The 57,671-nt window shown below is 34.1% G+C and carries 43 protein-coding genes (1 of these 43 running past the window's edge); 1 reads left to right on the top strand and 42 read right to left on the bottom strand.

Translation table 11 applies throughout. The features are described from left to right. From AVL50_RS18810 to AVL50_RS18665, 30 genes are all read right to left on the bottom strand, one after another. Positions 1-3,034: the 5' portion of a glycoside hydrolase family 2 TIM barrel-domain containing protein gene (locus AVL50_RS18810; protein WP_062618031.1), read on the bottom strand. It extends 158 nt beyond the left edge of the window; the window shows 3,034 of its 3,192 coding nt (coding positions 1-3,034); it begins with the start codon at positions 3,032-3,034; its stop codon lies off the left edge, out of view. 488 nt (positions 3,035-3,522) lie between these two features. Further along, entirely contained in the window at positions 3,523-4,560 is a 1,038-nt protein-coding gene (locus AVL50_RS18805) for a hypothetical protein (protein WP_062618030.1), read from the bottom strand. A 1,069-nt stretch (positions 4,561-5,629) separates the two neighbouring features. Continuing rightward, positions 5,630-6,271: a hypothetical protein gene (locus AVL50_RS18800; protein WP_157491441.1), complete on the bottom strand. Its 642-nt coding sequence runs from the start codon at positions 6,269-6,271 to the stop codon at positions 5,630-5,632. A gap of 358 nt (positions 6,272-6,629) precedes the next feature. Continuing rightward, a complete protein-coding gene (locus AVL50_RS18795; RefSeq protein ID WP_062618028.1) occupies positions 6,630-6,959 on the bottom strand; it encodes a hypothetical protein in 330 nt (109 codons plus the stop codon). A 209-nt stretch (positions 6,960-7,168) separates the two neighbouring features. Continuing rightward, the gene (locus AVL50_RS18790) at positions 7,169-7,390 is read right to left on the bottom strand and encodes a hypothetical protein (RefSeq protein WP_062618027.1); all 222 of its coding nucleotides are present in this window, start codon (positions 7,388-7,390) and stop codon (positions 7,169-7,171) included. 281 nt (positions 7,391-7,671) lie between these two features. Beyond that, entirely contained in the window at positions 7,672-8,124 is a 453-nt protein-coding gene (locus AVL50_RS18785) for a DUF4259 domain-containing protein (RefSeq protein ID WP_062618026.1), read from the bottom strand. Further along, a complete protein-coding gene (locus AVL50_RS18780; RefSeq protein WP_062618025.1) occupies positions 8,090-8,761 on the bottom strand; it encodes a hypothetical protein in 672 nt (223 codons plus the stop codon). The genes AVL50_RS18785 and AVL50_RS18780 overlap by 35 nt, the downstream gene beginning before the upstream one ends. Before the next feature lie 70 nt (positions 8,762-8,831). Beyond that, complete coding sequence (locus AVL50_RS18775) at positions 8,832-9,521, bottom strand: hypothetical protein (RefSeq protein WP_062618024.1); 690 nt, start codon at positions 9,519-9,521, stop codon at positions 8,832-8,834. 127 nt (positions 9,522-9,648) lie between these two features. Further along, the gene (locus tag AVL50_RS18770; protein WP_062618023.1) at positions 9,649-10,134 is read right to left on the bottom strand and encodes an FHA domain-containing protein; all 486 of its coding nucleotides are present in this window, start codon (positions 10,132-10,134) and stop codon (positions 9,649-9,651) included. Between the two features lie 251 nt (positions 10,135-10,385). After that, entirely contained in the window at positions 10,386-10,679 is a 294-nt protein-coding gene (locus tag AVL50_RS18765; protein ID WP_062618022.1) for a hypothetical protein, read from the bottom strand. 24 nt (positions 10,680-10,703) lie between these two features. Continuing rightward, the gene (locus tag AVL50_RS18760) at positions 10,704-11,483 is read right to left on the bottom strand and encodes a hypothetical protein (RefSeq protein WP_062618021.1); all 780 of its coding nucleotides are present in this window, start codon (positions 11,481-11,483) and stop codon (positions 10,704-10,706) included. 205 nt (positions 11,484-11,688) lie between these two features. Continuing rightward, the gene (locus AVL50_RS18755) at positions 11,689-12,474 is read right to left on the bottom strand and encodes a hypothetical protein (RefSeq protein ID WP_062618020.1); all 786 of its coding nucleotides are present in this window, start codon (positions 12,472-12,474) and stop codon (positions 11,689-11,691) included. Positions 12,475-12,574: 100 nt separating this feature from the next. Then, positions 12,575-13,168 (bottom strand): RDD family protein, encoded by a 594-nt coding sequence (locus AVL50_RS18750; protein WP_172826881.1) that lies wholly within the window; start codon positions 13,166-13,168, stop codon positions 12,575-12,577. 142 nt (positions 13,169-13,310) lie between these two features. After that, positions 13,311-13,967, bottom strand: coding sequence for a hypothetical protein (locus tag AVL50_RS18745; protein WP_062618018.1), 657 nt, complete (start codon positions 13,965-13,967; stop codon positions 13,311-13,313). Between the two features lie 190 nt (positions 13,968-14,157). Next, positions 14,158-14,817, bottom strand: a complete 660-nt coding sequence (locus AVL50_RS18740; protein WP_157491440.1) for a hypothetical protein — start codon at positions 14,815-14,817, stop codon at positions 14,158-14,160. A gap of 1,010 nt (positions 14,818-15,827) precedes the next feature. Continuing rightward, positions 15,828-16,424 carry a hypothetical protein gene (locus tag AVL50_RS18735; protein WP_062618016.1) on the bottom strand — a complete coding sequence of 199 codons (597 nt, stop codon included), beginning with the start codon at positions 16,422-16,424 and terminating at the stop codon, positions 15,828-15,830. 92 nt (positions 16,425-16,516) lie between these two features. Then, on the bottom strand, positions 16,517-17,104 hold the full coding sequence (locus tag AVL50_RS18730) for a hypothetical protein (protein WP_157491439.1): 588 nt from the start codon (positions 17,102-17,104) through the stop codon (positions 16,517-16,519). Positions 17,105-17,124: 20 nt separating this feature from the next. Then, positions 17,125-18,087 carry a C45 family autoproteolytic acyltransferase/hydolase gene (locus tag AVL50_RS18725; protein ID WP_062618014.1) on the bottom strand — a complete coding sequence of 321 codons (963 nt, stop codon included), beginning with the start codon at positions 18,085-18,087 and terminating at the stop codon, positions 17,125-17,127. Positions 18,088-18,223: 136 nt separating this feature from the next. Further along, positions 18,224-20,017, bottom strand: coding sequence for a DUF262 domain-containing protein (locus AVL50_RS18720; RefSeq protein WP_062618013.1), 1,794 nt, complete (start codon positions 20,015-20,017; stop codon positions 18,224-18,226). Between the two features lie 423 nt (positions 20,018-20,440). Further along, the gene (locus AVL50_RS18715) at positions 20,441-21,010 is read right to left on the bottom strand and encodes a helix-turn-helix domain-containing protein (protein ID WP_062618012.1); all 570 of its coding nucleotides are present in this window, start codon (positions 21,008-21,010) and stop codon (positions 20,441-20,443) included. Positions 21,011-21,211: 201 nt separating this feature from the next. After that, positions 21,212-21,646 carry a hypothetical protein gene (locus AVL50_RS18710; RefSeq protein WP_062618011.1) on the bottom strand — a complete coding sequence of 145 codons (435 nt, stop codon included), beginning with the start codon at positions 21,644-21,646 and terminating at the stop codon, positions 21,212-21,214. Between the two features lie 280 nt (positions 21,647-21,926). Further along, a complete protein-coding gene (locus tag AVL50_RS18705) occupies positions 21,927-22,400 on the bottom strand; it encodes a hypothetical protein (RefSeq protein WP_062618010.1) in 474 nt (157 codons plus the stop codon). Between the two features lie 495 nt (positions 22,401-22,895). Further along, positions 22,896-23,798, bottom strand: a complete 903-nt coding sequence (locus tag AVL50_RS18700) for a DUF1735 domain-containing protein (RefSeq protein WP_172826880.1) — start codon at positions 23,796-23,798, stop codon at positions 22,896-22,898. Positions 23,799-23,809: 11 nt separating this feature from the next. After that, positions 23,810-25,507: a RagB/SusD family nutrient uptake outer membrane protein gene (locus AVL50_RS18695; RefSeq protein WP_062618008.1), complete on the bottom strand. Its 1,698-nt coding sequence runs from the start codon at positions 25,505-25,507 to the stop codon at positions 23,810-23,812. Positions 25,508-25,520: 13 nt separating this feature from the next. Next, positions 25,521-28,370: a SusC/RagA family TonB-linked outer membrane protein gene (locus tag AVL50_RS18690; protein WP_082795917.1), complete on the bottom strand. Its 2,850-nt coding sequence runs from the start codon at positions 28,368-28,370 to the stop codon at positions 25,521-25,523. Positions 28,371-28,377: 7 nt separating this feature from the next. Further along, positions 28,378-30,108: a RagB/SusD family nutrient uptake outer membrane protein gene (locus tag AVL50_RS18685; RefSeq protein WP_062618006.1), complete on the bottom strand. Its 1,731-nt coding sequence runs from the start codon at positions 30,106-30,108 to the stop codon at positions 28,378-28,380. 9 nt (positions 30,109-30,117) lie between these two features. Continuing rightward, positions 30,118-33,216: a TonB-dependent receptor gene (locus AVL50_RS18680; RefSeq protein ID WP_062618005.1), complete on the bottom strand. Its 3,099-nt coding sequence runs from the start codon at positions 33,214-33,216 to the stop codon at positions 30,118-30,120. 374 nt (positions 33,217-33,590) lie between these two features. Then, on the bottom strand, positions 33,591-35,021 hold the full coding sequence (locus AVL50_RS18675; protein WP_063850798.1) for a sulfatase: 1,431 nt from the start codon (positions 35,019-35,021) through the stop codon (positions 33,591-33,593). A gap of 3 nt (positions 35,022-35,024) precedes the next feature. Further along, the gene (locus tag AVL50_RS18670; RefSeq protein ID WP_062618052.1) at positions 35,025-36,512 is read right to left on the bottom strand and encodes an arylsulfatase; all 1,488 of its coding nucleotides are present in this window, start codon (positions 36,510-36,512) and stop codon (positions 35,025-35,027) included. 253 nt (positions 36,513-36,765) lie between these two features. Further along, on the bottom strand, positions 36,766-40,833 hold the full coding sequence (locus tag AVL50_RS18665) for an ATP-binding protein (RefSeq protein WP_062618003.1): 4,068 nt from the start codon (positions 40,831-40,833) through the stop codon (positions 36,766-36,768). Positions 40,834-41,110: 277 nt separating this feature from the next. Here AVL50_RS18665 and AVL50_RS18660 point away from each other — a divergent pair, with 277 nt between their 5' ends. Further along, on the top strand, positions 41,111-43,018 hold the full coding sequence (locus AVL50_RS18660; protein ID WP_157491438.1) for a sulfatase: 1,908 nt from the start codon (positions 41,111-41,113) through the stop codon (positions 43,016-43,018). Positions 43,019-43,183: 165 nt separating this feature from the next. Here AVL50_RS18660 and AVL50_RS18655 read toward each other — a convergent pair whose 3' ends face one another. The 12 genes from AVL50_RS18655 to AVL50_RS18600 form a co-directional block, all read right to left on the bottom strand. Beyond that, positions 43,184-43,579: a hypothetical protein gene (locus tag AVL50_RS18655; RefSeq protein ID WP_062618001.1), complete on the bottom strand. Its 396-nt coding sequence runs from the start codon at positions 43,577-43,579 to the stop codon at positions 43,184-43,186. A gap of 322 nt (positions 43,580-43,901) precedes the next feature. Further along, on the bottom strand, positions 43,902-45,320 hold the full coding sequence (locus AVL50_RS18650) for a glutamate synthase subunit beta (RefSeq protein WP_062618000.1): 1,419 nt from the start codon (positions 45,318-45,320) through the stop codon (positions 43,902-43,904). A gap of 180 nt (positions 45,321-45,500) precedes the next feature. Next, the gene (gene gltB, locus AVL50_RS18645; protein ID WP_062617999.1) at positions 45,501-49,934 is read right to left on the bottom strand and encodes a glutamate synthase large subunit; all 4,434 of its coding nucleotides are present in this window, start codon (positions 49,932-49,934) and stop codon (positions 45,501-45,503) included. 329 nt (positions 49,935-50,263) lie between these two features. Continuing rightward, the gene (locus tag AVL50_RS18640; protein WP_216639070.1) at positions 50,264-50,857 is read right to left on the bottom strand and encodes a Crp/Fnr family transcriptional regulator; all 594 of its coding nucleotides are present in this window, start codon (positions 50,855-50,857) and stop codon (positions 50,264-50,266) included. Between the two features lie 295 nt (positions 50,858-51,152). Continuing rightward, entirely contained in the window at positions 51,153-51,959 is an 807-nt protein-coding gene (gene ttcA, locus AVL50_RS18635; RefSeq protein ID WP_062617997.1) for a tRNA 2-thiocytidine(32) synthetase TtcA, read from the bottom strand. A 380-nt stretch (positions 51,960-52,339) separates the two neighbouring features. Beyond that, entirely contained in the window at positions 52,340-52,795 is a 456-nt protein-coding gene (locus tag AVL50_RS18630) for a hypothetical protein (protein WP_062617996.1), read from the bottom strand. Positions 52,796-53,087: 292 nt separating this feature from the next. Then, positions 53,088-53,507, bottom strand: coding sequence for a hypothetical protein (locus AVL50_RS18625; RefSeq protein ID WP_062617995.1), 420 nt, complete (start codon positions 53,505-53,507; stop codon positions 53,088-53,090). Between the two features lie 353 nt (positions 53,508-53,860). Further along, on the bottom strand, positions 53,861-54,325 hold the full coding sequence (locus tag AVL50_RS18620) for a hypothetical protein (protein ID WP_157491437.1): 465 nt from the start codon (positions 54,323-54,325) through the stop codon (positions 53,861-53,863). 28 nt (positions 54,326-54,353) lie between these two features. Further along, positions 54,354-54,767, bottom strand: a complete 414-nt coding sequence (locus AVL50_RS18615; RefSeq protein ID WP_062617993.1) for a hypothetical protein — start codon at positions 54,765-54,767, stop codon at positions 54,354-54,356. Between the two features lie 247 nt (positions 54,768-55,014). Beyond that, the gene (locus AVL50_RS18610) at positions 55,015-55,608 is read right to left on the bottom strand and encodes a hypothetical protein (RefSeq protein ID WP_062617992.1); all 594 of its coding nucleotides are present in this window, start codon (positions 55,606-55,608) and stop codon (positions 55,015-55,017) included. Between the two features lie 267 nt (positions 55,609-55,875). Continuing rightward, entirely contained in the window at positions 55,876-56,385 is a 510-nt protein-coding gene (locus AVL50_RS18605; protein WP_157491436.1) for a hypothetical protein, read from the bottom strand. Positions 56,386-56,669: 284 nt separating this feature from the next. After that, the gene (locus AVL50_RS18600; RefSeq protein ID WP_062617990.1) at positions 56,670-57,323 is read right to left on the bottom strand and encodes a hypothetical protein; all 654 of its coding nucleotides are present in this window, start codon (positions 57,321-57,323) and stop codon (positions 56,670-56,672) included. Positions 57,324-57,671: the final 348 nt, after the last annotated feature.

The following is a 57,671-nucleotide window of genomic DNA, read 5'->3' as shown; positions in this document are numbered from 1 at the left end:
GATGATCTGTCTTTTTCAATTCATAAGTATGTTTCGCCTTTTCAATGTTTTGGTCTGAATAAGGATATACACTGAATTCAAAAGGCTGATCACTAGAGAATTTCACACCTTGATTTTCTTTATCTGTCAACACAAAATTTCTTGTTGCTGTTCTGTTCGCATACGCTTGAGGCATAGCATAAGGCAATGCAAATGCATCAACATTCATGGCATATGTCCCCATCATAGCGCCCACATTTCTATCGATATAATTCTCTTCTGGCCCTTTTCCGTACCATTCAATATTCGATAACTCATTAGGCACCTGCATTTGCATTCCCACTTTGATCAAATTAGTAAGTGGAGCATGAGGAACAAATGAAGCCTCTACATGTACTGCACCTTCTTTGTTTAGTGTATAGGTTGTCGACCAAGAAGCTTTATCTTCTGGTAATTGATATTCAACATTAATACATAATCCTTCTCCTACTTCTTCCACGTGCATTGCAGAAATTTTCAATGTTTCCGTCGCCTTTTTCCAGTACTGCTTTTTCTTAAACACATTTGTTGTTCTCACATCGTTATCCGTAGCTGGTCTCCAGAAATTTGGAACAGGCATTTTTGAAATCAGTTCATTATTTTGATAAACAATTTTCTCAATCGCTTGTCCTTTAGCATCTAAAACAACCTCAAAATCATTGTAAACTACTTTGTTACCTTCCTTTTTCCATTCTCCTGAATTAGAAGCAAAAGCAGGTGCATACAAACCGCCTTGAGGCATTAAGTATTGATCCTGAGCAACAATATGTCCTTTTGATGCATATTTACGATCCTCTTTTAAAGAAGCTTTTATTGAAATGAAGTATTCATTTGAAAGCTCAAACTTAGTCATTTCTACTGGAAGTTTTACTTTCTGAGAAGTACCCGCTTCGATTTCAGGACAATCAAATACTCCCTTTTCCACTACCTGACCATTCGCTAAAATTTCATATTCGAAATCATAAATAGATGTATTTTCGAAGAAATGACGGTTGGTAATTTTTGTTTTGAAAGAATTGAAATCTACTACTTCAAAATGAATTGGTTGGAAAGCATGCTTGATTTCATACATGGCCGCTTTCGGTTTTCCATCAGAAGTAATCACACCATTCAAGCAGAAGTTCTTCGTATGAATTTCCTCTCCGAAATCACCACCATAAGCAAAATACTTTTCACCGTTCTCTGCCGTCACTTCAATTCCTTGATCTCTCCAATCCCAAATATATCCACCTACTAATCGATCTACTCTGCGAATCAACGTCCAGTAATCTTCAAAGTTACCCGTACTGTTCCCCATAGAGTGAGCGTATTCTGTCAAAATAATTGGGCGGTTAGAAGGGTCTTTCTGACCTAATTCTTCCAAACTTTCCAACAATGGATAAAAACGGCCTAACATATCTAAGTAACCAGGGTCAGTACCATTGGAAGCAATTTTATTGTTTGCTAATTTTTCCTTGAATGCATTTGAAGTATAATCCAAATACTCCGGATGCGTAGGATCTCCCTGCCCACCTTCATAATGAATCAAACGTGTAGGATCAAAATCTTTCGTCCAGCTCGCCATTGCCGCATGATTAAAACCTGTTCCAGATTCGTTACCCAATGACCAGAAAATAATAGACGGATGGTTTTTATCTCTTTCCACCATTCTCACCATTCTATCTAAAAAGGCACCTGACCACAAACTATTATTCGTCAAATCACCTGTGATACCATGTGTTTCTAAATTCGCCTCATCCATCACATATATACCATACTCATCACACAAGTCATAAAACTTAGGATCGTTCGGGTAATGTGAAGTTCTCACCGAGTTAAAGTTAAATTGCTTCAATAATTCAATCTCATGACGCATATCCGCTTCAGAAACCACCTTACCTGTAAGGTGATGATGATCGTGACGGTTCACACCATAAATCAACACTTCCTGACCATTTACCAAGAATCTTCCTTTCTCATCGGACTCAATTGTTCTGAAACCTACTTTTGAAGTACGCACTTCCACCACTTCATTTTTAGGGTTCACCAATTCGATATATAAATCATAAAGATGCGGTCTCTCTGCCGACCAAGTTTTTACATTTTCAATGCTATTTCTGATATGAGCAAAAGGCAAATCATCTCTCTGTGGTCTTTTTTTGATCACTCTCTTCACATTCACCTCCGCTGAAACCACTTCCGTATTATGATCCTTTAATGTCGTTCTGATCTTATAATCTTTCCACTCTTGCTGTGCATAATGATTGCTCACCTCAAAGTGTACCTGCAAATCACCCTTCGTATAATTGTCCGTTAAACCCGCTCTCACATGAAAATCATTGATTCTCATTTTATTCTCCTTGATCAACTTCACTTCTCTATGAATACCCGACAATCTCCAATGATCTTGATCCTCTAAATACGCTCCATCAGAATATCTATACACTTTAAGTGCTACCGTGTTTTTCCCTTTTTGGATATAAGGCGTAATATCAAATTCCGACGGCAAGCGGTCATCTTGACTATAGCCCACCATTGTTCCATTGACATTGACCTCAAAAGCTGAAGTTACCCCACCAAAATAAAGGATCACTTTCTCTTTCGTCCAGTCATTTTTCAAAGTAAACTCTTTCTGATATACACCCACTTCCTGTTTGTTGTGAGGAATAAAAGGAGGATTCACTTCACCCCAAGGATATTTTGTATTGGTATAAATACGTCTGCCGTACTCCAGCATTTCCCAGTTCGACGGCACCTCTATTTTGTCCCAACCTTTTACATTAAGATTGGAAATATCCACTTCCTCCGTAAACGAACCGATGTATTTAAAATTCCATTTTCCATTTAAAGAAAGAACGTTGGATTGCTGATCGTTTGTTGCTTCTTGAATGCTGTTGTAAGGAATAGAAGTCGCTCTCCCTTGTAATTTATTGAATTGATAAAAGGTAGGGTCTTCCCATTTAAGATGTTGTGCTGATAGGTTTGTAGTCAGTATCACACATAATGCTATCAGTATATTTTTCAAAGTCTTCTTCATTGCTAAAAGTTAAATTCTCTCTTCATACTTTTGACATTACAATTTTAGCTGTAATCGGAAGAAATAAGAGTTGAAAAAATATGATAAAGGGGGGTATTATTTCGTAAATGCTTGTTTTTGGGGGATTAGAGGAGGTTTGGGGTGATTTTTTGGTTGGGGTGAGGAAAAAATAATTCTGGTTAATCTTTTCTCTGTTCGTGGTGTCAAGCCGACAGGCGTCATCTAACGTTCTTGTTCAAAGATGACACTTTGGCTTAACAATGTAACAGTTAGTTGGTATTCTTATTTACTTCAAACGCTTTGATAATATCCTAAAAGAAAGAAACGAAACAGGAAAAATTAATAAAAAAACACCCATCAAAATCGACCTGAAATCTAAATTTTGATGGGTGTGGAGATTTATTTTCCATGAGTCCCTACATAACTATCTCTAATCTTTAAAGCAAATAGTTATATAAGGCAATTTTAAAAAAATAATGAACACAACACTAATTCTCACAAATTATCCTTTTAATATATTTTTTATCACCCTTACCTAATTTTTTTTTGTCTTGGGTAGTAACACCGTATTTCCCTCCTCCTAAGTGCATTTGAAATATAGCATAATCGAATCGATAAAATTTTCCTTTAGAATCTTTTAATTTAAGCGTTGTTAATAACCACCTTGATAAAATCTGACCTGTATCAGAATTTCTATTTACATTCCAAGTATCTGATGCTATTGAAGCATCTACTACTTCGTAGTCCCAATAATTAGAATCTATAAATTCTTGACCTAAAGGTATGATTTCTTGAATAAGCTTTTCATCATCCATTTTTGATTTTGGAAACGATAAAAATGGTCCTTTAATCGCTTCATCTATAGCTTCTTTTGTGATTATTACAGGTATTGTTCCTTCAGAAAAGACTTTCTCTTGATCTTGTTTAGGTATATGAGTTAAAACTACTTCTACTTTTAAATCAAATTTTCCTGGTACTAAGTTACCATCCTCGTAAGCTTGTATAAATAATTCTCGACTTGCTTCTACAAATGACTTAATATCTTTTCCTTTAATTGGTCTTTTAGAGGATAGCATTCCTGATAATACACTATATGTAATATAAACATCATTATACCATTTAATTTCTGTACCATTAAGTGATAATCTATAATAAGGCCATTTATGAAATCTATACCTTCCATCTCTTACCTCAAGACCATATTTTTCGTATTCTCGTTCAATAGTGTTTTCCCCAGATTCATATAAAAAGAATAAATTATCCCCAAAAATATATTCTTCAATATATGTATTATCATTTGATAGATATTCGAGTGGCTTGTTAGAAAATTTAAATTCATAAGGCTCAATTACCGGTTCTGAAGATTTATCTTTTTTCTGATCAGAAGAAGTTGATGTTGTAGAGCCTTCAATTGCACTATTTAATTTATTCACCAGTTTACGTCCAAATTGGGCTTGAGTAGTTGTATTAAATATTACAATTAAAGAAAAAGTTAAAAATAATAGGTTTGCAGTTTTTAATTTCATGATATTTATAAATAAAAAATTAACTTTTAGTATCAAAAAAAAATCTTACTCATTACCTCTAAAATAGAATATTGAAAATATATTTATTCAATCTCTTTAAAAAGTAATATTTTATATTTCATTTGATAAAAGTACTGAGTAATAGGTTTTTTGAAACTAATAGTATATATTACTATTGTAAATATATATATACGATTTCGGTTAATTGATCATACTTATTGTAATGTTTGTTAACACCTCTTAGTATTATACAATTTTTGATTCTGAAAAAATGGCATCTATCCACCACTAATTCGTTGAAGAGATTGCAAAAGAAAGATCGAAAATAAAAGTATTTAATGATAGGCAATTTACTATAAGTACCTGTTCAAAATTATCTTTAACTTAAATGCATTTTTACGAAACCTGAGATCAATTCATTCTACATTTAGAAACTATATTTAATTATGATCAGCTACTTAAATTCAATTAGTTCGCTTTAGCTACTCGAGAGTATAAAATAAACGCCGTCCGTAATTTTTAAATTTTATATATTGAAAATTATGGCACAGCAACCCAAACAAGAGTGTGCTGAGTTTCAGCAAATGCGTAACTTGGCACTCAAATAACTTCTATCTAGACAATCTACCCCCACCCTCTTCTGTTGGTAATATTAAGCCGAAAGGCATCACTGAGAACAGTGGATTGGTTGAGATGAAGAAGCTTTCAAATGAAGCTCTCAAAACTAGAAGAAAGTGGGTGTTTATGCTCCCCTTATAAGGGGACACTCTTCACCCTTAACAGGTACACCTCTCTTCCCTATACATGTCGAAATACCTTACCTTATAAGGGTGGACACTAATCACAGTTATCCCGTCAAAACGGACTTGCAATATCTCCTCTGTTCGTGGTGTCAAGCCGAAAGGCGTCACTACGAACTTGACCTTTGTTTAAGTTTGTAACTTATAACAACACACATTTTTTCAAGTATTTCACCGATAGCTTTTTATTAAAGTTATAAGTCACAGACTTAGACTATGCTATAACTCTCAGTGACGCCTTTCGGCTTGACACCAAGAACAGTGGGCAACTATTCTTCGTAAGAAATAATTTTTAAGCAATCAGTTTTATCATAAAGCAAACCATAGATTAATTTGAAATTAAAAAATTCATCAAACATCAATTCATTTCCCCCAGTAATAGAAGACCTAAAAGCGGTTGAGTTAGTACCTTTTATTTTTAACTTATTTATTCTGAATTCACTCTCTGTAAAAAAAGAATAAATTTTCCCACCTCCAAACAATGAAATATCACAGGATAAAAATGGAGCTGTATCACGCCTATCAGAATTCACCCATGAAACTGATATTCTACTATTATCTAATTCAACCTGTTTAACAGGCTTAAACACCAAAGTATCATTACCATTAATAGCATACAGGTTCAAAGATTTAATTTTCGACTTCAGTCTATATTCTAAACTAGTACTAATCGTAATGGTTGGTTCTATATATGGATCAAAAATATATTTATCCAAGAAAAAATCTTTAACAACTATTGAATCAATTCTGTTTATTGAATTTATTTTGTCTGGAAAATTAGCTAATCTAATAGTTGTGAATTCCTTTTTCTCATACTCATTTTGATTTTTATGTACCATGTAGGCTAAAAAGATAAGTAATACTATTGAGCATAAGATAATAAGAACTTTAATTACTAAACGTTTTGTCATACATATTTACCTTTCTTCAATTCCTTAGCTGTCCCCTTTTATGAAGACTAATTCTGCCCTCTGTTCAATATATTAAACTGAAAGTAATAATTACAAGGACTTTAACTGTAAGGAGCACATTACTTACTTTACACCATCAATTTCAATATTACTGATATACTCCTCTGTTCGTAGTGTCAAGTCGTAAGGCGTCACTGCGAACTTGATTTTGTTTAAGTTTGTAACTTATAACAACACACATTTTTTCAAGTATTTCCCCGATAGTTTTATAAAGTTATAAGTCACAGACTTAGACTATGCTATAGTTCTCAGTGACGCCTTTCGGCTTAACACGAAGAACAGTAAGTGAGGTCTGTAGTTACTTCTCAATTTCAATATTACTGATATAACCAATAATCGCTTTCTCATCAAAATCTGAAAAGATTAAAATTTGTATGTCGACTGCTACAAAAGATATTACTTTAATTTTCTCTCCATCATATTCTTCCATATTCAATACTAATTTTTCAATACCATAGAGTCCTTTCTTACCCTTGAAGGCCTTTAAATCAGCTCTAATCTTATATATATTTAATGCGTTTTCTGTCTCTAAATGAACTGTACTTTTTCTATCAAATGTTAGAGTACTTAGCTTCTTCTTAATTGATTCTGCTTTACATTTCTCATTAATTAGTTTATTTATTAGCATTTGACTACATCATTTTAATTAAAAACTCCCCTCTATTCGCAGGTACTGTCTTAAAAATTCAAGTAAACCCATAAGATTTTTCTGAGGTTTTGAAGACAGTACCTTTGAACAGTAGGGAATGCATAACACTTTAAAAAGTTTTCTACAGGAGTAACATATTACTCGCTAAAAGAACATAGGATTGAAGAAATCTAACATTGTTCTTTTTTCTAGTCATCACCTTCTTGTATTTTATTAAAATCAATAGGTTCCAAGTCTTTTTCTTCTGTTGAATTTGATTTTACAACCATCTCTATAGAAGGTTTTTTAAAAGTGCTTGGGTGCTCGTAAACTGAAAGTTTAGATTCAGGTTCTCTTTTAGCTTTTATTGCTTTAACTACTAAAAAACAGAGTAATAATAAGCAGGCTAGGATTATAAAAAATGCTTTCATATTCGCCAAGGCTGTCAAATGGTATTCCAACAGAAAAATGACGCCATTTTGACACGAAATATGTGTTACGATATAATAAACAACTTAATTATCAGACATATTGACGTATATCCTCCTCTGTTTGTACTGTTTAGAGCTAGCGTAACTACGAATTTTATAATTGAATAAGTTTATGTAATCATTACTAACATTTTATCAAATATATTTATTAAGATAAAGTTATCAATTGTGCCTCTAAACCGATTACTAGAAACAATGATTAAATTGTTTTATTAGGTAAATCATCTTTTCCAAAATTTCCATCTTGGAACCCTGTTCAAATCTTCTTTTTTTAAAAGACTTGATTTTGGTTCTACCATTACCCTTGGTTTTGGTTTGTCTCTGGGAATTTGAATTTTCTTCAGAAACTGTTCCAGTTCTTTTTTTCTATCTTCAATAGTTTGAGCATCTGCATCCAACTCCTGCCAAATAGTAATATCTTTTTCATCTTCGATATATTGAGATACTTTTGCCAGAGTTTCCTCATCAAGACTACAAGTTTCCCACTTTGCAAGAGCTATTGCAAACCAGAAATCATAGATGTTACCGCTTTCCTCATTTAAATCTGAAAATTCATTTTTCAGTTTTTCATTTATCTCTTCTGGTTTTAACCCTTCATTATAATACTCAAAAAAACGATCGTAATAATCTAAAGCATTATCATTTTCTAGAATTCCTGTTCCCCAAGTTCCCATATTGTTTTAAATTTTGATCTTTTAATAACATTTCCATTTCATTATATACTGAGTCTTCATATTGAATTTTATCAAAATCAAAGTTTTCATTAATATCTAAGCTAAGAGCTAACTTCAATTTATCATTACCTAGATGAGTACTTTCAAAAGCTTTAAGAGTGTTAATCAACCTTCCTTTTAAGGCCTCATTATTGAGTAAATTAGGCTGAATAAATAAAAGAGAAAATTTATGAGGAGCACCACTTAACCTTGGATTTAAACCATTATTCGGATAGTCTCGGATAATCAAATTACATAAACTATCGAAGTTATAAGCTCCAATGTTAGATTTATAAATAGAATCATTTTTGATCACCAAAAAGTTTCTAGACTTGGAACATCCTACAATATCAGAACAAATATTGATCAGGTTAACTTTATAATTGACCTCATCATCATGAATAAGTAATTGAATTTGACTTTCATCATTACTACACAAAATGCTATCAACAGAATTGTACAATTTTATATAACTGTCTAATGTATCAATATTAATTTGCAGTAACTTTTCTTTATATTTTTTCCCAAATTCAATATGTGCTCCATTTTGACATGAAAATAAAAAAAAGATAAAGATGATTGCTGGATTTAATTTCATAAATAGTTTGTACTTACGTAGACGTTTGCAAAAAGTATAAAAGGGCCAATTGGCCAGATATGTTTTTAAATTAACTCAGTTTTCTTTTTAATTTGATTTCTCCAGAATAAAATAATTTTAATGCTCTATCCCAAAGTACATATTGAATCGTATCCTCATATTTTAGAGGTTCAATACGTGATTTAAAGTCCCAACTTTTGTGATATGTACTTAGCAAAGTATTAAACTCATGGATATTAAGATTTTGCTTTTCTGAATAACACTCTGTTTGTAAAACACAATTATCTTCTGGGTGAAATTTATGAGTTGTATTTAATTTACCTCCTGATTTAAATAGGAAACTGTCAATTCTTTGAATAAAACTGGATAGATTATCAACTGCTTTAAAGCCTTTAAATTTAAGTTTAGAAACTTCATCATTTAAACTCCAATATTTGAATATCTTTTTCTCAACTTCAATGATTTCCCCAAATCCGACAGGATCATCTTCTACCCCTAAAATAAATTCTTTCCCCACGTAAAGCCTTCCATTTTGAGGAGAGCTGTTAAAGAGTTTGTGTCCTATTAAATAGGACTCTCCAACATTAAAAGTAATACTTCCATCGTATTGGAAATTTGGTCCCCAATCGATATAACAACACGATGTGTGATACCCTCGATCACCATAAAATATAAGAGGGATTTCCATTCTATTTTCAAAGAGCAACTCTGCTCCTTTCCTCTTTGGGAAAAAAACTTCACTTATAAAATCAATATCCATTTTACTTATAAATTTTCCTACTTCGAATCTCTTAATTTTTGGGCCAAAGTTTTGTGTAATGGTAATTAGAGCAACACCACAAGCCTATTTTCGTGAAAGTATATTTCATATTCAAACTGAACTACTTTTATTTCATTAATACTTTCCTCAATAAGTTTAGATAAAGTAATACTACAATAAAATACCCAAAGAAAGACAATTCAAAAAAGACATCTAACCCATAAAAATGATAACCAACAAATAAAGGAATTCCACCAAAAATAGGTATTAGTAAAAGTAAAGACCATTTAAAATCATGAAAGCTAATTTTACCTGACAGAGTATAAAAGTCTTTAAACGTTATTGTACTCAAATCATTAGCATCAGCCTCTTCTGATAAAATATGTTGAATGTTTATCAAACTGGGACCAATTTTTACTTTATCCTTATTAAAATATTTGGTTTTAGATGATATTTTTTTCCCATTAATATAAGTACCAAATCTTGAACCTAAATCTTGTATAAAGATTTCATTTGTTTCATCAATAGTAACTTTCAAATGTTTTGATTCTACATAATGACCTTCAAAAATAACATCACACTCATTTGAACTACCAATAATTATGCTTCTCATTACTTTATTTTTCTTGTCTGATGATTGAAAGGATTTGTCAGCCGATGGCTAAAGTTTTAGTTGTTGTTGACGTTTGTTTATTGAGATAAGTACAAATTCAAAATTATCTAATTCTATTTATTGTTTTACGATTACTTCCTTCAAAAAACTTTTAATAGAACCACTATTCATACGTTTTTTAGCGTTATACTCACAAAAAATAAATTAGAATTAGCTATGATTTATTTTTTGACTTTGAACTTAAAATCAAATTAATTTCCGCCAATCTGCCAGTTTAAATTTAAAGCTCCACATTTAGGACAGTTTAAATATTCTTGATCAAGTTCATTATAATTACAACGGTTGCATTTCCCATAATCTTCATTCATGTGTAATGCAATATATTTAGATTCTAAATGGCTTAATTTATAATCATCTATCAGACATTTAATCGTTTTAATTGTCGACTCCCGTTTCATTTTCAATAGTCGAGTTTTTTCCGACTGTGTAAAATCAGGAACTTCAATTCCTTCTTTCGGCAAACAATTTTTACACTGTACTTTCATCTCTGTTTTAATTGGGAATAGAGTTTAGTTGATACTGTGAAGTTTTTTTTCTTTAATTATTCTATTTATTAGACCCTTAAATGTTATTACTTCTGGAATGTAAAGATCTGGTCCTAGTGAATATCTATTATTATCCATCAGAAATTTAAATGAAACGAATAAATATAAAGCTATAGAAGAGAAACATATCACTAACCATAATGGATTATTTAATCCCATCGCAATCATTATAAAAATTAAACTCCAAAATATTTTACTTAAAGTTTTCCACTTATTTGAGGAAAATTTATGGTTGCTAGATTTTATGACAATTTCAGGGATTGTACCTGTGAAATTTATATTAAAGAATTCTATAAAATGTTCAAAATGATTGTTCAGGTATGGGCTTACTAAACTTGATGGTCTCAAATTTTTAGTATCTATACCTCTTTCCTCAAACTCTAACTTTATATATTGGAAGACTGAATATGACAAACAAGAAGTCCCAAATATTTTTTGGGGTTTAATTATGTTTATTTCAGCTTTACTTGATATTAGTTCACATACATCAAGTAATTTTTTATCCCCAACTAATACACTTTTCCAAGTTTTAGTATCTATATCAATTTTAAAGGCTCGGTTCAAATGTCGACTTAAAGGTTTCCACGGTAATAGATCTAATGAGTCTCTCCAATCATCAATCGAACTGTTAAAAGTTAATTTTATTGATTCATCTGCTTCACAATCAAACTTACTACATAAGCGATGTTCTTCTTGAAAGATGAATAACACTTCCTCTTTGCTTAATCTTTTGGTTTTGCTCATAAGTACTAGGACAGAAGAAAAGGGATAATTTTAGGTTAATATTTTTTATTCTAATCGAGGCTGATTTGCAGAGCATAGCCTTAGTTACGCGATAAAATCTAACGAAGAGTAGGATAAAAAAGGTAAGATAAAAAGTCCGTTTTCTTTTGTCCTAGTACTTAGTTATTAATTTCAACTTTATGCCTCAATGTTAGCTTTGTAACTTTTACTCATAGAATTGATATTCGAATTGTTCAAGTATATTCCCTTTTGTCTTTAGGAGTAACCCGTTGTCATCGTAGAAATACTCAACTGTTTCCATTTCTTTACCATTATCAAAGCGTGCATAGCTTTTTACTAGTCCATTTTCAAGCTCATATTCAAAGCTGTAATTCCACTCGCTTTTCTTACCACTACTCATTTCCCATCCATAAAACTTTGCTTTGTGATTCGGGATTAAATATTCTGTAAAACTTATTCGATACAATTCACCATTTCTATACAATGCTCTTTCTTGAATTTTACCGTTATTTTTAAAGTTATCTATAAAATCTAGCGTCCCATCTGGATTATATTTCGTTATCTTAATCAATTCGTCACTTTCGTAAACCAAATCATATTTTGAAACTTCCAATTGTGGCTTATTATTAATATCTCCAAGAAGCATATTAGGATTTATACCCATTTTCTTAAGACTTTTGATTTCCTTTTTATCTGGCTCTCCGTATTTTATGCTGTCAACGATACTTTCAAGTTGACCATTGCTACCATATTGATAATGAGTAGTTTTATCCGTTGCTCCTAGATTCATTTTGACTTGATATTTGGTCAATCTTCCTTCTTTGTCATAATAAGTTATTACTCCAAGTTTTTTATTTGTTCCCATATACCATTTTCTAAGCTTTACATTATTAGTTTTATAAATACTATCGGCTTGGTAGGTTCCTTTCTCCTGTGCAATTACTGACGACAATGTCAATACGCATATAACTAAGATTAAAAAATTCTTCATGATTATTGTGATAATTTATATTGCATAACATAAATGTTAAACGTTGGCCATAAGGTATGTCAACCAATTTCTAGAAGTAGTAAATGTTACCAACCTCCATCTATATTTCCTTTTCATTTTCCAACATAATCTTTTTAAGACGCTCAATTTCTTCTTTCTCAACCAAATATGTGTTAGAATATTTTTCATACCAATGATAACCAGATTTATCACGATCAGGGAAAAATTGTTCTAATGAAAATATTTTTATCACATTTCTTAAAATAATTGATTTATTAGTGGGTCTCTCTAAATTTTCATTGATAAGCTGAGTAGAAAATAAATATTGAGATAATGTTTTACCAAAAAATATTTCTGAAATTATATAAAGGATTGGAAAACTAAAGAGGTAAAAAAAGAAGTAATGTCTAATTACTAAAAGGCAGTTTTCTATCAAAGATGTTTTAATCCCATATTCTTCGATTAAACTGTGTTCTCCCCACATAAAAAAATAGGGTAATGTAAATAATGATATTACAATAGTAAAAAATGCATAATCAATGCTATTATGAAGATGTCGTTTTACTTTCGGAATTGTTTCTATTTTCACAGGATATTCCCACAATTCCTGATAAGCCTCTCTATTTCCATAAGGGTCTCTACGATATCTTGTTAAATATTTTTCTTCAGTATAATCGAAAATGGATTTTTTCATTAGTATTTGCTTTTTAGTATTTATCATTGGTAAAATAATGGCTAAGCTATGTGAAAAGGTATGTCACCTGATCCTTTGAATCTTAGCTGTTCTTCTATTGTTTCTTATTACCCGATTCTTCTTTGAAAATTAATAATACACTTTAATAGTAAGTATAATTTCGTTGTAATTGATCTGATTTACCTCTTAATGTGTTACCGTCATAATATCCTTCTTTCCAAGAAATAGGATTTTTAAAGTGATCAAGCTCATATTCAGAAAGTATCTTATCAATACCTGTATTACATTCTATCTTTACAAGAAGGCCATTATCATATTCATAGTTACAATTTCTAATTGTGGAATCTTCAAAAGAAAAATCTTCTTTGTGGCTGATTTTATTATGCTTATAATAGAACTTAGTTTGTGAGTATAATTTCCCAGAATAATATGAATTATAAATTGCTGGCAAACTATTTTTAGTTTTTTCCATAATTACATAACCATTGAATAAACTATCGTAATCATATGTGCCAAAATAGGATAAATTATTCTCAGGATTAAGTTTGTGTTTATCATAAGTCATTTCAACTTTTCCATCTTTAAAAACTAATATTTTCTCCAGCTCATGATTTTTACTGTAATAATAATTTGTGCTGTCAGTTTCATAACTTTTTGATGAAATAGAAATAATTTTGATGTTCCCATTTAAAAATTCTATTTCATTTACATGATATGGTATTTTATCTGAATCTGAACAGCTTGATAAAATAACAAGATGAAAAATAAAATAGATAAAACTTCTTATACTTTTATGCATATGATTGAAAATGTACTTATTGTGGCTAACGATTAGCTATATTCAGTGGGAATTAGAAAGTACTAACTTCTCGTTTCGAACATAGCATTGCCTTGATTTTAAATTAAATCCTGGGGTGGACTTTCCAAGTTAAGACTCCTTCAAAACTTGAAAAACCCCATTCATTTATAGTGTACTTATTATAAATCGTTTACATTTGATTAAAAACTCCCTCGTATTCAACTGGAAATACTACTTCATATGTCCAATCGTCAGGAGCAGTATTCAATCTTTTTGTGATTAGCACATGATCCAAAAGATCTTCGTTAGCGAGTTCATTCTTTACCGTCTTGATTGCTTGTTCCCAATTATCAATAAAGAAAAGCATGTTTCCTCCTGCACCCATGTCTCCAGCAAACCATTCACCTTGGTGCTTTTGTTTTAATGCCAAGTCAATTTTGTCTTCCATTTCTTGACGAAAGTTCAAAAAACCAAAAGCTTCAATTTCACTCATTCCAGAATCAGGTACGATCTGAATAAACATTACATCCCTCTCGTTCATAAGTTGGTGAGTATACCCATCGCGTTTATAAGCTTTTTGAATTGAGTCTTTGTTTTTGATTTCAGTTGTTGATATGAATTCTTGATGGGTAATGGCGTAATCGCCCATCCAAATTTTTCCTAATTTCAAAAGTTGTTTTCCGTCGTTGCTAATAATTCTTGCAATCTGTAAGGTATCGGTATCAATCCTGTAGAGAGAAGTTAAAATCTCAGCATTATGGTTTTGAAAGTTCAGAAGCCTTTTTTCGTTCGGCTTATAGCTACATCCGATAATAACGGTAATTAAAAAGATACTTAGAAGGTTTTTCATTTTGCGAGTATGATCCACAACATTTAATAAACACCACGTTCTCATTACCCCAGTAATGTGAGAATGAAGTATATTCATTAATAAAATAGTTTACTAAGATTAAGGTAATAAACAACTATTAAAGATTCAAAGATTTTCCTACTTTGAATCGCTTAATTGTTCGGACAATATTTTGAATAATGGTAATTAGAGCATCATACATCACTTCAAATAATCCATTTTCAAAAGAATAACTTTTATTATAAACTGTGTACTATATTTCATAGTTATTTATTGTATAAATACTACCTACTCTTGTGGATCTATTTGGTTCTTCATATAATTCAAGTCCATTTGAAGGAGTATAAACACAACAATTTTCTAATGTTTCAGAAACAATTATTCCCTTTCGAAAACCATTCGCGGATGTATTTTGGATAAAAAACAGAGAGAAAATAATAGAAATTATAAGTCTAATCATTTTGCTTTAAGATCTTTAAAAGATAATACAAACTATAATACAGAGTAACTAAACTACGAGGAAGGTTGCTTCACATTTTAACAATCTTAGTTTGTTTAACCTAACGTTTAATGTGAAATGCATTTTTACATATTATTGGCACCTGTTTTTATTAATTCAATCTTTCCTGTTTTGTTGTTAAAAACCATTTGCTGAACAGTGATTCCCATCATTACTTTTTCATCCTTAAGAACATCGAGACATTCATTGGCATTGGTAGGTTTTCTCCTCTGTTCGTGGTGTCAAGCCATAAGGCGTCACTACGAACTTGACTTTTGTTTAAGTTTGTAACTTATAACAACACACATTTTTTCAAGTATTTCACCGATAGCTTTATTAAAGTTATAAGTCACAGACTTAAACTATGCTATAGTTCTCAGTGACGCCTTTCGGCTTGACACGCAGAACAGTGGGAAGAATAATACGTTAATGTATCTTTTCATTATCAACTTAATTGTATACAACATTCCGTATAATTGCCAGTAACGAAGCAGTCGCAAGTTATGGTCAATTACACCTTGTTTTGTGCTTTTTTTAATTTTATTTCTATTTGCTCAATATCTTCTCTGGCTTCTTTAATTGTTGAGATGTTATTTAAGTCTTTATAAACTTTCAAAGCTTTTGTTTTATGGCCATCTAAAATAAGTTGAATTACTTTATTGGTTATTGCAACATTGCCTAAATCCACATCATCTCTTCCAAATTTCCTTAACCCAACATTCGGAAATTTTGGTTGCCAATCTCCCCAATCTAATTCACGAAATCCATCTCCCCATATTTCTTGATCTTTACTACAAACATATCGCAATGTGCTATTGTAAATAAGGAATTCACAATCAATACATTTATTAGGCACGAAAATTTCTATACCCGTTTTTGACACTTTAATCACTTTAGGTTCAGTATTGCCTTCGATACCACAGCTACCATAGTCCAATCTTAAGTAATCTTCAGCTAATTCTTCTGCTCTTAAACATTCTCCTTCAAATAGGAATTCACAACTCAAACATTTATTCGGCAAAGCTGAAATTGATCCCATAATTTGCTTTTTCTTTGAAGGGCTTTTATCGCCTCGAATTTCACATTTTGGAAATGATTTTCGATACATTTTATTTTATTAATTCTCTTAATAGCTAAACTACGACCAGCGAGTGTGTCACATGATGGATGGAGGTTAGCTATTGTTATGCATAAGTTCGTTTAATAAGGAAAAATTTGTACTAGTAATTGGCTATTATTTTTCCATTTTATCCAGCCATAAGTTACGTCCATTTCTTCTGTAACCATGGGATCACAATCCTTCGAAAAATAGATATTCATCCAATTTTCATTACCAATAGATTTAATCTCTTTTACGTTAAGGTATTCTCTCGAACATGAATATCTAATTTTAGAATTGCCATCTGGTTCATTTAAAATTGGGTTATTATTTGGTGATATTCTTTTGACTGAACAATTCTTTAACATTTCAGATAATTCAATAAATTCGAATTGATCATTTATTGGAATATACCCTTTCTTATTTTCTCCAATATAAATCTCATAATAACTATCTGTAATTCTAATACATGAAAAATGTAATAAACCATAGTCAGGTTTATAAAAATATGCTTCAACATTTTTGGATTCAACCGTCATTTCCCTATTATCATAGACTTTTGGCATCATGCGTCCATGATATTCATAACTTTTTGTATCATAAACAAAGCCTATTCCAAGAGGTGGTTTTTGGCCAAATAATAGAGTACACTGTATTAATATAAAAAATAAGAGTAATAATTTTTTCATGAGATTTATAATATTGTTTATTAAACGTTAGCACCTGTTTTTATTAATTCAATCTTTCCAGTTTTGTTGTTAAAGACCATTTGCTGAACGGTGATTCCCATCATTACTTTTTCGTCCTTAAGAACATCGAGACATTCATTGGCATTGGTAGGTTTTTTGGCACCTACAAGTTCACGTGCCCTATCATATCTTCCGCAAGATGTGGCTTGGAGTTCAGATTCGCCACCATTTCCATTTTCAATTAATTTGTAATCGTTAGTGACACAGACAATTCCATTATCCGGACCTCTTGTCGCAGACCTTTTTGGTGTTCTTTCAATGACAACCATTTCGGACGATGTTTTTCCCGATAATAGTAGGAGACAGTCGCTAGCAATAGTTGTTTTTTCTAATGTCTTTTTTGCCTCGCTGTAGGAGTTAGCTTTGTCTAAGACATCTCGAAGAAGGAAAGATACAGGCATTGCAATTTCTGCAGCATCTTTGCTAAGGACAGCGTTCAGTGTTACAGAAAATTTACCAGGCTTTGTGCCCGATAAAGCACCAATGAATCCAACCCATCCAACTGTTTTAAATATGGTTCTACCATTTCGCTGATAGTCGAATATTTTAGATTGACTACTTAAGAGGTTATTGTCAGTCCACCAATCTAAATTCCTTGAGTGAAGGACAGCTCCATCTGTTTCAAAGGCAAAGGCCGTGCAACCAAGGTAGAATTTCAATATATCGTAGTATAGATTTGCAATCAAAATCTCGTTACTGGAAAACTTCGAAATGGAGGATATAAATTCGATTTCTTCCATGTAGTCTGCGGAGATGACTGCTCTTTTGTAGTCTTCAATGTTCTCAAAGATGAAATCAGCTCCTTCAAAATCATTTAAATAGCACTGAAGTAATTCATCGACTTCACTTTTATAGTCGATAAGGAAGCTCCATCGTTGTTTTGGTGGCAAGTCAAGATTGATTATATGTTCAGTTTGTTTCATTTGTCAATTGTTATTAACGGTTAGTATATTAAAAGTAGGCGATTTTGAAGCACTTCACTTTCAGTTAAGCACAAACTTTGACACGAGCCACAAACCTTTATTTTACTACTGGTTCGCCTATTTTTTATATACATTGTTAGCCCACGCTTTCTTTTTCTTCTTCAAGTTCTTTTTCCTTTGTATCAATTACGTCTATGTTAATTCCACTAAGCTGTTTTTTCAATTCTTCTATAACAAGTTCTACCCGTTCTTCCATAAATTGGTCAAGAGCATTTGATGGCATTTTGTCCATTCTTGCCCAAGTCAGGATTTGTTTTGGAAGCAGATGAGAGTCGATAACGCTTTCAAAATTTGGATTTTGGTCGTACTCCTTGATGTATTCTAAAGGATTTTTGTCACTAATCTCCAAGTTTGTCAACTGTGTGAGATATGCAATATTCATCAAGCTGTTATTGTCAAGCTGATTGTCTGCTCTGTTGTTTGAGATATAGTTTGTCGGGAAAATATGATGAAGATTAGGCTTGTCAGTTGAAAAGAAAAAATTGTCAACGTTTACGTTTCTATCTGTGTACTTCCAGTCTTTTGGGCATTTATGAGAGTAGAGAGATAGAATTGCTCTTGAAATTCGTCCTTTTGAACTGTATGATGATTTTCTCAAAGTATCTTTGTCGATAAGGAATCTACCAAATCGTTGCTCGTTATCGTACTTTTCTCCATTCAAAAGACTTATGTGTTGATTTATGTCTCCTGTGTTGCTTAGTAAATCGTCTCTATGTAATGAGTTGAACCAAAAATATTTTTTCAAAAAGTCATAGTTCGGTGTATTGTTCTTGTAGAAGTAGTTTGCAATCGTCAGATAGAAATAGCGATATGGAATAAGTTGTGGTCCTTTTAAGTTTAAGGTGTTTTCAAAGAAATCAAACGTTTTAAGAATTGCCTTTTTTGCTGAATCCCAAATGTTTTCTATTTGTTCCGTCTTGATGTCGTTCAAATATCTTTTTGTTATGTTATGGATACCTGAATTCTCAACGTTCTCACGAATTAGAATGGCAATTATTTGTAGGTAGTCAAAATCGTCAACTTGTAAGTAACTGCTGTTATTAACTTTTTTGAAATTATCAATTAGGTCTCTTAAATAAAAGCCTTTATCAGTTTCAGATTTTGGCCTGAATGTTTTTGCAACGACAATATCAAAGATATCAAGAGGTTTGCCTGCTTGGTTTATTCGCTCAAATATTTGGCATACTTCTGCTACTTTAATACCCTTTAACTCTATAAATGAAATACGGTAGTTACTTAGGACTTGCTGAACCCTTCTAAGTTCTACCCAATAAGGATGGTTGTATTGTTGAGCAACATCTGGATGATTGACAATTTTTTGTTGTACTGTCTCAAAATTTTGCTTGACTTCAAGGAGTTTGATAATAAGTCCTTCATCATATTTTTTCTTTCTTCCAATATTCCTTTTGAAACTGCCGTTTCGGTCGTCAATTTCGTTCCAATAAAGGAATCTCTTTTTGTAACTTTCGTCATCAGTCTCGTCTTCGCTTTCAATCGTCAGGTCAATGTATAGTGAAGGGTTGAAACTATCACGACCTTCTATTTCACCACCGTAAAGAGAAGTTAAAAGTGAAGTGGTTCTTTGCTGTCCGTCAAGTAGATATTGATATTCACTTCTCGTAAAATGTTCGTCAGCTATTTTATGTCCTCCAATTTGTCGATGGTTTTGGAGTTTTAAATCTGTTTTCCAAACTAAGATGCTTCCAAGAGGATAGAACTTGTAAATACTGTCCCATAGCTTTTTCACATTTTCTTCTTCCCAAACTACGTCTCTTTGGAAAGTTGGAATTTGATAATTCTGATTTTTCAGTTCATCAAGGTAGGTTGTGATTCCCTTGTCAGTTGGTTTTATTCTGTCGGTAAAGTTCATTCTTTATCGTTTCTTTTAATGTGGCCTAATATTAGACAAACACAATGGCGTTTATCCCCAAAAATTTCACGGACATACGCCATATGGTATATATCCATTAATAAAAACACTCCCAACTTCCCATTGAAAATCAGTTTGCTAGTAGATTGTTGAAAGATGATTTGAATTTACATGTTTATGTATTACAAAACAAGAATTGATTTTTTTGAATCAACCAATCGACGTTCAAAAAATATTTTTTCCAAAACAATTCGTGAGCAAATGCAAATTATCTCTTCAAGCTCGATTAGTTGTTGATTTTTGATGTGATTTCGGAAAATTTGGGCATAAAAAAGTCCCTGAAGAGGGATCTTGTGAAAAATTGTGGAGTGAAGTGAGGAGAAATTGATGAGTTGAGTTGAATTTTAATGAAAAATGAATGGATTAGACGCACTTCTTCTGTTCCAATACAGGGATTGGGTTCTTCCAGATTTTGAATTGTGGTTGATCTTTGATCAGTTCACGCATCCAATAATATTTGGGACCGGGTTGTTCTTTCTGTGTTCTGAGGTGTTGGAGATGTTCCATCCAAAGGTCGTAGTATTCCCAATCGTCTTGATGATGATGATACTTTTTACCGATGCGATAGGCATACCATTTTTTGAGGTAGACAGCATCGTAGTTCTTGCCTTTAAATTTTAGATCGTAGTACTGATCAGAGTACCAATAGATGTATTTTCTTTCGGCATAAAGCTCGTAATCTTTTTTCCTCCTTGGATGATGTATGAATGGGTTTTTCTTTTTGGAGCCGGCGTATTTTTTTCGTGCTAAAAATAATTTGTGTGCATACTCGGCATCGTACTTTTTGGTTTTTGGATTGGTATTTCTTTTTAACTCACGATAGATCGTAGACGGGGACACCTCTAAACCTTCCGCAATTTCTGCTACTGTAAATCTTTTGTTTTCAATAAGACGTTGGATGACTTTTCTATGATAAAGTTGAAGGTTTTTCATGAGATTCGTTAAACAGTCAGTTTTATTAATTCGTTAAGCTCTTTCAATGTAATACGAATCGATTAAGAATCAAATCATTTGTGAAGGTTTTTGCCTTCATTCATAGAACCATAATTGAAATTATGGATTTTTGTTTTGTTGATCTATTGATTTTAAGATAGAATGAAGTTCTTAACGTAGGTTACAAACATATTCTTATGATTACAATTGATCATAATAGTCTTCTAATAATAATTGTTCATTTACTTCAATGAGACTGTCTTTAATATAATTTACACTATCGTCAATTGAATCTTCTAAGTACACAAAGAATATACTTTCGTTCTTGATCAAATAATAATACCAATCTGGATAACCTAAATCAAAAAGAACCTTCGATTGAAATTTTTTACTTATACTCTTCAAAAAAGGAATCATCTTTTCTCTTCCTTTCAGTTCATTGGTGACCACTAACTGCAATTGTGTTCTGAATCCTTCTTCTTCGTAACACAATTGATAAAAAATTGTCTCCTTATTATACTCCCCTACAGCTTCTAAATGCATTAATGAATTATTTTTAAAGGATTGAGTTAGGAATATGATAATTTGCTCTTCAGGAATGAAGTGCTCTATATAGATTTGAAAGTTGTTATCCATTTTGAAATTTACTCTGATTCATACAATTATATTCCATGCAGATCTACCATTATGAAATGATCCTACTCTGTTCGTGGTGTCAAGCCGAAAGGCGTAACTGCGAACTTGATTTTGTTTAAGTTTGTAACTTATAACAACACACATTTTTTCAAGTATTTCCCGATAGTTTTATAAAGTTATAAGTCACAGACTTAAACTATGCTATAGTTCTCAGTGACGCCTTTCGGCTTGACACGAAGAACAGTGGGAATAATTCTGTTGAGGGACTAGTGATTTATTCTTAAAATAACACACCAAACTCTCTAAAATCAAACCATTCATCTATCATAAAAGATATTGAAGAGATTTCTCCTTCATATACTGAAAAATCGGTTGGATATTCAGCTCCATCTGTTAAGTCAAATGTAATTCCCATTTTTTTTGAAATCATAAGGTTATCTTCTCTGAAACGATCAACATCCTTATCTTCTTTCTTTATATATCCATATAACTGTTTTGAGTCAAACCCACTTATGTTATCATCAAAAATATGAATAATTTGTAAGGAGAAATCATAAAATACAATATGAATTAATTCATCATCTTTATTGTAAACAAGATTAAAATTTAAGTTATCGTAAACTTCAAATTCTTTTATTAGGAAATCCGGTCTTCCAATTTTTTCATAGATTTCATTTTTCTTTGATTTAAACTTTAATTCTATATCAAGCTCTTCAAAATAAATTTTATCCTTTAAGTAAATTTTATAATTCATAGTCTGGTAAATTGAACTTAGGACTGTTGATGATGCAATTATTAAATAGATATTTGATCATTGTTTTCCTCTGCACATAATTTGCTTTGCTACTTGTAGTAATACTTTAAAAATTTGAATTTAAATAATATCTTTTGAAATACAAATTGTAGCTTTTAGTCATTAACTACCACAATTTCAAACACAAAAAAAGTGACACCATTTTAAAAAACAGTATCACTTTTGACATAATCACTAGGGAGGAAGTAAACGAGAGATTCTTGCACCATAGTTAAAACTATGGACAGGTGATAGGGCAACCTAATCAAGACTAAAGTCTTGAAGGTTGGCAACGGAAACAACACTTTAGTGTTGTTGGAGTCAATATCGCTAGCCCATGACTTCAGTCATGGTGCACGTAATTATTGTTCCATTTCTTTTGAATAAAAAGAAAAACTACTTTACGAACCATAATTCTTCCCTCTTAATTCTTAACTCTCACCTCTTACCTCACTTTTAGTCCCAAAGTTCTAATGATAGTTCTTTGTTTCTGAAGGTTAACGTATCTGAGACAAAGTGCGTTCTATCATTTAATTGATATTTATATTTTAAGTACACTTTTTGATCCTCTTTGACATAACGGGAAGAGATATTTTCCACGTCTTGAATTTCTGAATCGGAGGTACTTTGAAGGTCAATGACTCCGCTTTCAAAGTTCATGTTCAAGCTTAAACGTGAAGTAAAACGAATTCCTGAAAGTCCATTGGTAATTACTTCAGTTGCTCCAACTGTCGCTAAGTTCCAGGTTGTATTTTTTACCATGTCTTGTTGGCTATTCACAATTACTTCGTCTAATTCTCCGCTTGCTGTAAAGGCTGAATCTACTCCGTGATGATACCAAACGGCATCTAACGTATGAATATATTTGATCACTGGAATCATGTAATCCATTGGCTCAATGCCTTTCAAATCATCACCGGTTAAAACGGAATCAGTAGTTGACGACATGATTCTGATAGGCAATGCGTAGTTTCTGATCAAACTTTTGGGGTCTTCAAGAAATCTTGCAGAGTCTAAAACGACATCAATTAAGCCGTTGAATTCTCCTTCCTGAATCCACATTTCGTTGTCATTGCTTAAGGTGTAGTATTCTGATGGAAGCAGTTCAAATGCTGTACCGTCTAAAAGCGCGGTATCAATAGCATACTTGATCACTTCTGTTTTGTTGTTTTCTCTTTTTCCTCCTAAAACAACGCCCATTTTAAATTGTAACCCCTCTCCTGCGATCACAGTTCTCACTGGTTTCTGGTAAGGAAAGTAAGCCGTAGAGTAATCGTAATCTGTCAGGTAGTTGTTATAACTTTCGCAACTTGTCAGCAAGAATAGCGCTGCCATTAAAGTATAAAATAATCTCTTCATAATTCTTTCATTTACCATCCTTTGTTCTGAATAATAGCCTCTCCTTTAAGCACTTCACGATACGGAATTGGACCGTAAATCATGTGGCTTTGGTAAGTTCTATCTTCAACATGAATCTTTTGATAGGAAGTTGTCAGTGTGTTTTGATCTTTATTTATTTCAATTCCATTTACGGGTGCATTGATTCTATCCAAGTCATAATTCCAACGACGGACATCATAAAAACGATGGTTTTCAAACGCCAGTTCAATTCTTCTTTCATTATGAATAAATGTTCTGAAAGCCTCTCTGCCAGCTATTGTGTTGAGGTATTCATCTGAATCAATCTGCGCTCTCTGACGTACCACCTGAATTGCTTCTTTTGCTGTCATTCTACCAAATGGAGGTACTGTGTTAGGACCTGCTATTTCATTTGCCGCTTCTGCGTAATTTAAATACGCTTCTACTTTTCTGAATAATGCAATGTAATGACGACCGATTGTGATGGTACCAGGGGTAAGGCTTACATTAGGATTAACAAATTTCTTGAGGTAATAACCCGTTCTGGTCGCGTAATCGTTGACTTGAATGTGATCTTCACCACCTACATGTGTAGCAATAGTTGTGCCTTTATAAGCAGTTCCATCGTGAATAATTGTCGCATAAAAACGAACGTCTCTTCCTGCATAAGGCTGGTCTGGATCATATCCGGAATTGGGGTGATCAATAGGATAACCATTGGCCATTGGAAAAGCATCCACCAGCTCTTGGGAAGGGTTTGTAAATCCTTGGCCGTTGAGTGATGGAGGAAAGTTTTTTCTTTCCAAATCATTGTTGTTGGCGTATCTACGCATGATAGGCTCCCCCACACGGTCATCAAAATAAATATCATTGTTCCAAGCTGGTAAACCGCCCATCAGATCTATCAGTTTCTGACTTTCATATACAGCTCTACCCCAAGCTTCTTGCTCAGTCAGGGCATCATTTTTATCATTGAAAGCAGGACTCGCCGCATAAAGTGACACTACTGAACGAAGTGCCTGTGCCGCCATTTGCGAAGCTCTACCCACATTGGATTCTCCAAAATCAACATCATCACCTGTGTATTCCAAAGGTAAATTCTCTATCGCAATCTCTGTATCTTTCAAGATTTGTGCTACAACCTCTTCATAAGTATTTCTTGGCAACACTGTAGTGTTAGAAACGTTGCTTGTGATGACTGGAATACCTAAAATTCTTTCATTTATCGCTTTTCCACCGTGCCTTTTTAAGATGTTGAAGTGGTAATAGGCTCTTAAGAAGTGAGCCTCACCGTACAAACGTTTTTTATAATTGGCATTTCTAAGTGAATCCGAAATAAAGTAATCTACATCAAAGCCTTTTTGAAGGAAATCATTGATGTTTCGAATCACTTCATATGAACCGGACCAATCTCCGATGGGGTTACTTGAAGGGTTCCATCCACCCGCAGCCATTCTTCTTACAGAAGATTCAATTTGTCTTGTCACTGCATTATCTGTAGCACAATCCAAAATATCGTTTCCATACGTGGTGTACACGGACGGCAACCCTTGGTAAGCAGAAAGTAATACGCCCTCTGCTGTACTTGGATGAGACCAAATTTCGTCTTCAGTTCTATTATTATCTCTCTCTAGCTCAAGATAGTTGGAACACGCTGATGTTGATAATCCAATGATCAAGCTGAGCACTATGTATTTTATTTTTTTCATATCATTACATCATTTAAAATTTGAAATGAGCACCCAAAGTCACACTTCTCATAATCGGGAAATTCGTAATTCCTGTGTTTGGTCGTTCAGGGTCCAAGTTCTTATTGCTAATGGTAGTGAACTCATAAAGGTTATTTCCTCTCAATGTAAAAGTGGATTCAATTCCTGCCATTTTCTGAACAACCTTAGCAGGCATAGTATAGCTTAGCTCCACACTTTTAATTCTAAAGAAATTGCCTTTCTCTAACCAGAAATCAGAATTTTGGAAGTTATTAGTCGACTGTGCAGTAGTTAAGGCAGGATACGTTGCTTCACTTGCAGTAGCTTCTGTCCATGCGCCTCTTGCAATCTCTGAGTAGTTCATCAATCCATCAAACTGATAGTAAAGACTATTGTTGTTGATATAATGCCCTGCCAAGCCTGAACCATGCACAAACAGGTTAAAATTCTTGTAACCCACATTCAACTGAATTCCATAAGTTATTGTAGGATCTGTTGTGCCAAGGTACGTTTTATCATCCTCATCAATGACTCCATCATTGTTCAAATCAGTATATCTTAAATCGCCAGGTCTAACGGCTCCAAATGTCTGTCTTGTTGCGCCCGCAATATCATTTGCATTTTGGAAAAAGCCTTTGTTTCTGTAACCGTACACATTACCAATGGGCATTCCTTTTTGACTTAAGTAATTCTCATCGAAATTATACTCTAGCACATCGTCCCATTTTGTTTGCTGATACATGAAATTAGAGGAGAAACCAACATGCCAAGCACCAAGTTGTTTCATATAAGAAACCATCACTTCTAATCCGTTGCTTAATGTTGAATTATAATTCATCATCATTTGATTGCCACCTAAATAGTCAGGATAAAAATCATCCATCGCAACAGGCATATCTTTGCGGGCATTTCTGAAAACGTTGGCTTCCACATAGATTTTATTAAATAAAGCCAGTTCCGTTCCTAGATTAAATTCAATGGATTTTTCGTATTCCAAATCTTCATTACCATAGGGTGTTGGTTTCCACACAGGATATCTGTTGTTGTTGGTTGGGCCAAATCTAGCATCTCCATCTTCACCATAACGAAGTACTTCGCTGTAATAGTTTAATGAATTATTGTGGGCCAATACACCTGCAGAACCTTTTAATTTTAAGTAAGTCAACACATCATTGTTTTTAAGAAAAGTCTCGTTGGAAACAATCCAACCTAAACCGCCCGAGTAAGTCCACATCGATTGATTTTGGTTCTGCAGTGTATTAGAAGCCACAAGTACAGAAGATCCTTCAATTACATACTTCTTATTGTACATATAATTGGCTGTCAAACCTGTATGCAAGTGTTTGTGCACTTGGAAACTTTGGCTGTCAGAAGTACCTTGAAGGTATCCAACTCCTGTTACCAACACATGGTGCTTGTCGTTAAATTCTCTATCATAATTAATAGAACCGTAGAAAGTATTGCTGTAATAGTCACTTGATGCTTTTCTTTGCTGATCATCAGCTTTCAATCCAGAATTAACCAATTGTAATTGATATCCTTCTTCCTCCCCTGGCATCACTACAGCATAACTGTTATACCCTTCATTCTTACCATATTTGAACATTGAATTATAATCAATGGAAGCATATACGTCAGCTGATAATCCTTCTACGTAATCATTGAAATCAAAGTCAAGACCTATTCTTGTTTGGATATTTCTATCGTTCTGAATATCATAACCGCCATAATTCATCTGACCATAGATATTTTGGGGGTGATGCAGACTAGCACCTAATACCGTATTCTCTCTTGAATCTCCTTCTTGAATGAAAATAGGATACTCCAATGCTCTTGTAGAGGCCAAGTCAGTATAAAAATCACCCGTAGACATTGCCGGTTTATTTCTGAACTCTGCTCTACCCGCTACATCTGTTTTTAAAGTAGCCCAATGTGACAACTCAATATCCACATTTGCTCTCATATTGAAACGCTCGTATGTAGTCTGAAATCCTGACGCTTCCAATCCTCCATCACCTGTATACCCTAAGTGAGCAAAGAACTTCGCTTTTTTTGTTCCTCCTTGGAAGTTAAGGTACCCTTTTTGGTATTGAGCAGACTCTTTTAATGCAAAACTTCTGTAATCTACATTAGGATATAAAAGCGGATCAGTACCGTTTCTATAAGCCGCTATTTGTTGTTCACTGTAAAAAGCAGGAAGACCATCGTTTAAGCGTGCTTGATTGTAATATTGAGCGTATTCATCTGCACTCAAAAACTCAGGGTTACTTGTCGGTGTTTTCATACCTATTTCAAATCCACCGCTAATTTTCAAACCACTTGATTCTCCCCTTTTGGTTGTAATCAAAATTACACCATTCGCTGCTCTAGATCCATAAAGAATCTTAGACGTTGCATCTCTTAAAACCACAATTTTATCAATTTCCTCTGGGTTCAAATCCTGCCAAGGTCTATCAATTCCATCCACTAAAACCAATGGACTATTGTTTGCATTTCTATCCTTACCCCTTACGGTGATAGACGCACCTCCACCTCCTGGCACATTGGCATTTGTGGTTACTTGCAGACCCAATATTCTACCTTGCAGTGTATTCGAAAGGTTCAACTCATTAGAAGTAGAAAGGTCATCACCATGAATGCCATTGGCTACTCCAATAAACTGCTCCTTAGAAAGCGTTCTGTAAGTGGTTTTGACGTCATCATTACTATTTGCTTTCAACGTTTTTTTAAATCTTGCTGTGCCTTCAGATGGCACTTTTAGAGGCTCTTTTAAAAGCACTTCTTCTTGTGCATGAATATTGGTTCCCATTAAAAACAAGAGGGAAACAAAAGTCCATTTATATATTTTGTTCGTATAATTCATAACTTAATTACCATCCTGGATTTTGAGTGAAATTTTCATTTTTACTTACTTCCTCCAATGGAATAGGGTACCAGTAATTTCTTTCTGAGAAGTTTCTCGCATTCAAAATCTCTGGATATTCATAAGAATAATTATCCCCATCTTTGGTAATGATTACTTTTCGGATAGAACGGTAATCCTGCGCCGCTGTTTTCCATCTGCGTGAGTCAAACCAGCGATGCCCTTCAAAACAAAGCTCCACTGCCCTCTCATTGCGTATTCTTTGTCTGAATGCATCTTTGCTTGCTGTATACTTCGCATTAACATCAGGCATACCTACTCTATTTCTAATAATATTAATCGCTTGAACAGCTGACATTCCTGTTTCTGGTGCTACGGCTGTTGGGCCATATACTTCATTGGCTGCTTCTGCAAAATCAAGATAGATCTGAGCATATCGGATAAACACCCATGGCATATAGTGCATATCATATCTGTTTTCCCACCTGTTGTTGCCCTCTGGCCAGTATTTTTTCACAAAATAGCCCGTTAAAGATCTTTGGTTGATAGGCAACTGGTCTTCTCTACCTCCTGTATAAGTTTCAATGTATAATTGTGTATCACCATTTTTACCCCAAGGAGCTCCATCATAGAGGATATTGTTGTAAAATCTTGGGTCACGATTTTCATAAGGGTTGTTACTGTCAAAACCTGAATCAGGATCATCAATTGGCAAACCGTTGCTCATCTCGTATCTATCCACGGTATTTTGAGTAGGACCTGTTGTAGCATTGGCCCCACCATATGATTGAGGGATAAAATGATTTCTTACATCTTGTGCAGATCTAATGCCTGTATGTCTCCAAAAAATAAACTCTGAATTGGCAGGCTCAAACTCACTGTAAAAAATATCTCTATAGTTATTGCCACTCATCAACTGAATACCAAATTCGCCAGCATTTTTAAATAGCTCGCCTTGTGTGACCATGGCTTGTTGCAATAACTCTGTATTATAAACTGCACCACCGCCTGCATCTTGTTGCATCAAAGGAGAAGCCATATACAATTGAATCATTCCTTTAAGTCCTAATGCAGCGCCTTTTGTCACACGGCCCAACTGATTCAACTCCCATTGAGTGGGCAGTAATTCATAAGCCATATCCAAGTCTTCAATACAGTCTTGGGCACTTTCAACAAAGTTTCTTCTTGGAAGGTTGAAATCGGTATCAGGAGTAAAAGAAGCCTTCATTTCCGGCATGCCTCCCCAACGAATCAACACTTGAAAATAATGCCAAGCTCTCATAAAATAGGCTTGCCCCAATAGCTCATCAATCTGCTGAGGAGTAGCATCTTCCAGCATTTCAATTCTTTCTATTGTGATATTGGCCGTACGGATGGCTTGAAAACTGTTGGCAATGACAGGAGAGCGTGAACCTACTCCATGTGAACTCATCTCCCAACCTACTTCAGTATTTGTTGAATTGCCGGGTTTAGAGTAAAAACCTCCGGCATTCATATCATTCTGGGCTGTCCAGTTTGAATTGTTCTCTGTTTCATCACTGAAACTACCTGAATCAAAACGGCGGCGCCAGTCAAAGTAATCATCGAGGTAAGCATACAGTTTATCATTGAATGCTCTGTATGACTCATAATTGGTAAACACTTCAGACTCTGTCACACCTTGATCCGGTGAACGGTCTAAAAATCTTTCGCAAGAAAGAAAACCAATTGCCAATAAAAATATTATAATTCTTTTCATTTCCTTTTCTTATAAACCAATGCGTAAACCAAGATTAAATCTTCTCACAAGAGGATAAGCCGCGTTAGAGTTGGCAGGATCAAGTCTATCATCAAAATCAGTGATTGTGAACAGGTTGTTTCCTGATGCGTAGATATAGATGTTTCTATAGAAGTCATTTGATTTTCCTCTCAAATTGTAACCCATTTCCAAGTTTTTCAAACGCCAGTACGACGCATCTTGCCATTTGTATTCGGTAGAATTGTTGTTATGCTGTGTATTTTGGAAGTGAAGTGTTGGGTTGGCGTTTGGATTTTCTGCATTCCAAGTGTTGGCATGGAATTGATCCAATACATAAAAACCTTTTGAGAAACCCCACATCATATCGTCTGAGATATTTGCATAGTTGCCACTTACACCATAGAACAATGCAGAGATTGAAAACCCTTTATAATTTAATGAAAGGTTGACACCATAAGTTTGTGTTGGCACATCTAAGCCTTTCAACACCGTCTGATCGTTGATATCAACACTACCATCACCATTAAAATCAATGTATTTGATATCACCTGGAATTGGATTTCCACCTAAGTTTGAATTAGGAGAGTTATAAATGTCATCCCAATCTTGATATAAACCATCTGTTACATATCCTTTTTTCCATCCGATTGGCTTTCCTGCATCTTTTTGAGAATCTGGCAATAAGGCAGGGTCATCTCTATTGATGATCTTACTTTCGTTCATAGAGAAGTTTGGAGCAATTCCAATTTTCAAATGGTCTCCTACTGTGAAATCATAACTTAAGGCTACTTCAAAACCTCTTGATCTTACCTCTCCAATGTTAGCATAAGGGTTTTCCGGGAAACCTGACCAAGCTGGAATGTTTCTTCTTTCCATCAAGATGTCATAACGATACTCATTGAATAGATCTACTGTCAGTTTCCAGTTCTTTAAAACTGTAGCTTCAAAACCTAAGTTTTGCTTTACTGCTTTCTCCCAAGTTGCATTCTCATTTGGGATTCTTCCTTCATAATAATGCGGTGCCCAGTTTCTTGGATCTTGACCTAGTCTCCAGTTGATATTTCCGTCTTGGTAATACTCTCCAAAGTAAAGATGTCTTGTATTATTGTTGATATGAGAACGGCCAACTGTACCATAAGAATAACGTACTTTAGCACTGTTCAACCAATCCATTTTCTTAAATAAATTCTCTTCTGAAATGACCCAACCTAATGCAAACGACGGGAAAACACCAAACCTTTGTCCTGGAGCAAAGTTGTCTGATCCGTTGACACCTACATTGACCTCAGCCATATATTTCATACGGTAGTCATAAGTTACTCTACCCGCCCAGTTTTCTTCATAGAACGGGAAAGAAACATCTGGTGAATTAATTCTTCTCGAGAAAAGTAATAAACCTGTCACAGAGTGATCTCCAAACGTTCTATTGTAACGAGAAGAAAATTCATACAACATCGTTTTTCTAAACCAACCGTATTCCCAGTTATCAATTGTTACGGTCTGTTCAATAAAGTTAGCATCAGGGTAGCGTACTTGATTTTCAGCATCAGGCGTTGGATAATGAAATAATACTCTATCTTTTATAATGGATTTATTGAACTCTGTATACGTATCAAAAGCAATCTTCGCTCTGAAAGTTAAGCCTTTTGTTATGAAGTCTAATTTTTGATCCAATTGCAAGTTTGTAAACAGCTCCGAACGTCTCGTCTGTCCACTACCCGATTCGTTTAATATTGACAAGGGGTTATCCGCTCCGTTTGGATCAATACCACCATAAGTACCATTTTCAAATCTAGCAGGATATAGATAAGAAGGTGTTCTGTAGATTTTCTTAAAGAATTCACCTTTTTGATAGTCGCTAGATTTTACCTCTTCTGGACTTGAGTATCTTTTCTGGTTACCAGAGATACCAAAGTCTACGCTTGTTGTATTTGTTACTTTGAACTTCAAGTTTGTTCTGAAGTTCAATCGGTCGTTGGTAAAACTAGGATCATAATCTTGATGAGGCTGAGAATTCAATACATCCGTTTCTTTAAGATAACCTACAGATGTAAAGTATTTAATTTTCTTTGTTCCTCCAGAAATATTGAAGTTCGTTTTTGATTGATATCCTGTACCAACAACCTCGTCCCACCAGTCTACTTCCGGGTATCTTTCTAAATCTCTATTTGGGTCTTCCCAGTTTCTAATGTAACTCTCAGGAATCATCTGATCCCAAAGACCGTCATTGGCCAATGCCTGATTTGATAATCTGAAAGTGCTGGGCATATCTAACCTTGAAGATGTATTCATTGGTGTTTTAATACCAACTTCTTGAGAAATGTTGATTCTCGTCTTTTCTTCTGAACCTTGCTTTGAAGTAACCAAAATCACACCGTTGGCACCTTTTACACCAAATACGGCTGTTGCAGAAGCATCTTTCAATACAGAGATTGATTCTACTTCATTGGGGTCAATATCATTAAAACTTCTTTCCACACCATCCACTAGAATGAGTGGTGAGTTATCATTCCATGACGATCTCCCACGGATCAAGATCTGGGCTTCGTTCTGACCAGGTTCTGAAGTAGACTCCATTACAGTCATACCTGCCACTCTACCTGTTAGAGCACTTGTCATGTTAGTAGCTCCACCAGATTCTAATAATTGTTCTGTGGGAGTGGTTTCAATGGCCCCAACAATACTTTGCTTTTTCTGTACACCATAACCCACTACCACTACTTCTTCCAGTAGTTCCTCGTCTAATGACAAAACGATATCGATTACAGATTGTGTACCGACTACAACTTCTTTACTCTTATAACCGATAAAAGAGTAGACTAATACATCATTAGAATTGACTGACAGTTTATAAGAACCATCAAAATGAGTAATTGTTCCTTTCGTAGTTCCTTTAACAAGGATAGACACACCCGGCAAAGATTCTCCCGTATCATCTTTTACAACTCCAGAAACAACAATGTTTTCCTGAAGTTCTTGAAGAGTTTTTTCATCAGCCTCTGAATTGGCAAGAGTATCGATATTAAATAGCAGCGTAAATGTCAGATACAGTATGCTTATTCGAGTAATGCTGTGAGTTACTCTAAAATGAGTAAACTTCTTGTGCATAATTTTAAAAAATATTAAAGTGTTCTTATTGAGAATAGAACCAATTCTATTTCATTTCATTACAAAACAACGGCTTTAAAGGGAGTACAATCCCCTAATTTTTCATTAAAAAAGGGGGAAAAACTAATAAAAAGTGCGTTTTCAAGTATTTAGAGGCTATTTATACTATTTTTTCTGTTGCCTCAACATCAAGTTTAAAAAATCGAAAAAAGGATATTTTCGTAACTGTAAAATTACAAAAATATCCTCATTATATCGGTCTCTCTTATTATCAATTATCATAAAAAGTAATCAGACAATCGTGATCTATTTTCATACTAGAAGTCTGAAGCTTCTAACTCTTCTCATCATCTAATAATGAGTTTAAAATAGTACTAATGTGTCTTTTTCTGATTATGACTCCCTCTTTTATAAACCGGTCTATAATTCTCCGGTGTCTTCTTCATTGCCAAAGGAGCATTGGTCTTTTTCATCCATTGCTTTACATCCTTTAGCAGTTGATTTCTTTTTTTAATTTCCACTTGAGATAAATCTTTCTTTTCAGAAGGATCATCTTTCAAGTTATAGAGTTCTACCATGTGGTTCGAAGCGATTTTCTTTTCTCCTCCATCCAAAATATACTCCTCATGGAAAAATAAAAACTTCCAATCCCCTTGAATAGCCACAGTGACAGGGCGGTTTCTAAAATAAGGATCTCTTGCTCCTCTAGCATTTTTACCGTCTAAGTAGATCGGATAATGATAGTAAATTGTTGACCTTGAAAGCTCCTCCTTCTTCCCTTGTAAAATTGGTGTAAAACTTTCGCCATCCAAGACCTTATCTTTCGCTTTTTCAATCCCTGCCAATTCTAGCATTGTAGGATAAAAATCAATATTGATAATAGGTGTAGTTGAATTGGCTGGCTGAATTGTTGAAGGCCACCTTACTACCAATGGTACACGAATTCCTCCTTCATACAACATGCCCTTTGCTCCTCTCAACGGTGTTTGTTTTACTTTTCCAATGGCTCCATTGTCTGATGTAAAAAACACTATTGTATTTTCATCTAAACCTAATGCTTTTAGCTTTTCCATGATCATGCCCATACTATCATCCGTATGTTTAACCATGGCTGCATATTTGGCATTATTATGGATTTTCCCTTTTTCTTTTCCCTCAAAATACTCAATCATGGGTTGTCTAGCTTCCCATTTTGTATGTACAGTGTGATGTGACAGGAATAAGAAAAAAGGTTGTTCTTTATTTTCCTCCATAAAATTACAAGCTTTTTCAGTGAGGCTGAAAATATCTTTTGGATCGTTGGTTTCATTAAAATGAATCTCACTGGCATCTGTTTCTCCGTTCACATCAAAACCTTGCTCCGAAGGAGTACCTGCAATGTGCCATTTCCCAAAAATCCCAGTTTTGTAACCACCATCTTTTAAAGCTTCCGCCAAAGTGTAATTCTCCAATGGCAAACCTTGATCTGGTACAGGCTCCAATCTCATTTGTTCTTCAATTCCTCTTTTTGAATTCCAAACAGCCACTTTTCCATGTCTTGGGGTATACTGTCCAGAAATCATACAGGCTCTTGAAGGTGCACAGTTTGGTCCAGCTGAATAGGCATTATGAAAAACAACACCTTCAGATGCGAACTGATCTAAATGAGGCGTTTCATGATAATCTGACCCCATAAAAGCAGGATCTTTCCAGCCCATATCGTCTACAAAAAATAGAACGATATTGGGCTTTTTATTCATCTGACTATAACCTTGAATTGAAATGGAAAGAAAACTAAGCGTTAAAAATAAAATGCTGTTTTTCATAACCTAAATATTTTCAGCTTGGAAAGGGAATTCTTTTGAACTCGTTCTGGCCTCATCAAAAATTTTCTGTGCTTTCTTCACTAATTCAGGATGTTGTTTGGCAAGATTATTACTTTCTGAAGGATCTTTTGACAAATCATAAATCTCAATTTTCTTCTTCTTTTTAAGATTGTATTGAACAGCCTTCCAATCTCCCATTCTTACTGCTCTACGTCCACCTTTTTCATGGAATTCCCAATACAAATAGTCATGTTCCTTTTGGTTTTTTGTTTCTCCCAATAACGTAGGAAGGAACGAAATACCATCAATTTTTTTATCAGCTGTAATTTCAACACCTACAATATCAGCTACTGTTGGTAATACATCCCAGAATGCTGACGGGTGATCTGAAACCGTTTTTTCAGCAATTGTTTTTGGCCATGATACAATCATAGGTACTCTAATACCACCTTCATACAAATCTCTTTTCACACCCTTGAAAGGTCCAAATGAATTGAAATAATACGGATCTGCACCACCTTCTTTATGAGGACCATTGTCTGAGCTGAAAATGATGATTGTATTCTCTTCTAAACCATGTTCTTTTACTTTCTGCATCACATCACCCACTGCATTATCCAAATAGTGCATCATTGTAGCAAAAGCCGCTCTTGGGTATTCCTGATCACCGTATACACCTTTATAAAAACGGTCTTCATGTGATAAACTTGGATCATGATTCGCCTTGCTCACAAAAGGCTTCCCTTGCGGGTATTTTTCTTTGAACTTCTGGAATATTGAATCTTGTGGAACTACCATTTCTGCATGTGGAATGGTATAAGGCAGATACAAGAAGAAAGGCTTTTCTTTATTTTGATCAATAAAGGATAAAGCTTGTTCATGAATCATGTCGTGCGTATAAGTCATATGGCCATCCGCATTGGCAGATAAAGGTACTTTGGTTCCATTGTGTCTTAAATACAATGGATAATAAGTATGTGCTAAACGTTGACAGTTATAACCATAAAACTCATCAAATCCCTGAGCATTTGGTGCTCCTTCAGATTGTGGATATCCTAGACCCCATTTACCAAACATACCTGTCACATACCCTTCATTTTTAAGCATTTTAGGTAAACTATAGGTATCACCAGGGATGGGCACTTGTCCTTCCGGCAACACTTCTTTGTTACCTCTAATAGGTGTGTGGCCTGTATGCTGACCCGTTAATAATGCTGATCTTGACGGAGCACACACACTACTTCCTGCATAATGATCTGTAAATCGGATACCACTTTCTGCCAAAGCATCAATGTTAGGCGTAGAAAACTTCTCTTGACCATAACAACTGAAGTCACCCCACCCTGCATCATCAGCTAAAATGTAAATTATATTAGGTTGTTTAATTTCTTTTTCGACAGATTTCTTGTGAGGAGTGGCACAAGAACTAACTCCGAAAACAACCGCTAAAACAGTGATTACTTTCAGAGTTTTATTTCGTAATAGATTCATTTGCATCTTTTCTTAATTGATAAAAACTTAATCAAATGTAGGTTAAAAAGTAGGTTTAGTAAGGGTTCAAATTCATACAAATAGACCTACATATTAGTCAAAAAATAGTTGAATGAATTATTCCCCAATCGCTTACATATTGAAAGCTTATTTATTGTATTCGGAGTGCTGTACATCCACCGGCCTTGAAGGAAAATTGAAAGTCGTCCCTCAAAATCTTGTCTATACATCATTATCTTAGAATACAACTCCGTCAACTGGCCATATCTTGTTTTTCAGACAATTGAGACATTTTCTTAATATATTCAGAAGCCGACATACCATAATGCTCTTTGAAACACTTTCTAAAGTATTTCACATCATTGAAGCCAATTTCATAAGCAATTTCAAAGATTTTCAGATTAGAAGAAAGTAATAATTCACCTGCTTTTCTCATCCTTACATCCTTGATAAACTCTACAAGAGATTTACCTGTCACATCTTTCATTTTCTTGTACAATGCCGACTGCGACATTCCCATTTCATCCACTAAAAGCTGTACGTTTAAGTTAGCATCTGGCAGGTGTTTTTCTACAATTGCAATGGTCTCTTCTAAGAAATTATCATCCATCTCTTTAGAGTATTTGCTCAAAGGTTTCTGCAACTGCATCACCCCTTGATACATCTCCATCACATGCTCTTTGTTCTTTAAAACATTGATGACTTTTTGCTTTAGAATACTTGGTTTGAAAGGCTTAGTGATATAATCATCTGCTCCCGTTTCCAATCCTTCTAATTGATGTACTAATGATGTTTTAGCGGTCAATAAGAACACTGGAATATGCCATAAATGTTCATTCGTTTTGATCTCATGACAAAGTTCTGTTCCATTCATTTCCGGCATCATCACATCACTGACCACTAGAGAAATACCTCTATCTTCTTTCAAAATACTCAATGCTTCATGACCATTAGTAGCCGTTTTCACACTACAAGTATCCTTTAGTAAATCAGATAAATAAAGCAGAATATCTTGGTTATCTTCTACTAGCAATACTGTCTGCTTCTCAAATGTTGCTCCACTCACTTTAAGAGTCGTTTCCTGTTGCACAAAGAAATTTTGAGGAATGACTTCATCATTCGGTAGCTCTTTCAAAGGCAACTCAATAATAAATGTTGTTCCTTCTCCTTTCTTACTTTCTACCTCAATTTTCCCTTCATGAGCTTCAATCACACTCTTGGCAATAGACAATCCTAAACCTGTCCCTTTGATATTAATGGAGTTTGCATTTTTGGTTTGATAAAAACGGTCAAAAATCTTGTCTAAAGCATTTTCATCAATCCCCAAACCATCATCAATTACTTTCAATTGTACTCTTTTTTGAGTAGTATCAGCGTCTACCTTAATAGTAATATTTCCATTTTCCTCCGTAAATTTAAAAGCATTTGAAAGTAAATTATAGATCACGGATTCAATCTTTTCTGCATCAAAATAGACATTCAATTGCTCTTTAGGCTGTTCCAAATGGAAGGCAATTTTCTTATCCATAGCCTTTAATCGGAACGAGTTATAAATATTTTCTACAAAAGAAGTCATCTCAAATTTTGAACAGTTCAATTCCAACGTCTTGTCAAACTTCCTAAAGTCCATCAGTTCATTGACCAATCGCAATAACTTATTGGTTTGATTGTAACTCAATGAAATTTTCTCTCTGATTTCAGGTGCTATTGATTTGTTTTGAACCACCTCATCCAACGGACCTTGCATCAAGGTTAGTGGCGTTCTTAAATCATGCCCTACGTTTGTAAAAAACTCAAGCTTCTGCTCTATTAGCTCCTCATCTTTCTCTCTTTGGTTTTGAGCAAAGACGAGTTTAGTTTTCAATTTATGCTGATGGATGTAAGAGATATTTATTAATGTAATAACGATAATAAACAAACAGATAAACATCAGAATAGAATACCATCTTTGCCACCAGGGTTTTGCTATCTCAAAATATGTTTCCTGTACATCAGACCAAGGGCCGTTATGTAACCTGCCCTTCACTTTAAAAGTATATTTGCCACTTGACAAGTTTGAATAATAAGCAAAACTATTTCCTTCCGATACTTTGATCCAATGATCATCATACCCCTCCATTTTATAAGCGTATTCCATTTTTAACACTTCACTTGGGCTTACACCTATAAATTCAATAGATATGTCTTTTTCATTGGGATGAAGCTGATACGATTTCTTTTCTCTAGCTTGACTATCCAATAGTACTCTACCGTTTAGCTCATTTTGATAAACCAATTCCTCATGATTAATCTGGATCTCTTTAATGTTGATATTGATCTTCTGCTTTTCCTTTCTCCATCTTCCAATATCGATGTAGGTCAACCCATCAATTCCACCAAAAAACAACCGGCCATTGACATCCTTAAAATCAGTTTTTACTTTAAAACCATTTTCTGCGTGTATTCCGTCCGATTTACCGTATCGTGTAAAAGTTTTTGTCTTAATATCAAAACGAGTGATGGCAGTACCTGCTATCCATACATCTCCGTTTTGATTATCGACTAAAAGTCCCTCAATATCATCTTCATACAATCCGTTAGAATGATTATAGCACTTAAAGATACCTTCCTCCTCATCTACCAAGTAGTTTAGGGCTCCGCCAATGGTTCCAGCCCAAATGTGACCTTCTTTATCTCTAACAATAGAGAATACAAAATTGGCACTTATGGTTTGCTTACTGCCCACAGAATGCATATACTGTCTTACCTCTACTACACTATCTTTTTCCAAGGTTAATTTCAGTAAACCTTTGTCCCTTGTACCCAACCAAAGTAAGTCTCTACTTTCTTCATAAAGCATTGCGTTAATCTGTGATAATGTAATGTTCTTCACATGCTGAATATACTTGATCTTCTTTGTCAATAAATTATACAAGTATAAACCGCCATCATTTGTAGCTATCCATACATTCTCATATTTATCTGTAATCACTGTTCTGATATAATAACATTTCGGCAATTCCAGTTCTTTAGGTATTTTCAACTGTTCAAAACGCAACTCTTTGAATCCACTGAAAGGTTTTTGGGAGATATAAAGCCCATAGCCTGTGGAACCTGCAATGATATAATTAGAGTTGGAAACTGCTAAAGTAGAAACAGGACAAATTTCATTTTTAATGGTCAAAGGATCAAAATGATGTTCTTCTTTAAAATCTTTTGATGTAAAATGAATACCATTTTGTGTTCCATGGATATAATAATTATCCACTTCGTTCATACATTTAGAATAGTTGAATGCAAAATCATCATTTTTCTCAAAGTCTACATGCTTAAAGTTTGATTCTTTCAAATCAGTATATCGTATTCCAACTGAATTACAACCTATCCAAATAGACTGGAATTGATCTTCAATCAAAGCAAAAACACTAACACGTTTTTTGCTCTCATCCATCTCAATAAATTGAGGTTTCTGATTATTTTTCAATAACCACAATCCTTCAGTATTACCCGCTAAAATTCCACTGTGAGCAGTTTTCAACAATACATTGACCTTATGAATTCCTTTGCCCCTTTGAAGTTTTGTAATGCTATTATTATACAATGAAAGCTTGAAAATACCATTATAAGCACCTATTACATATTTGTCATCTTTCAACTTAATAATAGATCTTACACCTTTTAAAAGTCTTTCTGAGTTTTTGATTTTTTTAAAACTTGCTTTACCATTTTTCTTAAGATATAAACCGTTCCTTTTGCCAACCCATAGGTTTTCTTGATCGTCACAATAAATCGACCGTACAAAGTTGTTGGGTTGTACTTTAATATTAAATGGAATTTCCTGAATATGTTTTGCTTTCCCTTCCTTGGTCAGCGGAACTTTATAAACCTTACTACTAGATGACAGCAAATACAAACAATCCCCTTTATGGGACATTGTCATAAACTTGATCTCAAGGTTTTGAATATCATATAACTTTTGTCCTTTTGGATCTTCCAGCAACTGATAATGACTAATGTGATGTGTTAGAGGGTCGAAAGAACTTATGCCAGAGTTTTCAGATAAAATCCATAAAAGACCTGTCTGACTTTTTTTCATCTCCACCAATCGGTTCGACTTAAATCCTTTCGATTTATCAAACACTTTTATCTCTCTTCCATCAAAAAAGTTGAGGCCTTTTAAAGTTGCAATCCAAATGTATCCATAATCATCTTGACAAATAGCTCGAACGTCTGAATGCGACAATCCATTTTCAACAGTAATTTTATTAAGGTCAAAAGATGTAGATGCAGAAGTATTAAAAGTGATAAAAAAAACTAGTATAGTAAGTATTATTTTATTCATTTCATTTCCGTTAGTACCATTCTATTTAATCAAAAAAATCTCCACTCTGTATTTTTACATACTAAAGTAAAGGAGCAGTAAGGGCAAATAAGTTTTTTTGTAAAATTACAACTAAACCTTTCTCTTAGCAACAAATTTACCGTTTTCAGTACCGAATAAAGGGGGAATTATTCATTTTCAAGGGGAGAATTATTAATACAATGAGAAATCAAATGAGTTAATAGACCTCTGTTATCCAACAAAAAAGGCAAATTTGAAGAAAACAAATAAGCTTGAAATGAAACACCTTATTACATTAATAGTATTCATGATCAGTTGGGAAGCAATAGCCCAAAATACAGATCAACCTAATATTTTGTGGATTACTTTTGAAGACACATCTCCTCATCTGATTTACGACAACCCTTCTTCTCACACTCCGAATATGGATAAGTTTGAAAAGGAAGGCGTTCGATTCAATGCCATGTTTTCTACGGCAACTATATGTTCTCCTTCAAGATCAGCCATAATTACAGGACTTCACGCCTCTTCTATTGGCACCGGAAACCATCGAAGTAACATTCCTGTTCCTTCTACCATAAAAGGCTTTCCTTATTACCTAAAAGAAAAAGGTTATCACACTTCGAATAATGTAAAAACGGATTATAATATCCGAGATCAAAAATTGTTTATTAAAGAGTGCTGGACAGAGTCTAGCAACAAGGCCCATTGGAGAAACCGAAAAGAAAATCAGCCCTTCTTCTCTGTTTTCAATTTGAATGAATCGCATGCTTCTAGAACTTTTGTATGGAAAGAAGAAAAATATAAAAAAGAGATTTTCAAAAAGCTTCCAAAGCATTTAAGAACTGACGAGAAAACCTTACTCCTCCCTCCTTTTTACAGAGACAGTCCTGAAATGAGGCATCATATGGCACGCATCTACAATTGCATTAATTATACTGACTACCGTATTGGGCAAATTCTTGATCAACTAAAAGAGGATCAATTAGAGGATGAAACCATCATTTTCATTTTTGCGGATCATGGTGAAGCGATGCCAAGAGGAAAAGGTAACGGCATCAACTTAGGACACAGAGTTCCCATGTATGTGTATGTTCCAGAAAAATATCAACATATGAGTGGTCTTCCTATGGGTGTGCAAACCGACAGAGTAGGCAGTTTTGAAGACCTCGCTACGACTATTCTAACGTTAGCCAATACCCCTCGCCCATCGTATTTAGAGGGTGTCGATCTACTTTCTAAGAAATACACTAAAACTTATTTCTACGGTCATAAAGATGGTGCGGATGATGCAAGAGATATTACAAGAGAAGTATCGGATGGCAGGTTTATGTATTCAAGAGTATACAATACTGCTTTACCTGAGTTACAATTTAAGCATTATACTGGTGTTGCTAAGATTTATGATACAATGCGTGATGACTTGAAAAACAATCGTCTCAATGAAGATCAAAAGAATATTTTCACAAAGAAAAGAGATCAAGAAATGTTATTTGATTTGAAAAACGATCCTTGGGAATTAAGAAACCTAGCCAACGACCCTGCCTATACAAAGGAACTGAAGAAGTTTAGAAAGATTTGTCAAAATGAAATTCTAAAGACTAGAGACCTTCAATTTATTCCCTACGGTGAAATGATGGCCATGTCAAAACAACATCAACTGACACCTTATGAATTTAAGTCTGATGAAACTATTTATCCTTTAAAAGAAATGATGGTTCAGATTAACCTTGCAGGCGAAGGAGCAAAAGCGATAGAAAAACAATTGAAAGGATTGAAATCTAAACATGGTTTGGTAAGATACTGGGCAGCGTTTGGGTTGAAGAGCCAAACTTCTCTTCAGTCACAGCATTTTGAACTCATCAATAATGCATTGAAGAATGAAAAAGAAAGTTATGTGCAAATAGAACTAGCGACAATTTTATGTATGAATGTGTCCAAGCATTATTCTTTCTCAACCTTACAAGAATATGCCTTGGGCAATGATTATTTTGATCAATGGCATGCACTAAGAAACATCTTTGATTACTTACCAAATCAACAAGAGTACAATACAATATACTCTAAAGTGATCGACCAACTCCCTTCAAAAAAAGAAGTAAAGAAGGAGCAGAAGAACATTTACTTTGATGTATTAGAAACGGCTAAAAGTGGTTTATTTATGAACCGTTGGAGAGCACAATAAGTCTTTATAAAATGATGTGTGACACATAATACAGTGTCGTCAATAACTAAATAACATTTCAGCAAACTGTACCAATTATAGCTTAGTAATTCCAACAAAAACAAACCCCGAGAATATAGTGTGACTTTCTCGGGGTATTTTGCTTTCTCGGTATGGTAGGAAGGATTACAAAGACTTTATTGATTTTAAATCTCTTAATTCCTGATGTTTTTTATGAAGGCTGTATTCATACCCCTCTATTGCTCTTAGATGTTTTTTTGTCGGAGACGCAATCCACATTATCGTACCTGGAATAGCTAAAGGCCACAGAATAAATAATGATACAGCATCCATTGAGATACCAATGGTCTTCACTGTTCTATTTGATCTAAGTTTTTGCTGAGATCTTTTCTTTTTCATTTCAAGATTGAAAATTTGATCTTCCAAAGCTCTGATTTTCGAATGCTGTTCACTCAGGGATGTATTCGTATTCTCAGGATAATACGTATAGGACTTAGATTGACCAAAGACTGCTGCTGAACAGAAAAATAATAGAGAGAATGATAATAATTTAATTTTCATGGTTTGCTTCGTTTATAATTAGTTTTTATTGTAATCGTTTGCTAAGAACTGCAATTTGAGATTAAAAGTAATAAATATTAATCGCAGGTCAAATAGAATTGGTGGTTACCCTCTCATAGTATCTACTCTTTATTAAGAGCAAGTTTGATAAATCTCTTTCAGGGAAAACTTGCCCTAATTGATAAAAGTTAGCTTGTATATACGTCGTAGCAGGCTACAACGTTATTCCAAAACTACTATCATCAATCGTTTTCAAGCATAAAAAAACCCACTGAGAGACGCTTTTCTCAGTGGGAGTATATAGAACCAACTTGTATAGGAACTATACTGTAGCCGGCTCTTTCTCGAAAATCGATTCTAAGATTGACATGGCAGCCTCTCTACCGTCCAATGCTGCAGTAACCACAAGGTCAGCACCACGAACAGAGTCTCCACCTGCAAATACACCTGGCAAAGATGTTTCGCCTTTCGCATCTGTTTCGATCGCACCCCATTGGTTCGTCTTCACACCTGCGTCAGTGATCCATCCTAGTTTTTCATTGCTGAAACCTAATGCTAAAATAAACACGTCAGCTTCAACAATTGCTTCTGAACCTGCAACTTCAGTCACAGCTTGACGGCCCGATGCATCTGGCTCAGAAAGCTCCATGTCTACGAATTTCGCTCCGTAAACATTTCCTTTATCATCAGCTACAAAATTCTTAGGTGATTTTAAGAAATTGAATTCTACACCTTCGTCTTTTGCGGCTCTTACTTCTTTACGGCTACCTGGCATGTTTTCTTCGTCACGACGATAGAAACATGTTACCTTTGCAGCTTTTTCACGGATTGATGAACGTACACAGTCCATTGCTGTATCACCACCACCGATTACTACTACACGCTTTCCAGTTACATCGTATTTCTTATCGAATTGTTGTTCATCGATTTTCTTTTGGATGTTAGTCAAGAAAGGTACTGCCATATAAATGTTGTCAGAGTTGTAAGCCTCATCGTCTAATTGACGACCTGCCATTGCTCCGATTCCTAAGAATACCGCATCGTAGTCTTGGTTTAATTGCTCTAATGTTACATCATTTCCGATGTCTACACCCAATTTCAATTCCATACCAGCTTCTTGTAACAATTCAACTCTACGCTCAACTGCTGCTTTCTCTAGTTTGAAACCTGGGATACCATAGGTCAATAAACCACCTGCTCTATCTGCTTTATCAAAAACAACTGGCTTCACTCCTGCTCTTAACAAGAATGTTGCACAAGAAAGACCTGCAGGACCTGATCCTACGATAGCTACTTTCTTACCTGTCATTTTCTCAGCAAACTCTGGCTTGAATCCTTTTTTGAATCCTTTCTCAGAGATTGCTACCTCAATAGAACCAATTGTAATTGCTCCAATTGTTTCTTCTTCATTACCGTCATTCAAAGTACAAGCACCTTCACACAAACGGTCTTGAGGACAAATACGTCCTAAGATCTCTGGGAATGGTGAGCTCTCGTTTGAAATTTTGAAAGCTTGTTCTAAGTCTTTCTCAGCAATAAAACGAAGCCATTGAGGAATATAGTTACTTAGAGGGCAACCTACTGATGAACAATATGGGTTACCACATTGTACACATCTACTTGCTTGTGAAGCAGTTTCAGATGTAGAGTACACCTCACTGATTTCATTAAAGTTCCCTACTCTTTCATCTGCAGGACGAAGTGTAGGTGTAATTCTTTCTATTTTAGTGAATTCGTACATATCGTTTTCTTTTAAAAGGTATCAGAATGTGGTGGCCTTTTCAGACCACCAAATCATTTAAGTACTAGGCAAAAAGTAAACGGATGATTCTTGGTAATTGTTTTTATTTTAATGCAATCAAAAATTGATCGAAAAGTCAAAATAGAAACATAAAACGTCCGACTACATTTCACCTGGCTCTTAGTTGCCCTCCATTGGGTTTAATGGAGATTTCATATCTTTTGAAGTCACCATGTAGAAGTAACGAACCTCTTCACGGAAGTGATCTAGGATATGTTTTGCTTTCGTAGAACCTGTACGGAACAAGTAGCTACGTAAGATACGTTGTAAGTAGAAACGTCCTTCGTCTCCCTCATCCGTATCAATACGAGTAGCCTTGATCAACTCTTGGTTCATTTTGTCGATAAAGCGGTTCGTCTTGTCATAAACAAACGCTACACCACCTGTCATACCTGCACCGAAGTTGTTACCTGTTTCACCAAGGATCACTACAGTACCACCTGTCATGTATTCACATGGGTGATCACCTGTACCTTCAACAACAGCAAGGGCTCCAGAGTTTCTTACGGCGAATCTTTCACCAACTTTACCTCTTACGAACAACTTACCACCTGTTGCACCATATAAACAAGTGTTACCTGCTAATGAGCGGCCTTCAGACTCACCATCTCTTGGAGTGATGATGATTTGTCCTCCACTCATACCTTTACCTACATAGTCATTACCTGTACCTCTTAATGAAAGCAACATACCATGACTCAATAAACAACCAAATGATTGTCCTGCAGTACCTTTTAAGTTGATTGTGATCAATTCTTTTGGTAAACCTTTCTTACCATGGAATTCCGCAATCTGACCAGAAATTCTAGCACCGAAACTACGGTTAGTGTTCACAATCTCCTTGTTCAAGACTGTTCTATAATGAGGTCCTTTAATGACTGGCATTAATTCCTCTAAGATGTCTTGTTCGAATTCGTTTGGATCAAATGGATCGTTAGAAGCCTTCTCTCTGATGTTTTTACCTTCTGCATAGTAAAGAACATCTTTGAAGTCGAACTTCTGAGCGAACTCATCCTCAACTACTTTTAATAAGTGTGTTTGACCGATGATTTCATCCATTGATTTATATCCTAATTCTGCTAAGATCTCTCTTACTTCCTGAGCCATTGCTTGTAGGTATGAAACCACACCTTTCACAGTACCCATGTAGTAAGCTCTCAATTGCTCAGATTGAGTGGCGATACCCACAGAACATTTGTTCAAGTGACAAACTCTTAAGATTTTACAACCGATAGTTGTCAATAATGAAGTACCAAATGCAAAGCTTTCTGCACCGATCATTGCACCTTTTACAAGGTCAAGACCTGTTTTCAAACCACCATCAGTTTGTACTTCAACGAAGTCACGAAGACCGTTTACTTTCAATGCATTGTGCGCTTCCGCTAAACCAAGTTCCCAAGGGTTACCTGCGAATTTGATTGAACCTAGCTGAGCAGCACCAGTACCACCATCAGCACCTGAGATAATGATCTTATCTGCATATGCTTTAGCAACACCTACTGCAATCGTACCTACACCAGCAGTGGATACCAATTTCACACAAATACGTGCTTTAGGGTTCACTTGCTTCAAGTCGAAGATTAGCTGTGCTAAATCCTCAATTGAGTAGATATCGTGGTGTGGAGGAGGCGAGATCAATGTTACACCTGGAATTGTACATCTTAAAGATGCAATCAATGGAGTAACTTTAGAACCTGGCAACTGTCCACCCTCACCTGGCTTCGCTCCTTGTGCTACTTTAATCTGAATTTCTTCAGCATTTCTTAAGTAGTGTGGAGTTACACCAAAACGACCAGAAGCGACTTGCTTGATCTTAGAGTTTTTGATTGTACCAAAACGAGCTGGATCTTCACCACCCTCACCAGAGTTAGATTGACCACCGATTTGGTTCATTGCTTGTGCTAATGCTTCGTGTGCCTCAGGTGAAATTGAACCTAATGACATCGCAGCAGAAGTAAATCTCTTAGTAATTGCCTCGATTGGCTCTACTTCAGAGATATCTATTGGTTGACGATCTGATTTGAATTCGAAGAAGTCACGAATCATACGTAAACCTCTATTGTTGATTTGATTCTTAAGATCGTTGTAATCCTCTTCTCTACCAGTTACAGCAAACTTACGGATTGATTTTGCTACTGTTGGAGCAAAATCATGGTATTCACCGTTTTCAGCATACTTGTAGAATGAACCCACTTCCAACGGATACATCTTCTTGATATATCTTGTTTTGTAAGCTGCCTTATGGTAAGACTTGATTCTTTCTTCGATATCTGCGAAATCTAAACCTGGGATCAACGCTTCAGATCTAACGAAACATTGCTCAACGATTGCGTTACTTAAACCAATTGAATCGAATAACGATGAGTTTTGGTAAGACTCAATAGTTGCAATACCCATCTTAGACATGATCTTCAATAAACCAGCGTTTAAGGCTTTTTGCACTTTGATCAATGCTTTCTTACGTGACATGTAAGAGTTAGCACCAATGTTTTCTGCAATTTGAAGAGCAGTACCAAATAATAAGTAAGGATAAATACCTGTAGCACCCATTGCAAGTAATACTGCACAAGAGTGTGAATCGTGTGCTTCACCTGTAATTGCTACGATAGACACTTTAGATCTTAATCCTTTTTTGGCTAAATAATTACTTACATAACCTACTGCCATTGGCATTGGGATTAAGAATTGTTCTTTAGATAAAGAACGGTCGTCTAACATTACGATTGCCACATCCTCATCTCTAACCGCTACTTCAATTTCCTCACCTAAACGGTGCAATGAAGCTTGTAAGTCAGAAGTGAATGCTGTGCTGAATGATTTTGAGTTGTATTGAAAGTCATACAATGAATCTCCCTCAGTACCGAATCTTCTTAATACATCGAAGTGTTCGTAACTTAAGATTGGAGACATTGACTTCAAACGATGAGCGTTCATCGGTCCATCAATCAATACATTATTATTTCTACCGAAAGTAACTGAAGTTGACATTACCATCTTCTCACGAAGTGGGTCAATAGGCGGGTTCGTTACTTGGGCGAATTTTTGACGGAAGTAATCCGTGAAGTTTCTTTGTACTTTACTGAAACAAGCTAATGGCGTATCATCACCCATTGAACCAGTATCTTCTTTACCAGTTTCAATCATTGGACGAATCACTTGCTCTAATACCTCATTTGTATAGTTGTGGTATCTTTGCTTGTCTACAATGTCATCATATCTGTAGTCTTCCATTGACAAGAAGTTCTTGTCAACGTGCTCCATTAGATAAGCACTGTTTTCGTGAATCCACTTACCCCAAGGGCGAGCTTCTTTCAAGTAAGTATTGATTTCGTCATGCTTTAAGATCGTACCATAACGTAAGTCAATACCGATCATTTGACCTGACTGAAGTTTACCTTGTTCTTTAATGTTAGGCTCCTCTAAATCGATTACACCATACTCAGAACTGATAACAATTCTATCGTCATTGGTCACAATATATTTTGCTGGTCTAAGACCATTTCTATCCAAAATACATGCTAAGTGACGACCATCACAAAGGTTTAAGGCCGCTGGACCATCCCATGCTTCAAAGTTGCTTGCCGCATACTCGTAGAATGATCTTAATTTAGCATCTAAGTTTGGAACGTTTTGCCAAGGTGCAGGCACTAATGAACGAGCCGCTTGGAAAAAGTCCATTCCAGAAGTAACAAGGAATTCAAATGCATTATCTAAAGATGCACTATCTGAACCACCTGGTACAAGGATTGGGAAAATTCTATCTAATTCTTCTTCTGTAAATACCTCAGACTTTAATACTTCTTCTTTAATAGAGAAGTTAAAGCGGTTAGCTTGGATTGAGTTGATCTCACCGTTGTGTGCAAGACATCTAAATGGCTGAGCCAATCTCCATTGAGGTAAAGTGTTTGTAGAGAAACGTTGGTGGAATACAGCAAACGACACTTCAAATTCATCTTGACTCAAGTCAATGAATAATTCTTTGATGTGTGTAGGCATTACCAAACCTTTGTAAGAAATCACCTTTTCTGAGAAAGATGGGATATAAAATCCTTCATCATCTTTTAAAGCGTGTTCTACTTCTTTTCTTGTTAGATATAAAAGCGCTGAGAATCTTTTTGTAGACATCAATGCATTTGGTACTACAAATGCTTGTACAATCTCCGGTAATAGTTCAAATGCTTGCTTTCCTAATACCTCTGTATTTAAAGGTACTTTTCTGAAGAATAGTACTTTTAAATCATTTCTCTCACAGTATTCTGAAAATAATTCCTTCTGTTTTTCAGGGTCTGTTAAGAACATCATTGCCACTGCATAACGTTGTGGCAGATCAATTCCATTTAATTCTGCCTCTTTACGCATGAAGCGGTCAGGCATTGAAAATAAGAATCCACTACCGTCACCACTCACTCCATCTGCTGCAATCGCACCACGGTGAATCATACGTGACAAGGCTTCAATAGCGTCTAAAGTCATTTGCCTCGTAGGATTGCCTTTGTAGTTGGCAAGCATACCAAAACCACAATTGTCCTTAAAGGCGGTTAATCTGTGTTCCATAATAAAGCGTCTTCCGATTTTCGATAATTGTTGGTCTTTGATCGTCGGTTTGTTAGCTGTAGAATAAATATTGCAATATATCAAGACTACTAGTATTGATACATTCAAGTAATTCCGACAATAATATCAAAGTTTTCCGTTCACAACACTTTCAAATATAACAGTATATTTTATTAAATCATCAAGAAAAGGGGCTTTTCTATGAAAATTTATCATTAATTGGTTATTCTTTCACAAAAAAACGAATTGATGTTATAAATACAACAACAATTCATACGAATAAAAAATTGTACTTTTTACGCTATATTATTAATTCTTCTTTAAGAAATTCAGCTCTCTTCTTCTAACAATGCAACGTAGTTTTCTTTGTCTAGAAGCGTAATAGTGGAGCGTGTATAATCCAGAATATTCATTTTTTTATACTTACTCATCGATTTTGAGACTGTTTCTCTTGAGGTGCCTATAAGCTTAGCGATATCATTTTGGGAATAGTGATGCTTAACAGTTTGTTCATCTTTGAAATTACCTTCGAATAAATCCTTCACAAATTCCAATAATCGTAACTCCGCATCCTTGCAAACCAAGATCTCCAAACGTCTCTCAATCTTCTTTACTCTCAACCCAATAAGCTTATAGATAAAGAGGCCAAATCTTTCATTTTTCCTCATCAGTTGCTGCATTTTATCAATTGACAAAAGACACAATGCTGTTTCATTACCTTCGGCTATGGCATACTCTTCTCTTTTATCTTGACCTAAAAGCACCTTTTCACCAAAAATTTCTCCTTTAGATAAGATCATCTTTACCACTTCTTCCCCATCTGAATTGTATTTACATAGCTTTACTTTGCCTTTGCTCACTAAAAATAACTTCTGCTCTTCATCCTCGGGGAAATAGATGACATCACCTTTCTTAAAGAGCATTCCGTTTTTTTTAAAATAGTTATCTAATTTAGTTGGGCACAAGATTGAATAGAGATCAAAATTATGCATTTCCCAAAATTCTTGCATATCGTTAATTGAATGAATTGAAGTCAACAGTCTAAATCTTTTAGTCGCATGTTTTACCTAATCCTTACAAATTTTAAGGCTGCAACTGCTATTAATGACTACTCGCTGTTATTATTAAAGTACAAAAAAAGGTAGTCGTTTCAAATTTAACAGACTACCTTTTAATTAGAACATATTTTCGAAGTTATATTTCAAACCTGTTTCTTTTTTATGATTTTATTGGGGGTTCAATCATTTTAAAAAGCTCATAATCATACAATTCCTTATCCATAAGATGTGATGGAGAAACATTTTTGATGGAATTAAAAATAATCTCTGTTCTATCTGGATAATTTTCTTCCCATTCTCTCAACATACTCTTCACCATCTTTCTTTGCAACTTTGGCTGTGAACCGCATAGGTTACAAGGTATAATAGGGTATTCTCTTAGTTCAGAAAACACTTCAATATCAGATTCTTTACAATAGGCCAAAGGTCGAATTACGACATGCTTTTGATCGTCGGTTTTATAAATTGGCGGCATTGCTTCTAGCTTTCCGCTGAAAAACATATTCAGCAAAAATGTCTCAACAATATCATCTCTATGATGTCCTAATGCAATCTTGGTCACTCCCAACTCTTCCGCTGCTGTATATAAAGTACCTCTTCTTAATCGGGAACATAAACTACACATCGTCTTCCCTTCTCCCAGCTTCTCAGTTACGATAGAATAAGTATCCTTATTCAATATCTTATAATTCACTCCTACCTTCTCTAAATATTCAGGTAAAATATGTTCTGGAAAACCAGGCTGTTTTTGATCAAGGTTCACAGCAATAATTTCAAAGTCGTATTTCTTCGTGCTTTGAATATGCATCAAGATATCTAACATAGTATAACTATCTTTTCCACCCGATAAGCAAACCATCACTTTATCACCGTCTTCTATCAATTTATAATCATCAATAGCTTTCCAAACATTTCTATGCAAGCGTTTTTGAAGTTTCACTTGCTCAGGAGTAAATTCTGCTGTCATTCTAAATTTTAAAATTTTGGCAAAGTTAATGGTTTGGTTAGGAATGAGGTGAAGAATCTGGAAAATATTTGAAGGGAATTAAGGATTATTGAATTGTGTAAGGAAGAATTAAGAATGAAAAATTATATTCCTTTCATTAGTTGTATTATCCCTTTCACTTATAAACTTAATATTTTATTGTAGCACTATTGAAGTCAGCTTTTGATACAAACAAAGAATCCACATGATCACACCCTTCTTTTGCTTGAAACCACTTTGAGTAATTTAGAAGCATGTCAAAACAATGGTTTACCCCCCACTGTTCTTAGATAATGACGTAAAACAGTAAGGGAAGTATTCAAACTTTCATAGACGCATAATTAAATTATGCTACTTTTTTCTTAGTACCAATGGCCATCATAAAAAGCGATACTCGTCACCTGATAATCATTGCTCAAAATATTATCCTCTACCTCACCTTCTTCAATTTCATCATCATCAATATCTAATACCAGTACAATTCCTAGTTTTTCAGAAATCAACATAGTTTCAATATGATCATAATTCTTAAAATCATTTTCATGCTCAATTAGTGTTGAAAATAGTTTTAAAGTGCTTGAAGTGTTTAGTTTTTTTCCAAATAGAGAAAAATCATTGTCATTAGGGTTGTCATAAATTACTTGAGACAGTCTCCCTGATTCTGAATAATAGAGAGTCAAACCGAAATTATCATAGAAGTCTTGAGTGCCATCACTTCCATTTCCTGTTGGTTTTCCAAAAGTGTCAATTATTATATCTCGGTGTTTTCCGAATACAAAATCACCTACAGAAACTTTTGGTATTACTTTATTAATCATGGTCTTATGTTATTAAGTAAGTTAAAATTTGAAATGTGGCTGTTCTATGATCTATCTTAATCCATAGCTGTTTAGCATTTTCGACCTCATAGTTTTTATAGACATAGTTTACTCTGTTTGCCAATACCCGCCATATTCATACCAAAGAGAAATAGTTTTACAAAACAAAAGTGCTTAACACTCTCACTTTTTACTTCAAAAAGAAAGAGAAGAATGGGCATAAAAAAGCATCATAATCAAAAAACTATGATGCAAGATTAATCATAAGCTTGTGCTACAGCACTATAACTGATTAATGAAATAAAATAGAGGCCACTATAGTCCAAACCCCAAATATGATCGCCAATAAGCCTAATCGGCCTTGTAGTGGAGACAATTTTGCCAGTAGTTGAGCACCTTTTTCTCTAGCTTCTTCTGTCTTTGACAACAATAATTTGTTGATCATACCATAACCTAAAAGAAAACCCAAAGATGCTTCCAAAACACTTCCGCCAATCCAGCTTAACCACCAAACTAGATGCGAAGTCATCATTCCAATATTCAAAACTGATTGAATAATTCCCCAAACACCCCAAAAGCAAAACGCTAAACCGATCCAACCTTGGAAAGGAGTTATTTTATCTAAAAGCTCCTTTGCATTCGGTTTTTTTGACAACAACAATGATGGTGCAGCAAGTACACCCAATAGTGCTAACGAAATTCCGTAAACCATAATAATATTTTAATATTTAATAAAACTTAGACGAAAGTGTTAAATGTTGTTGCTCTAGCCAAAAATTATTGATAAGCGCAGGGGTTTAATTAATAGTCGATGAAAACACATAATATACAATGTTGTATTTTTGTATTTCAAATTTTACATAACAACTTACACATGAAATACAGAAAGAGAAAACATCTCATTGTTTGAAGTTTAGCTATGATCCTAAGTATGGAATTGGGAGTGTCAGTTGAACGCTGTCTCGTTTTTCTTCTGAACTCTTAATTTACTTTTTACTGCTTAACTAAATTTCTTTTTTCGAGAAGATCAGAAGATCTATCCGTATTCTGTCCCCGAATTTGAGATTAATGTATTTCTTTAAATACGGAAATCTCAACATACTTAGGGTGAGCAAAAACTAATTCATTGACCTGCTTAATATTATTTTTATAATAATATTCATTATATATAATTGGACGCAAGCTTACCGAAAATTCCCATGAAAAATCCTCTTTTGAGAAAGAGAGTAACATTTCAGATGATACACTATCAATATAAATGTTTTTTTTGCTATTTATTAAAGTAACATTTACAGAATCACACGACATTAGAAATCTTCTTAATTGATTTTTATCAAGCTTGTTATTAATGATTTCTAACTCTATTAGATGATTTGACTCTTTTGAATCTTTAATAATAATACTTCTATTTTTTTCGGTGATATCAACCTTGTTCATCTCTTTATCGGTGAATAGCGTTTTTATTTCCAGACTTTTATCGCTTTGAAAAGCAAACATCAAAAAGATTGAATAAATAATTAAGCTTTCCATTAGTTTCCGCCTATACGTCATCACAATATTATCTGATAAAATAATTCTTTATTCCAATCTCTGTTTCAATTACAAGCTCATTAGAATTTAATTTCAAAACTTTATTTTTTGTTGAAAAATCATCACTATAGATTAATATTAGTATACCATCGCTAGCTAATTCATATTTTACAATTTGATCTGGATGATTAAAATAATGGACTTTTGTAGAATCAAATCTAAAAAACCTCACCTTCTCTTCTTTTTTGTACCAAATCCCATTTATATCCTTTACATTAATTGTATCTTTTTCCTGCGAATCGAAATGAGTTTTATTACTATAAACCTTTTTCTCATTAGACTTTTTTTCATTTTCTGATGTATTTTCTTGTTGATTATGGAGGTTTGACCAACTACAAGACATTGCACCCAAGAGTGCCAAAGAGGTTATAATTTTTTTCATTGATTAACTTTTTTAGTTGATTAGCTCATACATAGTATGCAGGATCTGTAGAATAATATGGAGTGAATAATCTTGAAATATTATAATTGAAGAATAATAAAAAAACACATTGAATATTATAAAAACCAATTCAAAATAACTCTTATATTTTTAACCTTGAGTACCTGATCCATAGAAAAAAGACAAGTTCTAATTGACGCTATTTAACACTCTGAACAGTGGAGAGAACAGAAATATTATTAAACTACTATTTATATTTTAATTTTCTAGTTATAGTAGAAGATGATTGCAACGAATTGTTTTCTATTATTTCTTCTTTCCTACTAATCCAGTTACCAATAGAATCAAAAATATAAGATGAATAATATTTCTCAATATTATTCAATTTTACAAACACTAGATGATTTTGTTTGTCATATCGGTAAATATTAGTATCTAAATCAATTTTATCAGAATATGACTGTACAACAATTGTTTTTCCATCATGATATGTAAAAGATGATTTTGACACCTCTTTTCCTTTATTATAATTTAAAATTTCTAATGGTAAATTTTCAGAATTTACTTTCGTAACAATTGCTCCTAAAAAACCATCTTCTTGTTTTAAACCAAGACTATAAATTCCTTTATTTAGATATAATCTATTATCTATTGATAGACCTTCTAGATATTTACCATTTAAGTAAAAATCTTGGGAAACTATGTCTTTATTATCGTAAGTATATATTGTTTTATTAGAATTAATAAACTCCTCAATTTGAATTATATTACCTTTTAAGGAATAGTCATCCCAATATCTCTTTTCTCTCTTACCACAGGAAAATAGTATAAAAACTAACATTATATTAACGCACTCCCTCATAGTATCTTTTATATTATTTTTTGAATATATTACCTCAATTCCATTCTTAACCTCCCATCAACACTTTATTGAGAGTACCTTTACTCATCACTTCAGGTAGTTATCAAAAATTGAACTTTATGTTTTACCTATCTTCTTTTTTATTTGAAGTTATAAGTTGGAAACTTATTCTATAGCCAAGTTCTAAGTAACGCCTGACGGCTTGATACTCAGAACAGCAGGTGAATAGTGTATTTAAAATTGTATTTATTCTTTCTTAAATAAAGCAGGGTAAATACCATCATAATTATCTTCCAAATTCCAGTTAAACTGTAATTCTCTAGGCATACAATTAAATAAAAACTGTTTTCCTTTATGAGATAATCTAAAGTTTTTTCCATTCATAGTAGCTCCTACTTTACTATTGATTCTCAAGGTGTCATTTTTAGAAATAATAATAATTCTATCACGTCCAACATATTCTACATCACTCGGTTCTATTATGGAACTTAAATTTACATTCTTAACTGTATAATATATTTCGAATACAGAATCCTTTTCGCTGTCAAAATTTACATTGGGAGTATCATAACTAATAAATTCATAAGCACAATTTAGATAGCTTTCTTTTGTCGATTTTTTATTTAATTGTTTATCTAATCTCATTCCTCCCCACGTATCATCTTCATATCTACTTTTTATATAGATATCAACAGTTGAACTACAACCTAAAAGATTAAATAACACGAATAAATAAATAATTTTTTTTCTCATCATTAGACTTTATCACGATTTATAACAATAGAGTTTTTTGAGTTCTTAACTTTGCTCAAAAAATGTTTTTATACCTTTTTTTTAATGGTTATTGCATCTTGAAAATTCTTTATAAAACAAACTAGATGTGCTCACCTTATAATGTGACACTCTTCACCCTTAGTAGGTACACCTCTTTTCCCTTTACATGTCGTAATCCCTTCCCTTATAAGGGTGAACACCTCACCTTTAGGAGGGTGACAACCTCAACCGGGCGATTAACACTCTGAACAGTGGGGGAAGGAATATCACCAATTCAGATTTTCTGCATAACATTTGTCTGAAATAACAATATTTTCTAAATCATTTTCCTCTATTTCATATTTTAGTCTTTCAGAAATTAAAAAGCAACACTCAATATCACATCTAATTAGGTCAACCTTCTGATTTAGCAAATATAAGTCTGACTTTATAACTTCTACATCAATATTATTTTCTTCAAATTTCTCATATAATGAAACTATATCCTTCTCATTTTTAATTAAAAATGAATCCGTTAGTTTATTATCATACCAATCCATTCCATAAAATTGAGTTCTATCAGAGTCTAATAAATTAAAAAAATTATTTACCAAAAATAGATAATGAAAACCTACCTTTTCTCCTTTTGTTGTAAAAACATCAGCTTCGTAAAAACGATGTTCTGGTAAATTAAGTTTTAAAAGAATATTTTTAAATTTACTACTGATGATAAAACCACTATTTAAGTCTAAGTCAAGTATATCCACATTTTGGAATTTATCTTTAATGATGAAGTTACTTAGATAAGGTTTAAAATTTGGAATGTTATCTAAACTATTAAATTCACTTATATCTCTAATATCAGATTCCCGTCCTGTATAATCAGGCACCTCTTTTAAAACATTTTTGTTTACATCAAATCTTAATTTGTAATACTTCATAAGTTATAAACCTCTATCTACTTCATTTGAATTACTATATCTATCCTCTGCTATTCCTTCATCTAATACATTCGTTTGATTTTCGCTTCTCGTTTTAGTTACAGTTATCGAGTGAACACCTCACCTTTAGGAGGGTGACAACCTCAACCGGATAGAGATGCGTAAAATTCCCTGATGATTTGAACTCCCAAATACAACTTTCTACATAAGAGTAGATAAAGGTCAATTTTGAATATATATAGTTACCCCAGTAGTTCGGACTGTCTAAGTGGAAAAGATAATTATCTTTTTTTGAGAGATTCAGCTTCAAACCTTTTATTAAAACCCATTTTATGATTTGTCAAGGCT

The organism is Flammeovirga sp. SJP92 (assembly GCF_001583495.1).
In the GTDB taxonomy this organism is placed as follows: Bacteria; Bacteroidota; Bacteroidia; order Cytophagales; family Flammeovirgaceae; genus Flammeovirga.
Note: the sequence above shows the minus strand (reverse complement) of the source record. Positions and strands in the feature narration are given on the sequence as shown.

Bases quoted from the DNA above. Each gene is read 5' to 3' on its own strand.
- AVL50_RS18655 (WP_062618001.1), bottom strand. From the start codon at position 43,579: ATGAAAATTAAATTATTATCATTCTCTCTATTATTTTTCTGTTCAGCA.
- gltB (WP_062617999.1), bottom strand. From the start codon at position 49,934: ATGGAACACAGATTAACCGCCTTTAAGGACAATTGTGGTTTTGGTATG.
- AVL50_RS18795 (WP_062618028.1), bottom strand. From the start codon at position 6,959: ATGCTAATAAATAAACTAATTAATGAGAAATGTAAAGCAGAATCAATT.
- AVL50_RS18725 (WP_062618014.1), bottom strand. From the start codon at position 18,087: ATGAAACAAACTGAACATATAATCAATCTTGACTTGCCACCAAAACAA.
- AVL50_RS18640 (WP_216639070.1), bottom strand. From the start codon at position 50,857: ATGCTCTTTAAGAAAGGTGATGTCATCTATTTCCCCGAGGATGAAGAG.
- AVL50_RS18650 (WP_062618000.1), bottom strand. From the start codon at position 45,320: ATGTACGAATTCACTAAAATAGAAAGAATTACACCTACACTTCGTCCT.
- AVL50_RS18610 (WP_062617992.1), bottom strand. From the start codon at position 55,608: ATGTTAGTTTTTATACTATTTTCCTGTGGTAAGAGAGAAAAGAGATAT.
- AVL50_RS18745 (WP_062618018.1), bottom strand. From the start codon at position 13,967: ATGCATAAAAGTATAAGAAGTTTTATCTATTTTATTTTTCATCTTGTT.
- AVL50_RS18605 (WP_157491436.1), bottom strand. From the start codon at position 56,385: ATGATGAGAAAAAAAATTATTTATTTATTCGTGTTATTTAATCTTTTA.
- AVL50_RS18805 (WP_062618030.1), bottom strand. From the start codon at position 4,560: ATGAAATTAAAAACTGCAAACCTATTATTTTTAACTTTTTCTTTAATT.
- AVL50_RS18680 (WP_062618005.1), bottom strand. From the start codon at position 33,216: ATGCACAAGAAGTTTACTCATTTTAGAGTAACTCACAGCATTACTCGA.
- AVL50_RS18780 (WP_062618025.1), bottom strand. From the start codon at position 8,761: ATGAAATTAAATCCAGCAATCATCTTTATCTTTTTTTTATTTTCATGT.
- AVL50_RS18735 (WP_062618016.1), bottom strand. From the start codon at position 16,424: ATGTATCGAAAATCATTTCCAAAATGTGAAATTCGAGGCGATAAAAGC.
- AVL50_RS18710 (WP_062618011.1), bottom strand. From the start codon at position 21,646: ATGGATAACAACTTTCAAATCTATATAGAGCACTTCATTCCTGAAGAG.
- AVL50_RS18740 (WP_157491440.1), bottom strand. From the start codon at position 14,817: ATGAAAAACCTTCTAAGTATCTTTTTAATTACCGTTATTATCGGATGT.
- AVL50_RS18770 (WP_062618023.1), bottom strand. From the start codon at position 10,134: ATGAGAAGCATAATTATTGGTAGTTCAAATGAGTGTGATGTTATTTTT.
- AVL50_RS18660 (WP_157491438.1), top strand. From the start codon at position 41,111: ATGAAACACCTTATTACATTAATAGTATTCATGATCAGTTGGGAAGCA.
- AVL50_RS18730 (WP_157491439.1), bottom strand. From the start codon at position 17,104: ATGAAAAAATTATTACTCTTATTTTTTATATTAATACAGTGTACTCTA.
- AVL50_RS18675 (WP_063850798.1), bottom strand. From the start codon at position 35,021: ATGAAAAACAGCATTTTATTTTTAACGCTTAGTTTTCTTTCCATTTCA.
- AVL50_RS18760 (WP_062618021.1), bottom strand. From the start codon at position 11,483: ATGAGCAAAACCAAAAGATTAAGCAAAGAGGAAGTGTTATTCATCTTT.
- AVL50_RS18600 (WP_062617990.1), bottom strand. From the start codon at position 57,323: ATGAAGTATTACAAATTAAGATTTGATGTAAACAAAAATGTTTTAAAA.
- AVL50_RS18620 (WP_157491437.1), bottom strand. From the start codon at position 54,325: ATGGAAAGCTTAATTATTTATTCAATCTTTTTGATGTTTGCTTTTCAA.
- AVL50_RS18800 (WP_157491441.1), bottom strand. From the start codon at position 6,271: ATGACAAAACGTTTAGTAATTAAAGTTCTTATTATCTTATGCTCAATA.
- AVL50_RS18750 (WP_172826881.1), bottom strand. From the start codon at position 13,168: ATGAAAAAATCCATTTTCGATTATACTGAAGAAAAATATTTAACAAGA.
- AVL50_RS18720 (WP_062618013.1), bottom strand. From the start codon at position 20,017: ATGAACTTTACCGACAGAATAAAACCAACTGACAAGGGAATCACAACC.
- ttcA (WP_062617997.1), bottom strand. From the start codon at position 51,959: ATGACAGCAGAATTTACTCCTGAGCAAGTGAAACTTCAAAAACGCTTG.
- AVL50_RS18685 (WP_062618006.1), bottom strand. From the start codon at position 30,108: ATGAAAAGAATTATAATATTTTTATTGGCAATTGGTTTTCTTTCTTGC.
- AVL50_RS18775 (WP_062618024.1), bottom strand. From the start codon at position 9,521: ATGGATATTGATTTTATAAGTGAAGTTTTTTTCCCAAAGAGGAAAGGA.
- AVL50_RS18690 (WP_082795917.1), bottom strand. From the start codon at position 28,370: ATGAATTATACGAACAAAATATATAAATGGACTTTTGTTTCCCTCTTG.
- AVL50_RS18715 (WP_062618012.1), bottom strand. From the start codon at position 21,010: ATGAAAAACCTTCAACTTTATCATAGAAAAGTCATCCAACGTCTTATT.
- AVL50_RS18625 (WP_062617995.1), bottom strand. From the start codon at position 53,507: ATGGTTTACGGAATTTCGTTAGCACTATTGGGTGTACTTGCTGCACCA.
- AVL50_RS18670 (WP_062618052.1), bottom strand. From the start codon at position 36,512: ATGAATCTATTACGAAATAAAACTCTGAAAGTAATCACTGTTTTAGCG.
- AVL50_RS18755 (WP_062618020.1), bottom strand. From the start codon at position 12,474: ATGAAGAATTTTTTAATCTTAGTTATATGCGTATTGACATTGTCGTCA.
- AVL50_RS18700 (WP_172826880.1), bottom strand. From the start codon at position 23,798: ATGAAGAGATTATTTTATACTTTAATGGCAGCGCTATTCTTGCTGACA.
- AVL50_RS18665 (WP_062618003.1), bottom strand. From the start codon at position 40,833: ATGAATAAAATAATACTTACTATACTAGTTTTTTTTATCACTTTTAAT.
- AVL50_RS18695 (WP_062618008.1), bottom strand. From the start codon at position 25,507: ATGAAAAAAATAAAATACATAGTGCTCAGCTTGATCATTGGATTATCA.
- AVL50_RS18765 (WP_062618022.1), bottom strand. From the start codon at position 10,679: ATGAAAGTACAGTGTAAAAATTGTTTGCCGAAAGAAGGAATTGAAGTT.
- AVL50_RS18705 (WP_062618010.1), bottom strand. From the start codon at position 22,400: ATGAATTATAAAATTTACTTAAAGGATAAAATTTATTTTGAAGAGCTT.
- AVL50_RS18630 (WP_062617996.1), bottom strand. From the start codon at position 52,795: ATGATTAATAAAGTAATACCAAAAGTTTCTGTAGGTGATTTTGTATTC.
- AVL50_RS18615 (WP_062617993.1), bottom strand. From the start codon at position 54,767: ATGAAAAAAATTATAACCTCTTTGGCACTCTTGGGTGCAATGTCTTGT.
- AVL50_RS18785 (WP_062618026.1), bottom strand. From the start codon at position 8,124: ATGGGAACTTGGGGAACAGGAATTCTAGAAAATGATAATGCTTTAGAT.
- AVL50_RS18790 (WP_062618027.1), bottom strand. From the start codon at position 7,390: ATGAAAGCATTTTTTATAATCCTAGCCTGCTTATTATTACTCTGTTTT.